Source organism: Kitasatospora sp. NPDC056446 (assembly GCF_042796115.1).
In the GTDB taxonomy this organism is placed as follows: domain Bacteria; phylum Actinomycetota; class Actinomycetes; order Streptomycetales; family Streptomycetaceae; genus Kitasatospora.
This window is the reverse complement of record NZ_JBHTRF010000054.1, coordinates 1-55963: the sequence shown is the minus strand read 5'-3', so window position 1 is coordinate 55963 and position 55963 is coordinate 1. Positions and strand designations below refer to the sequence as shown.

Here is a 55963-nt window from a genome sequence, read left to right as displayed (position 1 = left end):
GGCTCGGAGGCGTAGCTCACGTCGGTGCGCGAGGGGTAGGCCTCGGTGGCGGTGTGCGAGTGGTAGACGATCACCGGCTCCTCGTCGCGGTCGTCCATCTCGCGGTAGAGCTTGAGCAGGTCGCCCGAGTCGAACTCGTAGAAGGTGGGCGAGCGGGCGGCGTTGAGCATCGGGATGAACCGCTCGGGCCGTCCGCTGCCGGCCGGCCCGGCGACCACGCCGCAGGCCTCGTCCGGGTGGTCGGCGCGGGCGTGGGCCACGATCCGGTCGCGGATTTCTCGGGTGATGGTCAGCATGCCGGTCAGGATAGCCACGCCCCGGCAGGTCTCCGCCGGGGCGTCCGAGGCGCGGTCGGCGCGCGTCCGAGGCGCGGTCGAGCGGCGCCCCCGGGGGGGCTGGGGGCCGGGGTCAGCGGTCCCCGCCCGCGTGCAGGTGGTCGTGGGCGGTGCCGTGGACGGCCTGCGGGTTGCGTCGTTCGAGGAACCGGTAGCCGACGACCAGCAGCAGGGCCCAGGCGGGGAAGACGTACAGCGAGATCCGGTTGTCCGCGTCCAGGGCGATCAGCACCACGACGAGGCCGAGGAAGGCGAGCGCGGCCCAGCTGGTCCAGGCGCCGCCGGGCGCCTTGAAGGTGGGCGCGGGCAGGTGGCCGCCCTTCCAGGCCCGGCGGTAGCGGATCTGGGAGATCAGGATCATCGCCCAGGTCCACAGGCCGCAGACCGTGGCGACCGAGGTGATGTACTCGAACGCCCGTGCCGGGACGAGGTAGTTGAGCACCACGCCGACGCCCATCAGCAGACAGGAGACGGTGATCGCGAAGGCCGGGCTGCGGCGCGCGTTGAGCTTGGTGAGCTGCCCGGGGGCCTGGCCGCGCAGCGCGAGGTCGCGCAGCATGCGACCGGTGGAGTACATCCCGGAGTTGCAGGAGGAGAGCGCGGCGGTGAGCACCACGAAGTTGATGATGCCGGCCGCCGCCGGGATGCCGATCTTGCCGAAGGCGGCGACGAACGGGCTGACGCCGGGCTGGAACTCGGTCCACGGCACCAGGGAGAGGATGACGACCAGGGCGCCGATGTAGAACAGCGCGATGCGCCAGGGCAGGGTGTTGATGGCGCGCGGCAGGGTCTTCTCGGGGTTCTCGCTCTCGCCCGCGGTGACGCCGACGAGTTCGACGCCGAGGTAGGCGAACATGACGATCTGCAGGGTCATCACGGTGGCGCCGATGCCCTTGGGGAAGAAGCCGCCGTTCTGCCACAGGTGGGTGATCGACGCGGTGTCACCGGCCTTGCTGAAGCCGAGGGTGAGCACCCCGATGCCGATCAGGATCATGCCGATGATGGCGGTGACCTTGACCATGGAGAACCAGAACTCGATCTCGCCGAACACCTTCACCGAGATCAGGTTGGCCGCATAGAGGATGACCAGGAAGGTCAGCGCGCTGAGCCACTGCGGGAACCCGGGCGCCCAGAACTTCACGTAGACGGCGGCGGCGGTGGTCTCGGCCATGCCGGTGACGACCCAGAACAGCCAGTACGTCCACCCGGTCACGTAGCCGGCGAACGGGCCGAGGAACTCCCGCGCGTACTCGGCGAAGCTGCCGGAGACCGGGCGGTAGGTGAGCAGTTCGCCGAGCGCGCGCATGATCACGAAGATCACCAGGCCGGCGACGGCGTAGGAGAGGATCAGGCTCGGGCCGGACTTGGAGATCGCGGTGCCGGCGCCGAGGAACAGGCCGGTGCCGATCGCTCCGCCGATCGCGATCATCTGGATCTGGCGGCTGCCGAGTCCCCGCTCGTAGCCCTCCTCGTCCGGCTTGGTGTCGACCACTTGGTCGTACGACTTCTCGGCCATGGTGCACCGTCCTGGTCGGTCTCGGGGGTGGAGAAGTCGTACCACGCGGCATCCGGATAGCGGTGTGCATCTGAGCGATATTTGAGCATGACCTGGTAGGGTTTGCCCCTTTTGCACAGAAAAGCCCCGGCGGATCGTCCATATTCTGGACAAAACCACCGGGGCTTGCCCGGAACCGGGCAGGATCGGCCCGAAAGCGCGGACGGGCGCGGAGGAAGGCGCTCCGCATTCACCCGCAGAACCGCTCGGGTTCAGGCCGCGTCCACCGGGCCCCCGCCGCCGGCCCGGCCGCCGCGACTCAGTCGGCCATCGCCTCCAGCAGCGACTCCTGGAGCGCCCCCAGCCACAGGTAGGCCATCACCAGCGGCTTGCGGTCGTCGCCGTCGGGCAGCGCGTAGAGGCCCTCCTCGTCCTCCTCGGTGACCTCCAGCCGGACCCCGAGGGCCAGTCGCAGATCGTTCAGCGCGCCGACCCAGCGCAGGCAGTCGGGCGCGCCCAGCTTGAGCACCCCGGCACCGCCGAGGCCGTCCAGCGCCCGGACGACGAACAGCGCGTCATCCCGCTTGCGGGCCCGCAGGTCCAGCTCGGTGAACCGGCGGAACTCCCCGGACGCGGCCCTGGCCTCGTCGTCCTCGGGCTTCTCCGGATCCCGGTAGGCATCCGGGAAGAACCGGGCCAGCACCGGGTCGGCGGGCGCCTCGGTCGGCCCCTCGGCGAACAGCGCGGCCAGCGGGTCGCCGCCCTCCCCGCCCGGACCGGGGCCGATCAGCTCCAGCAACTGCACCTCCAGCGAGCGGAGGATGGAGGCCTCCCACTCGTCCAGCGCGATCGCCGCGCCGCCACCGCCGGTGCTCTCGAACAACCCAGCCATCTGTATCGGTCAGCCCGTCTCGTCGTCTTCGGTCCTGCGGCCGGCGGTCCGGCGTCAGTCGTGCTGGAGCGTCGCCCAGAGGCCGTAGCCGTGCATCGCCTGGACGTCACGCTCCATCTCCTCGCGGGAACCGCCGGAGACCACCGCCCGCCCCTTGGTGTGGACGTCCATCATCAGCTTCCGGGCCTTGTCCTTCGGATAGCCGAAGTAGGCCTGGAAGACGTACTGGACGTAGCTCATCAGGTTGACCGGGTCGTTGTGCACGATGGTCACCCAGGGCGTGTCCGGCTCTGTCACCGGCAGCCCCTCGACCTCGGGGCGCTCGATCTCCGCGGGCGCGACACTCACCCTGGTCCTCCTCGCTGCACGCTCGTCCGTAATCCCTCACGCCCCATGCTGCCATCCGGGGGACGGCCGGGCGATTCCGCCCCGGCCCGCCCGACGAGAAATCGTCACTCTGACGCTAAGTGGTAGTAGCATCATCCGCATGGACGCCACATCAGTGCGCGCGGCCGGCTCGACCGCGCTGCTCACCGACCGCTACGAGCTCACCATGCTGCAGGCCGCCCTGCGCAGCGGGGCCGCGCACCGCAGCTCCGTCTTCGAGGTGTTCACCCGCCGCCTGCCCGGCGGGCGCCGCTACGGCGTCATGGCCGGCACCGGGCGGGTCCTCGACGCCATCGAGAACTTCCGCTTCTCCACCGCCCAGCTGGACTGGCTGGCCGGCCAGGGTGTCGTCGACGACGACACCCTGCGCTTCCTCGCCGACTACCGCTTCAGCGGCGACGTCCACGGCTACCCCGAGGGCGAGATCTACTTCCCCGGCTCCCCGGTGCTCACCGTCGAGGGCAGCTTCGCCGAGGCGGTGATCCTGGAGACGGTGATCCTCTCGATCCTCAACCACGACTCGGCGATCGCGGCCGCCGCCTCCCGGATGACCGCCGCCGCCGGCGGCCGCCCGGTGATCGAGATGGGCGCCCGCCGGGCCCACGAGCAGGCCGCCGTGGCCGCCGCCCGGGCCGCGTACGTCGCCGGGTTCGCCGCCACCTCCGACCTGGAGGCCGGATTCACCTACGGCATCCCGACCACCGGCACCGCCGCGCACGCCTTCACCCTGGTGCACGACAGCGAACGGGACGCCTTCCGCGCCCAGATCGCCTCCATGGGCAAGGGCACCACCCTGCTGGTCGACACCTTCGACCTGCGCGAGGCCGTGCGCACCGCCGTCGAGGTGGCCGGGCCCGAACTCGGCGCGGTCCGGATCGACTCCGGCGACCTCACCCTGCTGGCCCACCGGGTCCGCCGCCAACTGGACGAACTGGGCGCCGGGAAGACCCGGATCATCGTCACCTCGGACCTGGACGAGTACGCGATCGCCGCCCTGGCCGCCGCCCCCGTGGACGGCTACGGCGTCGGCACCAGCCTGGTCACCGGCAGCGGGCACCCGACCTGCGCGATGGTCTACAAGCTGGTCGCCCGGGCCGGGGCCGAGGGCGGCCCGCTGGTCCCGGTCGCCAAGCGCGCGGCCGGCGGCAAGACCAGCGTCGGCGGCCGCAAGTGGGCGGCGCGCCGGCCCGACGCCGACGGCGTGGCCGAGGCCGAGGTGATCGGCACCGGGCCCGTCCCGGACGAACTGCGGCCCCACCTGGTCCAGGTGCCGCTGGTCCTGGCCGGCGAGACGGTCGGCCGGGAGCCGCTGAGCGACGCCCGCGAACGGCACGTCCGCGCCCGGGCCGCGCTGCCGCTGTCCGCCACCCAGCTCTCCAAGGGCGACCCGGTGCTGCCGACCGAGCTGGTCCTGTCGGCCGACGCGGTCCGCTGACCGCTCCCCCGCCGGAGGGCGGAGGCCCCGGTCCCGCCACCGGACCGGCCCCGGGGCTTCCGCCCCCGCGCGGCACTCCCTAGAGTCAGCCGTAGAGTTCCCCGGAGCTCCCCGAGGACCCCCGAGTCCCGCACAGCCGGACCGAGTACCCCCGAGGGCTCCACCACCGGGGCGCCGCCGTCGGCGGGCCCCCGACATCCGAGGATGCGAGCCATGCACCGGGCACTGATCGTCGTCGACGTGCAGAACGACTTCTGCGAGGGCGGCAGCCTGGCCGTCCCCGGCGGCGCCGAGGTGGCCGCCGCCATCACCGACCTGATCGCCGAGTCCTCCCCCGGCTACCGGCACATCCTCGCCACCCGCGACCACCACATCGACCCGGGCGCGCACTTCTCCGACGCGCCGGACTACGTCGACAGCTGGCCGCCGCACTGCGTGGCCGGCACCGAGGGCGTGGGCTTCCACCCCAACTTCGCACCCGCCGTGATCTCCGGCGCGGTCGAGGCGGTCTTCGACAAGGGCGCCCGCTCGGCGGCGTACAGCGGCTTCGAAGGACTGGACGAGAACGGCCGCGGCCCGGTGGAGTGGCTGCGCGAGCGGCAGGTCGACGAGGTCGACGTGGTGGGCATCGCCACCGACCACTGCGTCCGGGCGACCGCGATCGACGCCGCCCGGGCCGGCTTCGCGACCCGCGTCCTGCTGGACCTCACCGCCGGAGTGGCCGCGGAGACCACCGCCGCCGCGCTGGAGGAGCTGCGGGCGGCCGGGATCGAACTGGTCGGCACGCCGGTGGTCCGCTCCTAGCGCGCTCCGGCCCCTGCCCCCTGCCCCCTGCCCCCTTCTTCCCCCTCCCCCTGTTCGCCCCCTCCCCCACCCCCTTCCGGTCCGCCTCGCGTGCGGCCGGACGCCGCCGCTCAGACCACCAGCAGCTCCACCACGTCGGTGCCGCCCGCCCGGTGGGCCTCGCGCAGCTCGCCGCCGACCGCGTCCGGCTCGGCGGCCAGCCGGTCGCCGGAGACGTACACCACGCGGATGCCCAGGTACTCCATCCGGTGCTGGCCGCCGCGCACCCAGGCGGCCTCGCCCTCGCTGACGCAGCGCAGGTCCGGGTCCACCTCCACGGCGACGCCGCGCTCCGGCCAGTAGAGGTCCGGGACGGCGATGTACGTGCCACCGCGCATCCGCAGCTCGGGGGCGTTCAGCGGGACCGGCAGCAGCCACTCGTCCACCAGGTGGCCGAGCCGCTCCAGCACCGAGTCCCGCTCGGCGGCGAGGAGTTCGTCCAGCGCGGCGCGCACCCGGGGCTCCACGGTCAGCCCCGACTCGATCAGCTCGGCGGCCAACTCCCGCACCGTGCAGCGGTTCTCCGGGCGCGAGACGGCCTCCCGCAACACCTCGCGCACCGGCGCCGGCAGGTCCGGGTCCGCCGTCCACTCGTCCAGCGCGTCCGCGACCGCCCGGGCCACCGGCGCGCAGGCCAGGCCGTGCACCGAATGGGCCTCCAACTCCCGTTCGGTGCGCCGGATCCGGACCTCCCCGACGTCCTTCAGCCGCCGCTGCCGGGGCACCAGGACGTCCACCCCGGTCACCGCGGGCAGCCGAGGCACGGCGGTGAAGCCGTACAGCGCGAGCGCGGCCGTGCCGGTGATCACCGCGCCCTCGCCGCGCCCCTCCTCGCGGCCGTTCTGCGCGGCGTACAGCAGCGCGGCCCACATCCGCTGCTCCGGGGTGGGCTCGGCGGGCTGCAGCAGGTAGACCCTGGGCAGCAGCCGCTGCCAGGGGCCGCCCCGGCGGCAGTGCTCGGTGATGATGCGGGCCGGCACGCCCCGGGCGCGCAGCTGGCTCGCGGTGACGACGTTCTGCTGACGCTTCGCCAGCTCCTCCAGCGACGGTGGAGGCGAGGGAATCCGGTAGCTCATGCCGACACCATCCCCAACGGCCCGGACCCGCGACCCGGAGCCTGACGCACTGTTACTCAACCGTCGCGAAACCGGGATCAGCCCGCACTAAAGTCCTCATACCCTCACTCATTTGGAGTAATTGACGCTCATACGGTTGTCATACCTGATCGAAAACGATCGCCGACCTGGCCGCCTGACCCAGAGTGATCAAGGGCATACGGCGAGGGACCCTCCGGGCGTCAATCGCACCTCTGGGATTGCCTAGGCTTACGTCATGTCACGTGACGAGACCGCCGGCCTCCGCGCGGCCCAGCTCCGCCTCGGCCGTCTGCCCGGATACGTCCGCCGCCCGGACCCGGCGCGCCGCAGCGGCGAGAAGGGCCATACGTACAAGAAGGGCTGGGAGGTCCGCTTCACCGCCCGCAGTGAAGCCGAGATAGCAGAGATCCGCGACCTCGTGGTCGCCGCCGGGTTCGCCCCGGCCAGACCCTTCTTCAAGGGCCACCAGCTCATCCAGCCCGTCTACGGCATGGCGGCCGTGCAGGCCTACCTGGCCGCTAGACAGGCGGCCGAGGAACACGCCGCCCGGACCGCGCTCGGCCGACGACGACGGACCACCGGCGGGCACCCCGCCGCCCATACCCCGGGCGGGCACGTGGCGGGCGGGCACGCAGCGGGCGGGCACGTCGCCGCCGGGCACCCGGCCGGGACGCACCCGGCCGTCACGGCCCACCGCCGCGAACGCGAGGAGGCCGCCCCCGGAGCAGCCGCGGCGGCTGCGGCCGCGGCTGCCGCAGCCGCCCAAGCGGCCCGGCGACGAGCCGTCGAGGCCTTCCCCACCCAGGTCGAGCGGGACACCGCCGCCGACCGGATCTCCCCGTCGGAGGCCCGGACGACCTCCTGACGCCCCCCGACGGCACCTCCTGACGGGCGACCACCCCGGCCCGTCCACCCCGCCCCGGCCGCCGAGGCCACGTCCAGGCCGCCGGGGCACGCTCGACGTACGCGACCGGTCCGGCGCACACGATGCGCCCGCCCCAAGCCCGCGGTCGATCCGCACGGTCGATCCGCACGGTCGACGGCACGCCAGATCCGCGCGGTCGACGGCCCACGGTCGAAGCGCATGCCGACGGCCGTCCGGCATGGCCGCCCCGGCGCGCCGCCACCGCGGCGAGCGCGCCACCCGCCCCCACGTCCGCCCCGGCGCGCAGCGTCTGCCCGACCCACCGCATCCGCCGCGCGCCCCACCCCACACACCCTTCGCGTACGCCGCAGCCCCGCCACGCGCCCCCGGGCCCGTCAGCTCCGCGCCCGCCGATACGGCCATGCGTGTGGTCGTGGTGGCATCCGCGCCCGTGTCCACATCCCTCGCCGTGGTGATCGTCACCACGATCATGCGTGCGGTTGCGCGGGTGGTTGTGCGGGCGCCGGTTCGCGCCGTGGGCGTGGACGTCAGCCTCCCCAGGCCCTACGGTGACACATCAACTGCCTTGCAGTCACTGCCGTCCCACACCCTCTGACCAGCTGCGACGCGCTCTCACCTACGTCCCCCCACGCCACTGCGCAGCACCACCCCGCCGGCCCCGCGCCGGCCCCCGTCGACTCCCCGCCCGGCCGTTCCACCGCCTCGCCGCACCCGGCCTCCACCGGAACCGGCCGGGCGGCGGCGGGTTCCGGGCATTCCATCGGATTGGTCACCCAGCGCACCGAGGGCCTACCGTAGAGTGAGCACAGATGATCGACCGTCAGAAACCCATCTCCCTTTCCGAGAAGACGAGATGACCAACCGTCACACGAGTTCCGCCGAGCCACCCCCGGGGTTCGGCGAGCCGGAGGACGTACCACTGGAGTTCACCGCCTTCTGCGAACTCCACCGCCCCCGGTACCTCAGCTATGCCCGGGTGTGGCTGACCGAGCACAGCGCCGCGGCCGCCGCCGTCCAACAGGCGTTCGCCGAAATCGCGCTGTGCTGGCGCGAGTTGATGGGAAGCTCCAACCCGACCGCACACGCCTGGGAAATCCTCCGCGGCACCGTCGCCGAGCACACCCGCCAGGACTCGCCGGCCCCGGAGCACCACCCCGCCGAGGACGACCTCGCGATCCTGCACTACGTCGTCGGCCTCGCCGCCCCCGAGATCGCCGACGTCATCGGCACCGACGCCGCCAGCGTCGCCGGGCGGCTGCGCCGCACCATGCTGCGCGAGGCCTCCGGCTGGTGACCCCGCGCCCCTCCCGCCACCGCACCGCCCCGGCACCCCGGGGCGACCTCAGACGCGCTCGCCCGTCACGTCGAACAGATGGTGCACCGGGTCGTGGATCAGGTACCGGGAGAACGACTCGACCGTGAAGCGCGCCCCGTCGCTGCGGTTCCCCGTCCGCTGCCACCGCTCACCGGACACCCCCTCGAAGGCCGCGGCCAGCGCCTCCGCGGCCTCCGCCAGCTCCCCGGCGACCACCTGCGGCCGCTGCTCCCGGTAGCGCCCGGAGACCGCCGTCTCGTCCTGGTCCCAGTTCGGGAACAGCGGGTCGTCCCGGTCCAGCATCAGGTTCAGCCGGACGTGGAACAGCCGGAACACGTCCCGCACATGGCACGCGTACTCCAGATCCGACCAGACACCCGGGCCCGGCCGGCCGCGCAGCGCCTCCTCGTCCCCTGCCAGCACCGCCAGCCAACCGTCCGCGTTGGCCCGGATCATCCCGGCGACGTCCCCCCGCCCCACCCCCGGCGTGTCCAACCCGCAGTCCGGGCAGGGGCGTTCCAGCACCCAGGTCCAGTCCTTGGTGTCAGGGACGATCCCCCCGGCGACGGCATCCGTGGCGGCGGTGGCGGCGGTGGCGTTCTCAGAAGTGCTCATGGCCCCAGCATCGCCGCCACCACAGCCCCCCACCAGCGGCAATGACGCCAGCGACCGCCGAAATACTGCCAGCCCCGCCGGCACCGGCCGCTCTACGCCTCCCCCGCCACCCGCCTCCGCCGCCGGGCCTGGAACACGGCGACCACCGACAGCCCCAGGACCAGCGCGCCGACCGCCACCGCTCCGATCACCAGCCCGGTGTTGTCACCGCCCCCGCCCGCCTCGGGAACCACGGGCGCCACGGACGACGGATCCGCCTCGTCAGTCGGATCATCGGACGGCGGCGTACCCCGCGACTCGGGCCGCTTCACCAACGGGTTCTCCCGAGGCCCGTTGTCCACGGCCGGATCGGCTTCCAGAGCCTTCGCGGGCGCAACGAGCCCGTACCCGTAGTGATTGTTGGGTACCACCGTCCCGTTGGCCGGAGGGGTGGCCGACTTGATCATCCGATTGATGACCTGCCCGGCGGACAGGTCGGGGTACTTGGAGCGAATGAGCGCGGCAGTGGCGGAGACATAGGCGGTGGAGTCGGAGGTCCCGTTCGCCGCCACATAGCCCGTCGGCGACTTCGCCGAGGCATGGTAGACCCCCACACCGGGCGCGATCAGCGTGGTCTCGGAACCCGAGGTGGATTCCTCCCACACGACACCCTTGGAGTCCGCCGCCCCCACGGCCACCACTCCTGGGAACGCGGCCGGATACCCGACACCGTCGTTCGAACCGTCGTTGCCCGTGCCCGCGACCAGCACGACGTCCTTCGACACCGCGTACGCGATGGCCTTGCGCGTCTGCGAGTCGAATCGAGAAACCCCTGAGAGGGAGATGTTGACGACCTTCGCGCTGTTGTCCGCCGCGAATCGGATCGCCGCCGCCAGGTCGTTCTGCTCCGGAATGGGGCCGCCCTCGCTCGTCCGCACCTTTACCGGAAGGATCTTCGCCTTCGGGGCCAGACCCATCACCCCGGCCTGCGAACCGTGCCCGTGTCCCGCGATCAGGCTCGCCATGCCGGTGCCGTGGCCGTCAGTATCGATACGACCATCGGACTGAGTACCGGAGAAATCAGCCCCCGGAAGAACCTGCCCGGTCAGATCCTGATGCTCCGAGTTCACCCCGGTGTCGACCACCGCGACGACGACGCCTTCGCCCTGGCTGACCGGCCAGACCTTGGTCTCGGCGTCGAAGGTCTTCAACGCCCATTGCTGGTCCCTGATCTGATCGGCCGACGCCGCCGGTGCGGCGACGCTCCAGACCAGTGCCCCGACGGCCAGCGCCGCCGTACCACGCGCCAAGCGACGGCTCGCCAAACCCGGTCACCCCATTCAATGAGGCATCCCGCAGATCACCGACCTGCGGGATGCGATCAGATCACCCGTCCGTCCACGGACCGGCTTCATTCCACCACGTTGGGATTGGCCGGCTTGTCCGACGCCCAGGTCTCCTCGTCCTCGACGAGGTAGTCCGGCCTCTTGCCCTGCTTCTCCCGGTCCTTCCTACGCCCTTGCGCCCCGCTCAAGGGGACTCCCGGCGCCATGCCGTTCGCGCCCGCCGCACCCGGCTCGCCCCTGAGCCGGTTCCGCCCTCCCAGGCCGGACCCGCCTTCGGTGAACGCCTGCTTGCCCCTCGATCCGGCTTCGGGCGACGGCGCCGGCCGGACGGAGCCACCGGGCCGTGCCGAGGACCCGCCCGCTTCCCTGCCGCCGGACACGCCACGACCCCCGGCTCCGATGCCGGGACCGGCCTCACCGCCACCACCGGTGCTGCCCGCCCGACCCCCTCGTGGGCCCGCACCTTCCACCGGCGCCTCACCACTGCCTCCGACCCCGGCCCTGCCCTGGCCGAGTCCCGGCAGGCCCGACGGATTCTGCGCGGTCGGCCCCGACGGGCCGGCGGCGCTCTGCCCGCCCCCACCCGCGATCGGCCCGTTCGCGGGGCCTGTGGCCGGTACGCCGCCCACTCCGGAGGTCTGCGTCCCGGAGGTAGGCGGGCTCGGCACGCTGCCGCTCGGACGGGACACCGGAGTACCGGAGATGCCCGCATCGGAACCGGACCCCGTCGTGTTCGACGGCCTCGGCGGAGCCTGCGCCACTCCGCCCTGGATACCGGATTCGGTAGGAGCAGCCGGCCTCTTCGGCAGGGATCCGACCACCGTAGAAGGCTGGGAGGACCTGGACCGCGGCTGTGTGGCGCCAGTTGTCGGCCCAGCCGACCTTCCCCCTGCGCCGAGCGAGGTTCCCGACATCACCGCCGCTGCCATCGCCGCCGCACTGCCCGGGTCGTCCTGCGATCCCGAGTCAACGGGCTTGTCGACCTTCCCCTTCTCGGACAGAGACGGAGCCTTCAGTGTCGGGGTGGCGATGCGGTAGTGCATGGCGAGGGTCTGCATGATGGCGGCGGCTTCGGCCTTCTTGCGGTCGGCGATGGGGATGTGGTCGTCGTCGCCGTCGCCGAAGACGGCGGAGACGCCGTCGCCGACGGTGTCCTTGACCTTGTCCCAGTTGCCGGGTTCCTCGGGCATCTCGCGCTTGGCCTTGGCCATGGCTTCGGAGACGTTGTGGAGGGTGTTGGCCGCGTCGTTGGCGTAGGCGGCGGCGTTGTTGATGCTTGCGGCGAGGGTGAGCATGCGGGTGTGGAAGGCGTCGCTGGTGGTGCCTTCCCAGCTGGTGGCGGCTTCGGTGCTGGCTTTGGTGAGGGTGAGGCGGATCTGTTTGAGGGTGTCGGCGGCGTTGCGCCAGGGGTCGCCGGCGGCCATCACCGCGCCGGGGTCGAGGGCTTGCGCCATCGTGCGGAGCTGGGCGTGGCTGTATTTGGTGAAGTCGGTGTAGACCACGGGCGGTTCGCCTCCGTTCGGTGCGGGCGGGCGGCGGTCAGAGGGTGGCGTTGCCGCGCTTGGAGGGGGTGAGGTTCTGTGCGGCCGCGGTCCTGCTGGTCTCGGAGGGGCGTTCGACGGACCAGCCGTCGTCGCCGAGTTTGAGTTTGCGGGCGGTGCGCTGGTCCTGCTCCTCGTAGTTGGTGGCGGTGAGGTCGGCCTTCTGCTGGGCGTCGTTCACGGCTTCCTGGAGCTGGTTGAGGACGTCGCGCAGCGCGTCCCGCATGGTGCTGTAGCGGCCGTGGATCTCGGTGGCCTCGGCGAAGGTGCCGAAGGCGTTCTTGCCGACGCCGCTGCGTCCGTGGGCGGCGTTTCCGTCGGCGTGTTTCTGGAAATCGGCGAGCAGGAGCCTGACTTGGCCGGCGAAGCTGCGGAGTTGTTCGACTTCGACGCGGTAGCCCTGTCCGGTTCCGCCGGTGGAGCCGGTGCCCGCGCCGGTGCCGGTACTGGTGCCGGACGTGGTGTTGCCGCCTTTGCCCGTGCCGGATCCCATGTCGGCGCCTCCCCCGTGCGTCCGTTCCTGGCGGTCGGGGCCGGACCCCGGTGTGTCATGTCTAACACACCGGGTCCGAATCCCGCCCGGGGCTTGGTCAGTTCGCGGGCGTCCGGCTGTTGAGGGCTTCGGCGAGGGCGCGTCGGCAGAGGGAGTCGGCGTGCCGGGTGGTCTCGGGGAGGCGGTAGCGGGGGGCGAGGTCGAGGGTGGTGCGGACGGCGGTGTCGAGGGTGGTGCGGTGGCCGATGGAGACGAAGACGGGTTTGACGCCGGGCCGGGTGCGGACGGCGCGGCCGACTTCTTCGCCGGTGGCGGGGTCGGTGAGCGGGGTCCAGGAGCCTCGGGGCGCGTCGGGTTGGTGGTGGTCGAAGGTGAAGGGGGTCTTGGCGACGCCGATGGTGCGCAGTCCGGTGAGGACGCCGAGGTGGCTGGCGAGGCCGAGGCGGCGGGGGTGGGCGAGGCCGTAGCCGTCGCAGACGACGGTGTCGGGGGTGCGGGTGAGGGCGGCCAAGGCGTCGAGGACGGCCGGGAGTTCGCGGAAGGCGAGGAGTCCGGGGACGTAGGGGAAGGCGATCCGGCCGACGGCGGTGGCTTGTTCGACGGTCTCCAGGGTGTCGCGGTCGAGGAGGACGGCCGCGGCGGCGACGAGGTCGTGGTCGTCGTCGTAGGCGACGTCCACGCCGGCGATGAGGCGTACGGGGGTCTCGGTGTCGTCGTCGGTCCGGACGAGCGGGCGCAGCCGCTGCTGTTCGGCGAGTGCCTGGGCCTCGGTGGTGGGCCAGTCGGCGGGAATGGGCACGGTCGGTTCCCCCGGTGTGCGTGACGGTGTGTGGGACGGCAGGTGGATCGGCGTTTGGGACAGCGGGTGGTGCCAGGTTCCGGTTCACCGTACAGACCGGGGCGGACGACCCCGTGGTGAGCCTGTGCGCCCCCTGTGCCCCCGGGGCGGAGGACTAGCCTGGAGGTATCGAACTCCCGTGCCGGGTAGGACTCCTGGTATCGGCTCCACCCCCGCCCGTTTCCCCCCGACGTGCGAAGGACCCCCGTCATGCCGCGTCCGTCCGCTGCCCAGGCCTGCCTCGGCTCGTTCACCGTCGTCGCCACCACGGTGGCACTGCTGGCCGTCTCGGGCGCTTCGGGCGTCCTGGCGATCGCGGTGCTGGTGGTGTTCGCGCTGGCGCTCGGCACCGTGGTGACGGTGCTCTCGCTGTCCGTCTCGACCGCGGCGAAGGCCGCCGCGACGACGGCCACAGCCACGGCGACGGCCACGACCACCACGGCCACGGCCACCACGGCGGGCGAGGACCTCCCGGCCCCCGGACGCGCGTACGCCCGGCAGCGCTGATCGGCTGCCGGGCGCGGACCGGACAGGCCCGGGCGGGGGCGCGTTCCGCGCCGTCGACCGGGCCTCCGTTCACACCTCCGTGGTGACCACCACGGTCTTCGCGGCCTTGTCGTGGACGCACTGCCGGTACGGCTTGTCGAAGACGCCGAAGAGCCCGTCGATGAGCCACCAGAGCACCGCGCAGCAGAGCACCGCGGGGAGGACGAAGACCGCGGCGCGGGTCCAGGCGGCGGACTGGGTGGGCGTGTTCCCGTCGCTGAGCATGGCGACGCGGATCTTCATCGCCTTCTTGCCGAGGGTCTGGCCGTCCCGGCTGAGCATCAGGGCCTCGTAGATGAGGTAGATGGCGCAGCCGAGCCAGAACGCTTCTGCGGAGCCGTTGCGTTCGCTGAGGTCGACGAAGGGCGCGACCACGATCACGCCGACGGCCTGCACCAGGAGGTAGTCGATCAGTCGGGCGAGGATCCGCTTGGGCCAGGTGCCGATCGGCGGCATGCCGGGGACGGGTCCGGCGCCGGGGGCCCCGTACGCGCCGGGGCCGTAGCCGGCGCCCTGGCCGGGCGGGGGCTGGTCGTACGGGTTCCGGCCGTACGGGTCCTGACTGTACGGGTCCTGGCCGTAGGTGCCCTGGTACGCGCCGGGGCCGCCGGTCTCACCGCCGGACGGGCCGTTGGACGGGGTCGGGCCCGACGGCTCGCCTTCCGGCGTGCTGCCGCCCGGCTGCGGGGACTGCTTGTCGAAGGAGGGCTTGCCGCCCCCCTCCGGCTGGGGGCCTGAGGGGTCGTGGGTGCTCATGCCCCGAGTAGAACATCACACATTCTCAAGCTTTGGGATATTTTGCCCGTTTTGCTGGCGCGGCCATGGAAAGCGGCGGGCCCGGGGACGGCCGGATCAGCCGCGCACCACCCGGGTGCGGGCCGCGCGGTCCTGCCAGCCGCGCCTGGCCGGGCGGTCGAGCACCGGCCAGATCAGACCGAGCAGCAGCACCGCGCCCAGTTGCCGGACGGCCCACCGGAGCAGCGAGCGGCCGAGGCTCAGCCTGGTCCGGGCCGCGGCGGGTGCGGCGTCCGGTGCGGCGGCGTCCACGACCCGGATCCGGGCCAGCCGCTTGCCGAAGGTCTGCCCGGTACGGGCGATCGGCAGCACCTCGTAGAGCAGGCTGACGAACAGCAGGATGCCGATCAGTACGGCGAGCTTGCCCAGGACCACGTCGTCCACCAGCCAGACCTGGACCTGGCGGCGGGTGAGGGCGCTGGTCATCCGGGCCTGGGCGAGTTTCTGCTGGAGGTGGTCGGACACCGAGCGGCCGAGCGGGATCCCGGCGGCGACGGCGACCACCAGCAGGACGGCGGTGTCCACCGCCCGGGCCGCCAGTCGGCGCCCCAGCCCGGCGGGCACGGCGGCGGGCGCGGCGGAGGGGCGGCGACGGACGGCGGTGTGCCGGGCCGACCGCACGGCGGGCAGCGGCGTGGCGGGTACGGCCGCCACGGCTACGGGCGCGGCCGGCCCCGCCGAGGCCCCCGACACGACCGGGCCCACCTCGCCGGGGGCCGACTCCACCTCCGCCTCCACCGGCTCCGCCGCCTCCGCGTCGGCCTTCCCGACCGCCGCCGGCAGCGCGATCACGGGCACGGCGCCCGAGGCCTCGACCGACGGCGCCGGAGCCTCCCGGGCGACCGCCTCCCGGACGACTACAGCCCTGGCGGGCGCGGCGGCGGCCGGTTCCACGGCAACCGGAGCGCACTCCGGCTCCGCACGCCCCTCCTCCGCTTCGGACGCCTCCGGAAGCACCCCCCAGGAGACCCAACGCGGTGCGTCACCGGTGTCCATCAGGCCCCGCTGCGCCCGCGGATCGACCTGCCACCCGGACTCCCCGGGTGCTTCGTCGGACAGCCCTCCGAGTCCTGCTCCCCCGAGCACCGACCCTCCGATCACCGCTCCCCCGACGGCCGGCTCGTCGACGACGGCCGCCGGAGCCGCGACCCCCACCGCCGGCCCGACCGTCCGGAACACCGGACCGCCGATCACCTCCGCCACCCGCGGCCCGAGCACGAAGGACGCCCCGCCCGAGGTCTGGTCGAAGTACACCGGGCCGGTGTCACCCCCGCCCGCAGGCCCCGCAGGCCGCTCGACCTCCGGCACCGACGCCTGCACCTGAACCGGCGCCGACGCCTGAGCCGATGCCTGGCCCCGAACCGGCACCGCCCCTGCGGCCGACGGCACCCCGGTCGACGGCACCCCGGCGGCCGGAACCACCGGCGGCCGCACCGCCCGGGCCGATGGCCTGCCCGCCCCACCCGCCCCACCCGGCCCGCCCGAACCACCCGCCCCGCCGGGCGCGGCCCGCCGCGTCGCGTACCGGGGCGGCACCAGTACCTCGCCCTCGGCGGGTGCCGGTCGGCTGGTGCCCGGCACCCAGGCCGCGCCGCCCCAGTACCGGACGAAGCCGGGGATGGAGGGGTCGGGGTAGTAGCCCGGTTCGGGTGCGACGGCCGGGTCGTCGCCGTCGGCGAAGGGGCGGTCCGTCATGGGGGTCTTCTTTCCTGGCAGGTCCTACGGGGGCGGGGAAGGACGAGGAAGCGCGGTGGGAGGGGCAGCGGGGGACCGTGCGGGCCGCCGGCGGGGCCGTGACAGCCGCTGTGACGCTTCCGCCCGCGCGCACGACCCGGCGCGTATCCGGCGCTCGGCGCATGTGGGGGCACCACCGGTGGGCGGACAGTCGCCGGACAGTCACAAAGGGTAGTGCCTCACCGGGGTCGCGACGGAAATCTCGTCAATCCCCGGACAGCGGAGGGCTGCGCGCGATAAGGAGCCAGGCGCGCGATAAGGGAGCCAGGCGCGCGCCAAGCATTCGCACGCCGCGCAACCGCCCGTTCACCACCCCTCACCGAACTTCCCGAAGAAATCCCGGAAACGTGTGTAAGAGCCGGTGCGGACCGCCCTCTCAAAGGTCACAGGGCCCGGAACCGGGCCCGACCCGAAGGCAGAGAGGAAGACGATCATGGAGCGCCCCGTCAGCGTCGTCGAGCACGAACTGGAGCTCAACCTGGTGCTCTCGCCGGAGCACAGCGTCCCCGTCCCGGCGCGGCTGTCGTACGGCAGCCACGACCCGTACGCGGTCTACATCACCTTCCACCTGGACACCGGCTCCCCGGTGACCTGGGTATTCGCCCGCGAGCTGCTGGTCGAGGGCACCTTCCGCCCGTGCGGCCAGGGCGACGTGCGGATCTGGCCGACCCGTTCGGGCCGGCGCAGCGTGCTCTGCCTGGCGCTGAGCTCGCCCGCCGGGGACGCGCTGCTGGAGGCGCCGCTGCCCGTCGTCGCGGCGTGGCTGGAGCGGGCGCACCGGCTGGTCCCGCCGGGCAGCGAGCTCGCCGCGCTGGACATGGACGGCTCGCTCGCCGAGCTGCTCGCCTAGGCGTGCGCCGCAGCGTGCACCGGCACGGCCCCGGGCCGGAACACCGGCAGGAGCACCGACCGGCACACCGGCAGACACCCCGGCAGACACCCGGACAGGCACGGACGCAGGGAAGCGAACAGGAAAGCGGACACGAAAGCGACCAGGACCGGGAAGCGCGAGGAAGCGCGAGCGGCGCCCCCGCCGGCTCAGCGGGCCGCGGGGGCCTGCTGACGACCGCGGGCGGCGTCCGGGCCGCCGTCGCCGTCCCGCTGTCCGGGGAGCCGGACCAGCGGTGCCCCGGCGGAACGGCGCCGCGCCCTTATCCGGATCGCGGCGGCGAGCAGGAAGCACAGCCCGACCCACGGGTAGACCGAGGTCGGCAGCTGGCGCCACGGTGACATGTGGAGGACGGCCGGGCCGAGCGGCTTCGCCGCCCACATCGCGAAGGAGAGGAAGGCCACCAGGGTGGCCCAGAAGACGGCCCGCCAGCGCAGTCGGCGGACACCGGCCGGGCGGGCGTGCTCGACGGAGGCCTCGGCGGCGAGCAGGACGAGCATCGGCACGCACCAGACCCAGTGGTGGGTCCAGCTGATCGGCGAGATCAGCACGGCGGTGACGGCCGCGCAGCAGACTCCCCAGGCCTCGGCCCGGGGCAGCCAGCGGCCGCTGCGGGCGGCCCAGGCGGCGACGGCGAGGCCGGCCAGCGCGACCAGGCCGGCCGCGAGGGTGGCGACGGTGCCGGGGTCGGCGGCGTGCACCAGGCGGGCGACGGCGCCGCGCAGCGACTGGTTGTCGACGATCTCGGTCTTGCCGACCCGGGAGGAGTCGTAGAGGTACTTGGTCCAGAAGCCCCAGGTGGCGTCGGGCAGGACGAGGGCGCCGAGCAGGAAGGTGCCGAGGAAGGTGAAGCCGGCCACGAAGGCGGCCCGGATCCGGCCGGTGACCAGCAGGTAGACGGCGAACAGGCCGGGGGTGAGCTTGATGCCGGCGGCGATGCCGATGGCGATGCCCTTGCTGCGGCGTTCATCCGGACGGGTGAGGTCCCAGAGGATCAGGCAGGCGAGCGCGAGGTTGATCTGGCCGTAGCGGAGCGTGGTGAAGACGGGCTCCAGCCAGACCCCGAGGCCGGTCACCAGGATCACGCCGATCGGCCGCAGCTCGCGGCGCGGCCAGCCGGCCAGCTTGAAGGACAGGTGGGTCAGCAGGGCGAGCAGCCCGAGGTTGCCGAGAGTGATCGCCACCCGGAGGAAGGGGACCGGGAACCAGGTGGTCGGGACGAACAGCATCGCCGCGAACGGGGGGTAGGTCGCGGGCAGGTTCCACTCGGTGACGCGCAGCCCGTACAGGTCGGTGCCGTTGGCGACGGCGGCGCCCTCGGCCCGGTAGACGATCATGTCGACCATCGAGGTGTTCACGAAGTGGCGCACCACCGCGTACACGACCAGGGAGAACAGCGCCAGCGCCGAGGCGGCCAGCAGCGGGCGGCGGGGAGCCTCCCGCAGGGCCCGGACGGGAGCGCCGAGTGCCCGGCGGAGCCGGTCCGACAGGGGGGCGGGCGCGGGGTCGGGTGCGGTCCGCACCGGGCTGCGCTCGTCTTGCACCGCTGTCACTGTCCACTCCGTCCACCGCTCGGCCAACCAGCGACGATACCGGATGCCACCCGAACGGGCCCGGACACGATCGACTACACAGCGTCACAAACGTGCTCTGACCGGCCACGCGGTGCCCGCCCATCCGAAGTGGACGGGACGGACAGCGCGCGGCCGGCCGGAGCGGGACGGGGGGAGCATCAAGGGCCCGGCTCCCGGGCAGCCGGCCTCAGCCGGTGTACGCCCCCAGCGCCCGGGTGAAGTCCAGCGGCTGCTGGACGATGCTGCTGCAGGTCGCGTCGGCACTGCCCTTGGCCCCGCCGTCGCAGGCCTTGTCCCGGGTGCCGGACCACATGGCGAGCCAGGCGAGGTGCTTGGCGGTCGCGAAGTCGGCGAGCTGCTTGGCGTCGGCCACCGTGAAGACCTCGCTGGCCACGTCGTTGACGCCGATCATCGGGGTGACCGCGACCCTGCGCCAGGCGGCCGCGTCGTCGAGCCCCAGCACGCTCTTGACCTGGGCCTGGGTGGCGGTGGCCGCGGCGATCGCGTACTTGCCCATCTGGCCCTGCGGGTTGGGGGCGACGCCGTCGCCGAAGTCCATCGCCATGATGTTGACGGCGCCGATCGCGACGCCTTCGGCCTTGGCGCCGGAGACCAGGTTGACGCCCTCCTGGGTCAGGCCGGAGGGCAGCGCGGGCAGGGTGAAGGAGATGTCGAGGGCCTTGCCCTTGGCCGCCGCGTTCTTCTGCAGCTGGGCGACGGCCTGGGCGCGCCGGGTGTTGGCGGCGGCGTCGGCGATCGCGCCGCCCTCGACGTCGAAGTCCAGCTTGGTCGCGCCGTACGTGTCCACGACCTTCTGGTACGCGGCGGTGAGGTCGGCGGTGGATCCGCAGACGAGCGCGAGCTCGCTGCCGTTGGCGCCGCCGAAGGAGATCCGGACGTCGCCGCCGGCCGCCCGCAGCGCGCCGATCTGAGCGGCCACCGCGTCGGCGGACAGGTCGCTGACGCCGCCCCACTTGGGCACGCAGCCGCCGCCGGACACCACGAAGGCGAGGGTGAAGTTCTTCACTCCGCTCGCCTTGGCGGTGGCGACCAGGTCGTACGGCGGGTAGAGCGAGGTGTCCACGTAGGGGGCGAAACCGCCCCCGGCGCCGGCCGGTGGAACGGGCACACCGGTCGCCGTGGGGGTGGCGGTCGGGGTGCCGGTCGGCGCCGGGGTGGTCGGCTTCGCCGTGGGGGTGGCGGTGGGGGTGGGGCTGGGCCGGTCGGTGGCGGTCGCACTGGCGGTCGGTACGGGGGTGGCGCTCGCCGTCGGGGAGGCGGTGCCGGTCGGACGCCCCGAGGGGGTGGGCGCGGTCCCGTCACCGGCCTTGCAGGAGGCGTTGTTGATCAGGCAGTTGGCGGGCTCGGCCTGGGCCCCGCCCGCGCCCTGGGCGACGAAGCCGACCACCACGCTCCTGCCGGGCTCCAGCCGCTTGCTCCAGGCCTCCGGCTTGACCGTGATGTGCTGCCCCGCCGCGGTGAAGGTGGCGTTCCAGAGCGAGTCGATCTTCGCCCCGGCCGGGAGGTCGAAGCTGAGCGTCCAGTCCTCGATCGGGCTGCTGTCCGGGTTGGTGACCAGGTACTGGCCGGTGTAGCCGGCGTCCCAGCTGCTGGTCCGGCTGTAGACGGCCCCGAGCGAGGCGGCGCTGGCGGAGGAGGCGAGGACGACCGTCCCGCCCGCGACCAGGACGGCGGCGACCGCGGCGGCGGCGGTGATCGCGCCCTTGCGGCTGCGCCTGCGGTGGCCGGAGCGGCGGGTGGGCTGGGTGGTCATGGCGCGTTACCTCCGCGGGTGCCTTCGGTCGGCCGCCGTCCGGGCACGGGGTGCCTGCGGACCTCCGGGCGGCCGGCCCGGCTCGGTCGGATGACCGGCGCGACCGACGCTAGCGGCGTCCGGGGCCCGAACCGGCGGGCTGAGAGAGGGGTAGAACTCCCTTAGGCCGCAGTTAAGGAAGACCCCGGCGAACGCCCCCTGCGACACCCCCGCCGGCCCCCGTCACCGCTGGAAGAGCGCTCCCCGGCTCCGCCGCCGGCCGGCCCGCGCGGGCGCCGCCTGCTCCGGGCGGGTGTACATCCTCAGCCGGGTCTCGGCGCCGCCGAGCACGGCGGAGCGGCCGAGGGCGAGGTCGCCGCCGGTGGACTCGGCGAGCTTGCGGACGATGTCCAGGCCCAGGCCGGTCGAGCCTTCGCCGCCGTGCCCCTCGCCGCGCTTGAGGGCGGCCTCCGGGTCGCTGTACCCGGGTCCGCCGTCGCCGACCAGCACGATGACCGAGGAGTCGGTGGCCAGGACGTCCACCGAGAAGGCGGTGCCGACGGCGGTGTGCCGGAAGACGTTGCCGAGCAGCGCGTCGACGGCGGCCGCCAGGTCTCCGCGCTGGACGGGGACCGGTGCCGCCCGTTCGGCGCCGGCCAGTTGCCAGCGGCGTCCTTCGTCCTCGGCCAGGGCGGACCAGAACGCGACCCGCTCGCGGATCACCTCGGCGGCGTCGCAGCCGACCGTGACGGCGGGCGCGTCCTCGGGGGCGCGGCGGGCCGAGCGGATGATCTGGTCGACCTCGCGTTCGAGTTGGGCGACGGCGTGCCGGGTGGCGTCGGCCGCGTCGCCGTCGCCGAGGGAGGCGGCGTTGAGCCGCAGCACGGTCAGCGGGGTGCGCAGCCGGTGGGACAGGTCGGCGGCCAGTTCCCTTTCGGCGGCGAGGAGTTGGACCACCCGGTCGGCCATGGTGTTGAACGCGTGGCCGGCCTCGCGGAGTTCTTCGGGGCTGCCGTCGACCTGCTTCCCCTCGACCGGGACGCGGACGGCGAGGTTGCCGGCGCCGAGCGAGCGGGCGGCGCCGGCGAGCCGGCGGGCGGAGGCGACGATCCGGTTCCCCATCCGGTCGGCGACCAGCACGGAGATGGCGACCAGCCCGAGGGCGACGGCGGAGAGCACCTGCCAGGCGGTGAGGACGCCCCGGGTGAGGTCGCTCTCGGCCACGAACACCTCGACCACGGCGGTCCGCCCGGTGTCGACGGCGACCGGCTGGAGCAGCGCGTAGCCGCCGGGCACCTGCACGGTGAAGGAGCGGCCCTGCTCGCCGGCCGTGGCGACGTCGGCGGCGTCGGCCCGTCCGTCGCCGAGGGTCGGCCCGCCGGGGCCGCCCCTTCCGGGGGTGTCGGACTGCGCGGCGGCGGGCAGGTGGACCGCCATCCGTCCCTGGCCGCCCGCGTCGGTGCTGGCCAGGGCGCGGTCGACGGCGTCCTTGTCGGTGGTGATCGCGAGGGCCGGCCCGAGCGCCGCGGCCTGTCGTTCGGCGGCGGTGAACGCCCGGTCCCGCGCGGTCTGCTGGACCATCAGGCCGAGCGGGATGAGGAAGGCCAGCGCGACCATGGTGGTCCCGGCCACGGCCGCCTTGATCAGGGCCCAGCGCAGCGAGCGCCCGAACCTCCTCATGTCCGGTGCCCCGCCAGGCCCCCGGCGGCTTCCAGGCGGACCCCGACGCCCCGGACGGTGTGCAGGTAGTGGGGGTTGGAGGCGGTCTCGCCGAGCTTGCGGCGCAGCCAGGAGAGGTGGACGTCGATGGTCTGGTCGCCGCCGTAGGTCTGCTGCCAGACCTCGGCGAGGATCTCCTTGCGCGGCACCACCACGCCGGGCCGGGCGGCCAGGAAGGCCAGCAGGTCGAACTCACGGCGGGTCAGGTCGAGCGGCCTGCCGTCGAGGGAGGCCTCGCGCCGCTGGAGGTCGATGGCCAGTCCGCCGACCCGCAGCACCTGGGCGACGGGGGCGGCGCCGCTGCCGAGCCGGCGCAGGACGGCGGCCATCCGGGCACTGAGGTGCTCCCCGGAGAAAGGTTTCACCAGGTAGTCGTCGGCACCGTCGTTGAGCAGCCGGACGATCTCGGCCTCGTCGTCCCGGGCGGTGGAGATGATCACCGGCACATCGGTCAGGCCCCGGATCATCTTGAGCGCCTCGCTGCCGTCCAGATCGGGCAGGCCGAGGTCGAGGATCACCAGGTCGCAGCCGACCTGGGCGACCTCCCGAAGCGCCTCCAGCGCGGTGCCCACGCTGCGGACCGCGTGACCGGTATCGGTCAGGTGGCGGATGAGGGCGGAACGTACGAAGGGGTCGTCCTCGACCACGAGCACTGTTGCCATGGGCCTGCACGGTACGCCATCGGTGGGCAGTGGTCTGTACCTCGGGGGCCGGTCCGGACATTGTGCAACTGCCCTGAGGAATACCGGGGGTGCCGGTCTCGGGCAGGACGGAAATACGGCAGGATGTGCGAACGATGCGGAACGGACTGGTACAGCTCGGTGCCTGGGCGGCGGCCACCGGGGCGGCGGTGGCGCTGTCCTGGCTCGGCGTGCACGCCGTGCTGACCGGCGCCGCGTTCGAGCGCCCCACGGCGCTGCCGCTGCCCTCCCCGAAGGCCGACGGCACGCCGACCTCCCCGGCCGCCGTCACCGAGCAGCCGCGCACAGCCGCGCAGTCCGCCTCGCCGACCCAGCCGACCTCCCCGGCCGCCACCACGGCGCACGGCCCGGCGGCCGCCGCGACCGTCCCGCCGCCCACCCGGCGGCCGGTGCCCTCGGCCACCCAGACAGCCACGTCCACGGTGAAGAGCTACCCGATCCCGGGCGGCCGGGTCGCGCTGGACCTGAAGCCCGACCACGCCTCGCTGGTCTCCGCCACCCCGGACCCGGGCTGGCAGATGCAGGTGTGGAACGGCGTCCAGTGGATGCGGATCGACTTCACCAAGGACGACCAGGCCAACTCGGTCTTCGTCTACTGGAACGGGCACCCCCCGATCGTCGAGACAGCCGTCCGCTAGCCGCTCCGACAAGGCCGGCCGGCCCTCCGTCAGAACCCGGGGTGCGGGGCGTACCCCGGCAGGTACGGCCCCGCGTAGCCGGCCCGGTCGACCAGCGTGTGCCTGCTGCCGCCGGGCACCACGATGGTGGCCAGCACCGCCGAGCCGTACGCGTCCCGGGTCTCGTGCGGCTCGACCAGGGACAGCGCGCCCCGGTCGACGGCGTAGTCGTAGGCGTAGTAGACGTCCGGCACGCTGACCGCGACGTCCAGCACCCCGTCCCCGGACCGGTCCCGGCGGTCGGCCGGCCCCCGGCCACCCCAGCCGCCCCGACCGCCCGGGCCGGTCGGCCGCACCGGCGAGGTGAGCACGATCCGCGTCCCCGGCGCGGCGAGCACGTAGGAGACGGTCTCCGGCACACCGGTCTCCGGCCCCGCGTAGGCGGTACAGCGCAGCCCGAGCGCGGCACAGTAGCGGCGGGCCGCCCGCTCGGCGTCGGCGACCGCGAAGACCACCGCGTCGGCGCGGCCCACCGGCAGCGGACCGGGGTCACCCGGGTCCGGGGCGGGTCCTGCCCCGAGCAGGACGGCTTCGGCGGCGGTGTCGGTCATGACGGCCCTCCCGGTAGGCGTACGGACCAATGCTGGCTGCCCCGGCGCCGGGGTGGGGGACCCTGAGCACGGGGGTGTGGCTGGAGGGTGGCGCCGAGCCGACCCGCGCGCAACTGTTCCGTTTCCTCCTGGTCAAGCTGTGCCTCGGGGCGGAAGAATCGGCCGCACCGCTGTACAGAATGCCCACCGGAGGACGGTGCCGTGATGCCCCCCGCCCACTCCCCGAGCTCCCCCGGCTCACCCGACCCCGCCTCACCCGGCACCGCCCTGCCCGGCCACACCGCACCCGGCCACGCCGCCTCGCCCGGCCACACCGCCGCGCAGGGCGCGTCCGCCACCCCGGCGGGCAGCACCAACGACACCATCGACACCCTGGACGGCCGGCTGATCCGGCTGCTCGCCGAGGAGCCCCGGATCGGGGTGCTGGAGTGCTCGCGCAGGCTCCAGGTCGCCCGGGGCACCGTCCAGGCCCGGCTGGACCGGCTCCAGGCCAAGGGGGTGATCGGCGGCTTCGGCCCGGAGGTGGACCCGGCGGCGATCGGCTACCCGGTGACGGCCTTCGCGACCCTGGAGATCTCCCAGGGCCAGGGCGCCGACGTGCGGGCGCACGTGGCGGGCGTGCCGGAGGTGCTGGAGTTGCACACCATCACCGGGATCGGGGACATGATGGTGCGGATCGTGGCGCGCTCCAACGCCGACCTGCAACGGGTGATCGACCGGGTGGTGGGCTTCGACGGCATCGTCCGCTCGTCCACCGCGATCGTGCTGGAGAACCCGGTCCCGTACCGGATCCTGCCGCTGGTGGACCAGGCCGCCGCCGAGTAGGACGGTCCGCCCGGCAGGACGCGCCGATTCGGCATAGGCATGAGGCCCCGTCAGCCCCAAGATTTATGCATGGACGTTTTGGAATTCCTCGTACCGCCCTCCGGCCCCCTGATACCCGTGCCGTCGGCGCCCTCCCCCGGGGTGACCCCCGCATGACCACCGCCGCGGCCGACGGCACCGCCCCCACCCTCATCACCTCCGCCCAGCGCGCCCTGCGCCTGCTGGAGGCGGTCGCCCGCTACCCCCAGGGCGCCACCGCCAAGCAGCTCGCCCGGGACACCGGCCTCGCCCTGGGCACCGCCTACCACCTGCTGCGCACCCTGGTGCACGACCGCTACCTGGAGCGCCGCAGCGGCCACTACCTGACCGGCCCCGCGGTCGCCGCGCTGGCCCGGGAGGACGGCCCGAGCGCGGGCCGGGCCCGGCTGGAGTCCCTGCTGGGCACGCTCGCCGAGGAGCTCTCCGCCGCCGTCTACTTCACCTGGTACCGGGACGGCGAGGTCGAACTGGTCGGCGCCGCCGAGGCTCCCGGGGCACCACTGGTCGACCGGCACCTGTTCCGGGCCGGCGCGCACGCCCACGCGGCCGGGAAGACGCTGCTGGCCCTGATGACCGCCGAGGAGCGCCGGTCCCACCTGGCCCGCTACCCGATGGTGCCGTTCACCCCGTACACCCTGCGGGACCCCGCCCACCTGCCGCTGCTGCCGCGCCAGGGCCCCCGGCTCGCGACCCCGATCAGCCAGTTCCAGGAGTACGCGGTCGGTACGGCGGGCGCGGCGGTGCCGATCGTCGCGGGCACCGGATTCGGCGCGGTCTCGGTCTCCCTGCCGATGGCCCAGGCCCACCGCCTGGCCGGGATCGCCGCCCGGCTGCGGACCCGGCTGGGGGACGACTTCGCCGCGGTGGCCTTCGGGATCTGACCGGGTCCGCCGGCCCGCACGGCCCGGCACGGCACGGGCCCGGCGCGCACGGCACGGCCAAGGCCCGGCCCGCACGGCCCGTACGGCACGGCCGGACCGGCCCCACCCGGTCAGCAGGAGGGAACGCTGCCGCCGCTCTTGATCGCTTGGAGCGCCGAGACCGCCTCGCCGAGCGTGCCGACCGGCACCAGCCGCAGCGTCCGGGGCGTGTTCACCTTGGCGTCCGTGCACTCGTCCCTGGGCAGCAGGAACACCGTCGCGCCGTCCCGGGCGGCCGCCTGCGTCTTCAGCGGGACGCCGCCCACCGGGCCGACGGTGCCGTCCTTCTCGATGGTGCCGGTGCCCGCGATGACGAGCCCGCCGGTGAGGTCGCCGCCCTTGCCGTCGCCGGCCAGCTTGTCGACGATGCCCAGTGCCAGCATCTGGCCGGCGCTCGGGCCGCCGACGTCGCCCAGGTCGACCTTGACCTTCACCTGGTCCGGCGACAGGTGGAGGTAGCCCAGCGCGGCCGCGGTGGCGCTGTCCTGCGACTCGGCCATCTGCTGGGCGGTGACCTCCTCGGCCTTGGCCGGGTTGCCCTGCGGGTAGACGGTGTCGGTCGGGCGCACCGCCTCCTTGGGGTCGAACCAGGCCTGCATCGACCGCAGGAAGGTGTTGCGCTGGTCCGGGTTGGTCGCCGTGATGGTGACCATCCGCAGCTGGCCCTCGGTGGTGCGCAGCGGTGCCCCGGTGATGGTGAGCACCGGCTTGTCCTGGTACGTCCCCAGGGTGTCCGCGGTCAGGCCCGGCCAGGTGATGGTGTACGGCAGCGGGACGAAGGCGGCCACTCCGAACAGCGCGGTGACCAGCACCCCGCACAGCGCGAGCGCGCGGGTCCGCGGGGAGGTGAGGGCCTTGGGGAGCTTGGTGTCGGACACAAGGGGAATCCAAACACACCCGGCACCCCCGTGTGCCGCGCCCGCCCGCCCGCCGGGCGCTACCTCAGCGCGTCGGCCACCTCGGTCGCCGCCTCCATCACCCGGGGGCCGACCCGCTCGGGCACCATGCCGTTCAGCATCACCACGCCGACGCTGCCCTCGATACCGCTCAGACCGAGCAGCGCGGCGGCCGCGCCGCACGCCCCGGACTGCTCCTCCGCGCGGGTGATGACGAAGCCCTGCTCGGGCCGGCGCTGGCTGGGGAAGGCGCGCGCCTCCAGGATCGCCCGGCCGGCCGCGCTCTCGCCGAGCGGGTGGCGCAGGCCGGTCCGGTAGGCGACGTGGAAGTCGGTCCAGCTGGGCTCGACCACGGCGACGGCCAGCGCCTCGTTGCCGTCCACCAGGGTCAGGTGGGCGGTGGCGCCGAGGTCCTCGGCGAGGCTGCGCAGGGCGGGCAGCGCGGCCTCGCGCAGCAGCGGGTGCACCCGGTGGGCGAGCCGCAGCACGCCGAGGCCGACCCGGGCGCGGCCGCCGATGTCCCGGCGGACCAGGCCGTGCTGCTCCAGGGTGGCCAGCAGCCGGTAGACGACGGTGCGGTTGACGGCCAGCCGGGCGGCCAGCTCGGTGACGGTGAGCCCCCGTTCCGAGTCGGCGAGCAGCTTGAGGACCCGGACTCCGCGGTCCAGGGTCTGGGAGGTCTCGGCAGTCACGACGGGCAATCCTTTCCGCGGCGCGCGCGGGGCGGGCGGCGCCGGACCAAGGTCGGTGTCGCGCGCAGGTGGGGGTGGCCGCGCTGGGGCCGCGCGCGGCGTCCTCCTTGACGCCGGTACGGTCCTGCGGCGCCGTCCCGCGGGGGTTGCCCGGCGGTAGAGCGTGGGGGAAAGGTAGTGAAGGAAATGTCGCGGCGGAAGTGGTTGTCCAAAATTCGGGCGTGATCGACTTCAACAGCGCCGCGAATTCCGGACAAACCCCCCTGTTTCCCCGGGCCCGCCGGGACACGGGTTCGACTCCGGTCCGAAGTCCGGACACACCGGGGCCCGGACCCCTCCGGGCCGTCAGGCGGCCGGCGGTCCGCCGGCCGGCCGCCGGACCGTTACTTCGCCCACTCCCGGATCCGCGCGATCCGCGCGTGCAGCTGGTTGGCGGTGGCCTGCGCGGTGAGCGGCCCGCCGCACTGGCGGCGCAGCTCGTTGTGGATGGTGCCGTGCGGCTGGCTGGTGCGGTGGTGCCAGGCGGCCACCAGCGCGTTCAGCTCCTTGCGCAGTTCGCGGAGCTCCTGGTGGGTGACGACCGGCCGCTGCTCGGCCGGCAGCTCCAGCAGGTCGGCCTCCTCGGCGGGCTTGGTCTTGCTGCGCTGGATCTGCCGGTGCTGGCGCTTCTGCAGCAGCATCTGCACCTGGTCCGGCTCCAGCAGGCCCGGGATGCCGAGGTAGTCCTCCTCCTCCTCGCTCCCCGGGTGGGCCTGCATGCCGAACTCCATGGCGTTGTACAGCACCCGGTCGAAGACCGCGTCGGAGCCGATCGCCTCGTAGGAGAACTCGTCGCCGCCGGCGCCGTCCGGCCCGTCGTTGGCCCGCTCGGCCTCGGCGAGCAGCCGGTCCTCCTCGTCGAAGAGGCCCTCGCCCTCCTTCTTCGGCCGGTCGAGGACGTGGTCGCGCTGGAGTTCCATCTCGTTGGCGAAGCCCAGCAGCATCGGGATGGTCGGCAGGAAGACGGAGGCCGTCTCGCCGCGCTTGCGGGCGCGCACGAAGCGGCCGACGGCCTGGGCGAAGAACAGCGGGGTGGAGATCGAGGTCGCGTACACCCCGACGGACAGCCGGGGCACGTCGACGCCTTCGGACACCATGCGGACGGCGACCATCCAGCGGGAGGTCCCGGCGGAGAAGTCGGAGATCCGCTGGGACGCCTCGGTCTCGTCGGAAAGGACCAGGGTGACCTTCTCGCCGCTGATCTCGCGGAGGATCTTGGCGTACGCGCGGGCCACGGTCTGGTCGGTGGCGATCACCAGGCCGCCGGCGTCCGGGATGGCCTTGCGGACCTCGGTGAGGCGGCGGTCGGCGGCCTGCAGCACGCTCGGGATCCACTCGCCCTGCGGGGCCAGCGCGGTGCGCCAGGCCTGGGCGATCAGGTCCTTGGTCATCGGCTCGCCGAGCCGGGCCTCCAGCTCGTCGCCGGACTTGGTGCGCCAGCGCATGTTGCCGCTGTAGCTGAGGAAGATCACCGGGCGGACGACGTGGTCGGCGAGCGCGTGCCCGTAGCCGTAGGTGTAGTCGGCGACGGACTTGCGGATGCCGTCGCTGCCCGCGTCGTACGCCACGAACGGGATCGGGTTGGTGTCCGAACGGAACGGCGTCCCGGTCAGCGCCAGTCGGCGGGTGGCGGGCTCGAAGGCCTCGAAGCAGGCCTCGCCCCAGGACTTGGAGTCACCGGCGTGGTGGATCTCGTCCATGATCACGAGGGTCTTGCGGGCCTCGGTCCGGTTGCGGTGCAGCATCGGGTTGACCCCGACGCCCGCGTAGGTGACCACGATGCCGTGGTAGTCCCGGGAGAGCGGCCCGGACGAGTAGGCCGGGTCCAGCCGGATGCCTATCCGGGCGGCGGCCTCGGCCCACTGCTTCTTCAGGTGCTCGGTCGGCGCGACCACGGTCACCTGCTGCACCAGGTGGTTGTGCAGCAGGTACGAGGCCAGGGTGAGCGCGAAGGTGGTCTTCCCCGCGCCCGGGGTGGCGACCGCGAGGAAGTCGCGCGGCTGCGTCTCGATGTACTTGTCCAGCGCGCCCTGCTGCCAGGCCCGCAGCTTGCCCGCGGTGCCCCAGGGGGCGCGGCCGGGGAAGGCCGGGGACAGGTGGTGCGAACCGGCGGACGCGGCATGGCCGACGGTTCGGCCGGGGGGCTGGCTCTCCGGTGCGTCGGAGAACAGCGGCATCGAGGAGGCGGCGGCAGTACTCACGGTCTCCGAGGGGGGATCATCGCAGGTCAGAGGCGGTTTTGCGGCCTCGCCCCGCGGTCGGGCGGCGATCGGACAACCCGCCCAGCCTACCGGTTGGGCGCCGATCGGGCCTCCAGGCGAGGCTCCGCGCCCGGCCCGCACGGCCGGAAACCGATGTGATCCGGATCACATTCGATCGCGGTCGAAACCCGGTAATCACCGGGGCCGCCCGGACTCTCACCAGGGTGAGTCCGCACCGACCCTCCTGCCCCACGCGGCCTCGCACCGAACCGAAGGGACCCCCCGTGCGCACCGTCGAAGAAGCCGTCCAGGCCCGCCTGATCCTCTCCCCCCAGCGCTCCGTGCGGCTCCGGGCCACCCTGTCCTACCTGGCGGAGGACCCGCTGGCCGTCCGGATGGCCTTCCCCGCCGAGTTCTCGCTGGACGAGGCCGAGCCGGGCCAGGGCGCCGAGGACATCGTCTGGGTCTTCGCCCGCCGGCTGCTCTCGGCCGGCATCGAGCTGCCGGCCGGCGTCGGCGACGTCCACGTCCGGCCCGCGCTCGGCCGGCGCACCATGGTCGAGCTGCGGGCCCCGGAGGGCACCGCGCTGCTCCAGTTCGACACCGCCGACCTGCGCCGCTTCCTGTGGCGCAGCCGGCTGCTCGTCCCCGAGGGCGAGGAGCACCTGCACCTGGACGCCGACCGCGCGCTCGCCCAGCTGCTCGGGTGACGGGCGGGGAGGGGGCTCGCCCTGTGACTCGCGCCGCTCGCCTCCGGGGCGCTCGGACCCGGTGCCGACAGTCGGCGCTCCCTCGCTCTCCCCCAGCCTCCGGCCGGGGGGACCCCCACCTCGCTCCCTCGCGCTCTCCCTTTCCGCACCGGCGCGCCCCTTCGGCCCGGGGCGCTCCTCAGCCCGACAGCTTGCGCATCAGCCGGACGCCTTGCGCCGCCGTGAGGTGCGGCAGGTAGGCCTTGCCGATCGCCCTGGTGATGCCGGGCAGCGCGGCCGGGTCGGGGTAGGCCATGTACATCGGCCGGTACTCCGGCTGGAACTTCGCCTTGAAGGCGAGCAGCGAGCGGAAGCCGTACACCGGCTCCAGCACCTTGCCCATCCAGTCCAGCATCCGCTGCAGCCCGGTGGGCTCCTCGTCCTGCCCGGTGCGGGCCAGCGGCGCGCCCGACAGCGACAGGAAGCGTGCGCCCTCCTCCTTGAAGCCGAGCGCGGCCGAGGCGATCAGGAACTCGTTGACGCCGCGGAAGCCGTCCGAACGGCGGCGCATGAAGTCCAGCGTCCAGCCGACCGGCACGCCGTTCTCGTACACCGGCATCCAGCTGGTCAGCCCGTGCACCACCCGCTGGTCGTCCACCGCGACCAGCACCCGGACGTCCGGGTCGTCCAGCTCCTCCAGCCCGCCGAGCGTGAAGCCCATCTCCGGCAGGCCCTTCTCCGAGACCCACTCCTCGGAGATCGCCCGGATCTGGTCCCGCAGCGCGAGCGGCGCCTCGTGGTACGACCACCACTCGGCGGTGATGCCCTGCTTGCCGGCCTTGTTGAGCGCGGTACGGATGTCCTGCCACTTGCGGCCGGTGAAGGCCAGCTCGGGCAGCGCGACCACGGTGTCCTCGGCGACCTGCACCGAGCGCCAGCCGAGCTGCGTCGCGGCGGCCCTGGTCTGCGCGCAGACGCTGTAGAAGCACGGCGTCCAGCCCCGCGCGTCGCAGAACCGGGCGAACCCGGCCACCGCCCGCTCGCGGTCCTCCGGCGCGCCGAACGGGTCGCCGGTGGTCAGCGCGATGGTGCCCACCACCCGGTAGGCGACGCCGGCCCGGCCCTGCTCGTCGAACCAGTAGTGGTTGCCGTCCCAGGTGGTGATGAACGACAGGGTCCCGCCGCCGTGCTCGGTCAGCAGCGCCCTGGCCCGGGCGGCCGCCTCCGCGTCGGTGTGCAGCACCGGCCGGCGGAAGGCCGACAGCAGCACGGCCAGTGCCACCACCCAGAACGCCAGCCCGCAGTACGTCTCCAGGAAGCGCGCCACCGGCCCGACCGCGATCGGGTAGTCCGGCGTCAGGTCGTTGTACGCGGGCGGCAGGAACTGCGCCGGCAGCCCGTGCAGCAGCCGGCGGACGCTCGCCCCCGGCTCGAACTGGCCGGCCACCAGCCGGCCGATCCCCACGTACGCGGCCGAGGAGACCAGCGCGGCCCCGCCGAGCACCAGGACCAGCCGGCGCACCGACCGGCCGGACAGCCGCAGCCGGAACCGCTTGCGGGTGGCCAGCAGCAGGCCGGTGGTCAGCAGCGGCAGCAGCATCGCCTCGACGAAGTACTGGACCACGTCCCGGCTGACCGGCCCGGCGTCCAGGTAGAGCCAGCCCAGCAGGGCCGCCCAGAGCACCTCGGTGGCGACGGTCACCAGCCAGGCGAACCGCAGCCCCCGGCGCAGCCCCTCGGCGAGCACCAGCAGCAGCGCCGGGAAGAGCGCGGCCATCAGCCGGCCCGGGGTGTCGAAGATCCGGACGACGGCGTGCGCGCGGGCGCAGTCGTGGGCCGAGATCGCGCAGAAGTCGGCCACCTCGTCCGGGCTGAGCCGGTGCGAGAAGTACAGCTCGGAGAACGTGTTGAACGGCCCGGTGGCGTTGTCGTACAGCGAGGCGAGCAGCGGCCCGAAGGCGGCGGCGACCAGGCAGAGCGCGACCAGCACCCGGGTCTCGGAGTGCGAGGAGCGGTGCGAGCGCAGGTACGGGCGGCCGTGGCTGAGCAGCGCGCCCACGCCGAGCCCGGCCAGCGCGGCGGCGCACCGCTGGACGCTCTGCAGGTGGCCGACGTACAGCGTCATGACCAGCGGCAGGAGCAGCACCAGCAGGTGCAGCCGGCGGCGCCAGAGCACGGTGAGCCGGTAGCCGAGCACGCCGGCCAGCGCGAACAGGCCGACACCGGGGCCGACCGAGATCTGGTCGGCCACCGAGGCGGTCCACTGCTCGCCGGCCGAGGAGCCGAACGCGACCAGCCCGCTGCCCAGCAGGGTGCCGACGACCTGGCCGCCGACCAGCACCGCGAGGGTGCGCAGCCGGCCGAGCCGGTGCTCGGCGGCCGGGCCGACGAGGAGCAGCAGCACGCTGGTGAACACGTACGAGCCGCGGCCCGAGCACCAGAACATCGAGGTGACCGGCGCCCACCAGTGGCCCTCGGCGAGCGTGGACAGGCCGACCCCGGCCCGTTCCAGCAGCCGGTCGGACGGCCCCCGGCCGAGGCTGTGGGTGGCCGCGCCGAGCAACCAGAGCCCGGCCAGCAGCGCCAGGGTCAGCGGCGCCGCGCGCAGCCGGGTGCCGAGCGCCCGGGCCGCCCGCCGGACCCGCTGCGGGCGCGGCTCCGGCGTCCGGGTGACGGGCGCGCGGTCGGCGCCCCCCTCGGAGCCGCGCTGCGCGACGACCTGGGCCTGCTTCTGCTCGCGCTCTCCGGCGGCGAGCGCGGTTCCCGCCCCGGTCACCGGGTCAACCCGGTCTGCTGGGCGAGCCACGGGATCTGCTGGGCGATGCCGGGGCGGAAGACGACCCATCCGTGGCCTCCCGGCATCAGTTCGAACTTGGCCTTCATCCCGGCCCCCTGAACAGCCTGGTAGACCTTCTCCATCTGCGGCCTGAACTCGTCGTCGGTCTCGCCGACGACCATGGCGACGTTGGTGTCCGGGAACTTCTTGCGGGCCATCACCTGCACCGGGTCCACCGCGTCGAACTTGGCCTCGTCACCGCCGAACGCGGCCTTGACGGTCTCCTCCCGGGTGCCCAGGGTCGGCTCCTCCTGCCCGGACATGTCCAGGACGGTGCCGTACACGTCGGGCGCGTTGACGCCGAGCTGGAGCGCGCAGGTGCCGCCCATCGAGGCTCCGCCGATCGCCCAGGACTTCCGGCCGACGGCGGTCTGCAGGTTCTGGTGGATCCAGTCGGGGACGTCCGCCGCCAGGTAGGTCTGGGTCTTGGCGATCTTGGAGTCCAGGCAGAGCGTGTTGGCCCAGGTCGAGCCGAGCTGGTCGGGCATCACCACGATCGGCGCGAGGCCGCCGTGGTCGGCGGCGAACGCGTCCAGGGCCTCGTTCATCTGTGCCGAGAGCACCCAGTCCCCCGGTACCCCGGGCTGGCCGGTGATCATGACGATCACCGGCAGCAGCGGCCGCGGGTTGGCGTAGTAGGCGGGCGGGAGGTAGACGTACGCGTCGCGGGCCTTGAAGCCGGACTTGGTGCCGGGGATCGGCCGCACCGCGACGGTGCCCTTGTCGGGCAGGTTCGCCGGGGCCTTCCAGACCTCGTCGAGCACCTTGTCCGCGGGTGCGGCCATGGTCTGCCCGGCCTTGGGGGGGAGCATCGCGTCGGTCTTGGTCAGCCACGGCGCCAGCATCACGCGCCCGCTGGGGAACTGTCCGAAGCCGACGTTGACCTGGGAGGCGGCCATCAGGAGCACCAGCCCGCCCAGGCCGAACACGAGCCCCCGGCGCCGCCAGGTGAGGCGGCTGACCCGGTAGCCGGCCAGGCAGAGCCCGAGCAGGGCGGTGGCTATCCACCAGGTGACGTACTGCGGCGTGCCCTCCGGGAAGGGGTGCCACCAGCCGTCGACGACGACGTCGAGCAGCAGGCTGAGCGCGGCCGCGGTGAACAGCGCGGCGGGCAGCCGGAACCGCCACCAGCGGCGGTCGCGGCCGACGGCGAGCGCGAGCAGCGCCGCCCATCCGGCCACGAGCACGGCGTGCGGGATCAGGCCCTGGGTGAGCGGCCAGTCGATCGGGTTCCAGCGGGAGGCGAGAGTGAGCGTGGTCATGCTGCTTTGCCCGGCTGGGTGGTGTCCGCCAGGAACCCGTAGGCGACGACGTTCCCGTCGTAGCCGTGTTCCGCGCTGTAGGCGCCGCCGCAGGTGATCACCCGCAGTTGCGCGTCAGCGGCCTGACGGTAGACCCGATCGTCCGGGAAGTCCTTTCGGTCGTGCACTTCGATGGCGTACAGCTGGTAGACGGCGGTGGCGCCGTCCGCGCGGGCGATCTCGATCCGATCTCCCCTACGGAGCGCTCCCAGATGGTAGAAGACGGCCGGACCGGCCTTGTTGTCGACGTGCCCCGCAAGGATCGCGGTGCCCCGTTGGCCGGGGCTCGCGCCGCCCCGGAACCAGCCGGCCAGGTTGCGGTCGGCCTCGGGCGGCGTCTGGAGCCGGCCGTCGGCGTCCAGCCCGAGCGCGGTGACCGGGGCGTCCAGCCGGACGGCCGGGATGCGGATCCGGGTCGGCGCGGACGGCCCCAGCGGGGGGACGATCGAGACCGGCGCGATGCCGGCCTGGAGCTGGCCGTCGCCGGGGGCGGGCGGCAGTACCGGCGCGCCGCCGTCGTGCAGCAGCCAGGCTCCGAGCACCAGCGCGGCTCCCGCCGCCAGGGTGCCCGGCCAGGGGCTCCTGCTCTGCTGGACGCCCACGGGCGCTCCCCTCTGCCGACGGAATCCCGCATCCTGGGAGGTTCCTGGGAACAATTGAACCGGATCGGACTGTAAGGCACGTCCATACGATGGTCGTACTGGCACCCGCCGATTGGCAGGGTCACCGACCTTTTCCCTGCGCCGAGTGGGCGTCCGGTCGCGGAGCGCGACGACCGCGCCCCGCGGGCGGACATCGCGGGACCACGCCCGACACGACCTACCGACGGTTCCACGCACGGGTTCGGTTGCGTCGTTCGGGCGATCACTTCCGACCGTCCGCTGTGCCTCTCCGACCGTCTGCGCGCTCGTGCCATGCTGTCGCGGTCACGGGTTCGATCCGCCGCGTGTCCGACCGGACCCCACACTCCCGCACGCAGCCGAACGCCACATGAACGGAGTGATCATGGACGCTCTCTCCCGCCGCACCCTGCTGGCGGCCGGTGCCGCCGCCACCCTGGCGGCCGGCTGCGGCAGCAACCACGCCACCGGCGGGGAGCGGGCCACCGGCTCCGCCCCCGCCACCGGCGCGGCCGACGAGCAGAGCGCCACCCCCACCCCGGCCCCGGCCCCCAAGCCGCAGACCGTCCTGATCGGCGACGGCTCCACCTCCGACACCGGCCCCCAGCCCCACCAGCCCACCCCCGACCGGCTGCAGCCCGGACAGCGCCCGCCGCAGTTCGTGGTCTTCTCCTGGGACGGCGCCGGCGAGCTCGACAACGGCCTGTTCGCCCGGTTCCGCCGGCTGGCCCAGGAGCACGACGCGAAGATGACCTTCTTCCTCAGCGGCCTCTACCTGCTGCCCGAGTCCAAGAAGGACCTCTACCGCCCGCCGGGGCACAAGGTCGGCGCCTCCGACATCGGCTACCTGAGCGACCCGCACATCCGCGTCACCCTGGAGAACGTGCACGCGGCCTGGCTGGAGGGCCACGAGATCGGCACCCACTTCAACGGCCACTTCTGCGGCGCCACCGGCGTCGGCAAGTGGTCCCCCGAGGAGTGGGACAGCGAGATCCAGCAGGCGATGGACTTCGTGACGAACTGGCGCACCAACACCGGCTTCACCGACCTGCCCGCGCTGCCCTTCGACTACCGCAAGGAACTGATCGGCAGCCGCACCCCGTGCCTGGAGGGCCAGCGCAACCTGCTGCCCACCGCCGTCAAGCGCGGCTGGCGCTACGACAGCAGCGGCAACGGCACCCAGATCTGGCCGCAGAAGATCCAGGGCGGCGCCCTCTGGGACCTCCCGCTGCAGTCCATCCCCTTCCCCGGGCACACCTTCCAGGTGCTCTCGATGGACTACAACATCATGTACAACCAGTGCGGCCCCAACACCAAGGCCGACCCGGCGCTCCACCCCGGCTTCCAGGCCCAGGCCCGGGACGCCTACCTGATGGGCTTCGACCGCACCTACAACGGCAACCGGGCGCCGTACATCATCGGCAACCACTTCGAGGAGTGGAACGGCGGCATCTACATGAACGCCGTCGAGGACGTCCTCAAGGCCGTCGCGGACAAGCCGGAGGTCCGGCTGGTCTCCTTCCGCCAACTGGTCGACTGGCTGGACGCCCAGGACCCGGCGGTGCTGCGCAAGCTCCAGACCCTCGCCCCCGGGCAGGCCCCGGCGGGCGGCTGGGGCGCCTTCCTCGGCACCCCGGCGGCGCCGCCGGCCGGCACCGCCGCCCCGGCCGCCGTCGGCTGACCGTCAGGCCCTGCCGCGGACCCGGCCGGCGAGCAGCGCCCCCAGCAGGGCCACCCCGGTACTGACCAGGAAGACCACCGCGAAGGCGCCGGGCGAACCGGCGCCTTCGCCCGTGTGGGCGGCGGCCACCGCGCCGCCGCCGAGCGCCGCGAACAGCACCCCGGCCAGGCCGGTGAGCAGCACGTTGCCCAGCGCGTCGCTCACCTGGAGCGCGGCCGAGTTGGCGCCGGCGTCCTGCGGCCCGGAGAGGTTCATCATCAGCACGCTGACGCTGGCGATCGCCAGGCCCATCCCGATGCCGCCGACGCCCCAGGCCGCCGCGGCCACCCAGACCGGCACCGCCGGGACCAGCACGAGCGCGGCGCCCGCGATCGCCACCGCGGTCAGCACGAAGCCGCCCCGGATCATCGCCCCCCGGTAGCGCTCGGCCCCCGGCCGCCCCTGCAGCCACGAGCCCAGCGCCCAGGTGAGCCCGCCGCTGGTCAGGGTGAGCCCCGCCAGCGTCGGCGAGAGGCCCCGCTGGCTGGTCATCATCAGCGGGATGAACACCTCGGCGGAGAAGAACGCCCCCGCCGCCACCCCGCGCAGCAGGATCACCGTCGGCAGCCCGCGCCCCGCCCGCAGCGTCCCCTTCGGCAGCAGCCCCAGGACGGCCGGCAGCAGCAGCGCCGCCCCGGCCGCGCCGGGGAGCAGGCCGATCAGGTCCAGGCGCTGACCGGCGTACTGGAGCAGGCCGGCGCCGAGGGCCGCCATCGCGGCCAGCAGGGTGCGCCGGCGGTCGAAGTCCGCACTCCTGGGCGCCGGGTGCTCACGCTCGGATCGGGCCAGTGCCGGGCCCATCACGGCCAGCGGCAGCAGGATCAGCACCGGCACGGCCAGGAACACCCAGCGCCAGCCGAGGTGCTGGGTGACCGCCCCGGCGACCAGCGGGCCGACGATCGAGGGCAGCACCCAGGCCGAGGAGAACGCCGCGAACACCGCCGGCCGCAACCGCTCCGGATACGCCCGGCCGACCACCACGTACAGCGCGACGATCACCAGTCCGCCGCCGAGGCCCTGGATCGCCCGGCCGGCCACGAACACCCACATCCCGGGCGCCGTCCCGGCCACCAGCAGGCCGACGCCGAACACCGCGATGCCGGTGAACAGCGGTCGCAGCGGGCCGCGCCGGTCGCACCACTGGCCGGAGACGACCAGGGCGAACAGCGTGGTGGTGAAGTAGCCGGAGAAGGCGAAGGCGTACAGGCCCAGGCCGTCCAGCTGGCGGGCCGCCGTCGGCATCGCGGTGTTGACGGCCGTCGCCTCGAAGGCGATCACCAGGACCACCGAGACGATGCCGAGCGTCAACGCGCGGTAGCGGCCGCTGAGCACCCCGCCGCCGGGGTCGTCGTCGAGGGGTATCGGAACCGGGTCGACCGAGGTGGGGGAGGCAGTGGTCATACGTAACATCGTAAGAGCCGTCCGCCCCGATGACCCCTGACCGGGGTCGGTGATCGACTGGGTCTCCGGACCTGGGACGCGGCCGGCGACGAGGCCGGTGGCGGGGCCTGCGACGGGGTCGGACCCGGCGGCGGGGACGGGGTCAGTGCAGCACCTTGAGGCCCACCACGCCGGAGACGATCAGCAGCAGGCAGCCGATCCGGGCCATCGTCACCGCGTCCCCCAGTACGGCCATGCCGTAGACCGCGGTGCCGACCGCGCCGATGCCGACCCAGACCGCGTAGCCGGTGCCGATCGGGATGGTGCGCATCGCGTACGCCAGACCGCCCATGCTGAACAGCAGGGCGACGCCGAAGACGACGCTGGGAACGAGGCGGGAGAAGCCCTTGGACGATTCCAGGGCGACCGCCCAGACGGTCTCCAGGAGACCCGAGACGATCAGAACGAGCCAGGCCATGACGGTGGTACCTCCGCAGTCCACAGCGGCCGGATTGCCGCTGAACTGCGCCGTCTTGTCGTCACCGGGTACGACGCGCTCGTCCGGGGTGGCGGAAATGCCGTCACCGTTCTTCGACGGTAGCACACATTGCCATACAGAATTTACAAAACGTCATTGACCCGGCTCCCCCGGATCCGCCACCATGAATTCACTGGCCGTGTGCCCGAGTGGCCCAGGGAACCGTCTGCAAAGCGGTGCACGCGGGTTCAATTCCCGCCACGGCCTCGGAGAAATGGAATTGCCGGTCGACTCGCGAAGTCGACCGGCAATTCCTTTCCGTCGTTTTCCGGAGGCCCTCCGGAAGCCTTCCGAGGGCCTTCCGGGCGCCCTCCGGGGGCTTTCCCGGGCCCTCCACGGATTTCCGCGGCGGGCCCGGTCAGGCCCGGTCAGGCCGTGATGGCGTCCTCCGGCCGGATCGGCAGCCGGCCCACCGGCAGCCCGGTGGCGGCGCGGACGGCCGCCGCGACGGCCGCCGGGGCGACCACCGCGGGGACGGCGCCGACCGCCTTGGCGCCGAACGGGGCGACCACGTCGCGCTCCTCCAGCAGCGCGGCGATCCGCACCTCGGGGGTGTCCAGCGCGGTGGGCAGCCGGTAGCCGGTGAGCGAGGGGTTCTGCAGCACACCGCCTTCGGTGCGCAGGTCCTCCAGCAGGGCCAGCCCGACGCCCTGGGCCACCCCGGCCTCGATCCGGTCCTCGATCTGCCGCGGGTTCAGCGCCCGGCCGACGTCCTGCGCCACCGTCATCTCGACCACCCGCACGGCGCCCAGCTCGATGTCCACGTCCACCACCGCGCGCATCGCGCAGAACGAGATGGAGACGAAGGCGTCCCCGTGCCCGGACTCGTCCAGCGGCTCGGTGGGGTGCGGGCGGCACTGCGCGGTGGCCCACAGCTCCTTGCCCTCCAGCGCCTCGGCGACCGGCATCCCGAGCACCCCGTCGTACGAGGTGATCTTGCCGTCGGCGATCTGCAGCAGCTCCGCCGACATCCCGAAGTTCGCCGCGATCGGCTGCAGCAGCTGGTGGCGGACCATCAGCGCGGCCCGCTCGACGGCGCCGCCGGAGACCCAGGTGTGCCGGCCCCGGGCGGACGGCCCGGCGATCGACTGGTCGCTGTCGGCCGGCGCGATGTAGACCTCGCTGACGCCCAGCACGGTCTGCACGATCTGCCGGGCCAGCGTGGCGAAGCCCTGCCCGGCGTCGACGGCCGCGCAGATCACCGTGGCGTGGTCGCCGCTGACCCGCACCGTCGCGGTGGACACCTCGTCCTCGCCCTCGGCGCCCAGCATGTGCACCATGCCGACGGCGTAGCCGATGCCGCGCCGCACCGCCGCCGGGTCGCCCGCTCCGCCGGGCCCGCCGGGCAGCAGCCACTCGGCGTCCGGGTCGTCCACCGGCAGGGCCGGCAGCGGCTCGTCCGCGACGGCGTCCAGCAGCGCGCGCACCGGCGCCGGGCAGGTCACGGCCTGTCCGGTGGGCAGCGGGTCACCGGTGGACATCGCGTTGCGGCGGCGGATCTCCACCGGGTCCACGCCCACCCGGGCGGCCAGCTGGTCGAGCTGCGACTCGTACGCGAAGCAGGCCTGGAGCGCGCCCTCGCCGCGCATCCGCCCGGCCGGCGGGTTGTTGGTGCGCACCGCCCAGGCGTCCACGAAGACGTTGGGGCAGACGTACGGGCCGGCCGAGAACGCCGTCGCGGCGGCCAGCGCCTCGGCGGAGACGTCCGCGTAGGCGCCGCCGTCCAGCAGGATCTGCGCCTCGACCTTCACCAGCGTGCCCTCGGCGTCGGCGTGGTGGCGGTAGCGCAGGAGCGCGGGGTGGCGCGAGGTGTGGGTGTGGAAGGACTCCTCGCGGGTGAGGGTCATCTTCACCGGGCGGCCGGTGCGCAGCGCCAGCAGCGCCAGCGTGACCTGGAAGGCGAGGTCCTCCCGGTCGGTGGTGGCGCCGGGCACGCCGGTGGCCACCAGCCGGACCCGGTCGGGCTCCAGGCCGAGGCACCCGGCGGTGCGGTCGCGGTCGCCGTGCGGGTCGGTGGAGGACAGGTGCAGCTCGACGCCGCCGTCCGGGCGCGGCACGGCCAGCCCGGCCTCGGCGCCGAGCGGGGCCGGGTCCTGCCGGCCGACCTGGTAGAGGCCCTCGACGACGATCTCGCCGACCGCGTCCGGGTCCCCCGTGCGCAGCGGCAGGTGGCGGAACAGGTTGCCGTCCGGGTGCAGCGCCGGCGCGGTGAAGGCCTGCTCGGGGTCGGTCACGGCCTCCAACGGCTCGTAGTCGACCGTGATCAGACCGACCGCCAGCCGGGCGGTGTCCGGGTGGTCGGCGGCCACCGCCGCGATCGGCTCGCCGTGGTGGCGCACCACGTCCGCGGCCAGTACCGGCCGGTCGGCGACGACCGGGCCGGCCGGGGCGCCGTCGGGGGTGCCGTCCGGGCCGGGCGGCAGGTCGGCGGCCGTCACCACGGCGTGCACGCCGGGCAGCGCGAGCGCGGCCGAGGTGTCGATGCCGCGGATCCGGGCGTGCGGGTGCGGCGAGCGCAGCAGCGCGCCCCACAGCAGCCCCTCGGCCCACAGGTCGGCCGCGTAGGGGTAGATGCCGAGCGCCTTGGGCAGCGCGTCGCTGCGCAGCGGGGAGCTGCCCAGGCCGAACGGCTCCGGTGCGCCGCCCTCGCCGCCGTCCTGCTGGAGTGCTGCGCCGATGTCGGTAGGCGACGTCATGATGCGTGGTCGTCCTCGGGGAGCCGGATGCCGTGGGCGGGGGTGGCACCGTACGGGACACCGGCCTGGGCGCCGCCCTCGGCCGGGGCCGCGTACGGGGTGCCGTGCGGCGGCGTGCCGTCGAAGGCGGCGCCGGGCACCGGGGTGCCGTGCGCGGGGGTGGGCTCGTAGACCGGGGCGTCGTACCCGGTGTCGTAGCCGGTCTGCTGCTGGTGGCCGTCCTGGTAGGGCGGGTACGTGCCGTGGGCGGGGGTGCCCTGGTACGGCTGCTCGGGGTAGCCCTGCGGCGGGTAGTACACCTGGTCGTCGGCGGCCTGGGCGGGGATGCCTGCCTGGACCGGGGCGAGCACGGTGGTGTCGTACACGCCGCTGTCGTAGCCGCCCGCGGGGTCACCGTAGGGCGTCCCGGCCGGGGCGTGCTGCCCGACGGGGTGCTGCTGCGCCGGCTGCGGCACCCCCTGGTGCGCCGCGTGCTGCGGAACGGGCTGCTGGGGAACGGACTGCTGCGGGACGTGCTCGATCCAGGCGTCGGCGTCGGTGTAGACCGGCGGCTCGACGGCGGACCCGGCGTCGGCGGCCGGGCCGGGCTGCCCGGCGGCGACCGGTTCGGCCGCGGCCCCGCCCGCCGGCTCGGCGGCCGGTGCGGTGGCGGCCTGCGCGGCGGCGGCCTCCTCCGCCTCCTCGGCCTCCAGCGCGCGGGCGTCCGCGACGGTCTGGACGGCGGCCAGGACGCCCCGGTAGCCGGTGCAGCGGCAGAGGTTGCCGCAGAGCGCCTGCCGGGCCTCGACCTCGGTGGGCCGGTGGTTGCGCTGGAGCAGGTCGTGCACGGCCATCGCCATGCCGGGGGTGCAGTAGCCGCACTGCACGGCGCCGGAGGAGGCCAGTGCCTGCTGGACGTCGCTCGCGCCGCCGGCGGCCGACAGGCCCTCGACGGTGTTGATCTCGCTGTCGGCGGCCAGTGCGGCGGGCACCAGGCAGCCGGCCACCAGTTGGCCGTCCACCTGCACCGAGCAGGCCCCGCACTCGCCCTGCTCGCAGCCGTCCTTGGCACCGGCCAGGCCGAGCCGCTCGCGCAGCACGTAGAGCAGGCTCTCGCCGATCCAGGCGTCGGTGACGGGCCGTTCGAAACCGTTGACCCGCAGCGTGTAGGAGGCGCACGGGCGAAGCTCGCGGCTGACCTGCGGGGAGAGGCCGAGCGGGTCGGCGTCGAGGGTCTCGATGGGGTCTGTGGTCACTTCAGCGCCCTTCCCAGTGCCCGTCGGGCCAGCACCGCTACGGTACGCCGCAACCGGACGGCGGCCGCGGTCGGCCCCTCGGTCGCGGCCTCCCAGGCGCCCTCGGCGCCGTAGTTGTCGGGGACGCAGGCGGTGGCCACGTACTCGCCGAAGGCGGCGGTCGCGGCCGGGTCGATCTCCCGGCTGCCGTCCCAGTCGATGCAGCCGGCCACCCAGGCCTCGGCCTCCAGCGGTCGCAGCGGCACGGGGGCGACGGCCCCGACGGCGCAGCGCACCGAGCGCCGGGCGGGGTCGAGGACGAGGGCGACGGAGGCGGTGGCGCGGGCCGGGCCGCTGCGGCCGGTGGCCTTGAGGAAGACCTGGGGGGCGTGCAGCAGCGGCACGCGCACCCAGGTGAGCAGTTCGCCGGGGCGCACCGGGTCGAGGCCGGTGAGCAGGTGACTGACCGGCACCTCGCGGGTGGCGCCGGCCCGGGCGAGGGTGACGCTGGCCTCCAGGGCGGCGAGCACCGGGAGGGTGTCGCCGGCGGGGGCGGCCGTGACGATGTTGCCGCCGAGGGTGCCGACGTTGCGGACCTGCGGCGGGCCTGCGGTGCGGGCGGCGTCGGCGAGTGCGGGGATGAGCGCGGCGAAGTCGGGGCGGTCCATCCGGGCGTGGGTGAGTCCGGCGCCGAGCACGGCGGTGCCGCCGTCCTCGTAGCGCCAGCCGCGCAGTTCGGTGATCCGGCCGAGTCCGACCAGGGCGGCGGGCCGCAGCCGTCCGGCGTTGACGGCTTCCATGAGGTCGGTGGCCCCGGCCACCGGTACCGCGGCCGGGGCGGCGGCCAGCGCGTCGACGGCCTCGTCGAGCGAGGCCGGCAGCATGATCGTCCGGTTCACCTGGGTCCCACCGTGCTCCACTTGCTCATCGATCGCCTGCCGCCCGCGGCCCACGGCCGAGGTGTCCGCGTCAGCAGCCCGGCCTGGCCCGTAGGGTACGGGCGATCGGGCCGGGTTGGGCAACTCTGGCACACAATGCTCGATGATCATTTCGGGACCGGCGAACGGGACTGCCCGATTGGGACGGATACCGGGCGGTATCTGCCCGGACCCGGTCCGGGCCAGGGCAGATGTTCATTTGTTCTTGACGTCGGATGACCACTCAGAAGTTCCCGACCGGCCGGACCGGAGCCCGCCCGGGCCCACCCGAGGGCAGGCCGGGGGCGGACCCGGGGCAGGCCGGGGCGGGCCTAGCGGACCGGCGGCGGGCCCTCGATCGGCCGGCCGGCCACACCGGGCCGCCGCTGCCAGGGGTGCGGCCCGTCGGCCGGGCGGTACTCGACGCCCAGCGCGTCCAGCACCTTCAGATGGGCCGCCAGCCGCTGCTCGAAGCCCGCGAAGTCGCGGTCGGCCGGGGCGGCGGGCAGCGCGGACCAGGCGACCTCGGCGAAGGCGACCAGCCGGGGGAAGGCCCGGTAGTCGATGTCCCGGGCGCTGTCCATGAACTCGCTCCACAGGTTGGCCTGGGTGCCGATCACCCGCCGCGCGGCGGCCTCGTCCAGCTGCGCCGGCACCGGCTCGAAGCGGTAGACGTCCTCCAGCGTGCGCACGAAGCCGACCGGGATCGGCTCGTCCGGCCCGTCCGCCTGCCGGTGGTCGAAGTAGACGTGCTGCTCGGGGCACATCACCACGTCGTGCCCGGCCTTCGCGGCGGCGATCCCGCCGCCGAAGCCGCGCCACGACGAAACGGCGGCGCCGGGGGCCAGGCCCCCCTCCAGGATCTCGTCCCAGCCGATCAGCCGACGGCCGCGCCGGGCCAGCCAGCGGTCGAAGTGCCGGATGAGGTGGCTCTGCAGCTCGTCCTCGTTGGCCAGGCCCAGCTCGCGTATCCGGGCCTGGGCGGCGGCGCTGTCCTTCCACTGCTCCTTGGGGCACTCGTCGCCGCCGAGGTGGATGAACTCGGACGGGAAGAGCTCCAGGACCTCCTCCAGGACCCCCTCGAAGAAGCGCAGGGTCTCCTCGGAGGCGTTGAGCACGTGGTGGCTCACCCCCCAGTCCGTCCAGACGCCGAGCGCGGCGGTGTCCACCACGTCGGTGTTGCCCAGCTCGGGGTAGGCGGCGAGGGCGGCCTGGGTGTGGCCGGGCAGGTCGACCTCGGGGACGACGGTCACCCCGCGCGCGGCCGCGTAGGCGACGATCTCGCGCAGGTCGTCCTGGGTGTAGTAGCCGCCGTGCGGGCGGTCGTCGCGGCGCTGCCCGGACCGGTAGCCGACCATCGAGCGGTCCCGCCAGGAGCCCTGCTCGGTCAGCTTCGGGTAGCGCTTGATCTCCACCCGCCAGCCCTGGTCGTCGGTCAGGTGCAGGTGCAGCACGTTGAGCTTGTGCGCGGCCAGCAGGTCGACGAAGCGCAGCACGTCCGACTTCGGCAGGAAGTGCCGGGCGACGTCGAGCAGCACGCCGCGCCAGCCGAACCGGGGGGCGTCCTCGATGTCGGCGCCGGGCAGCACCCAGCCCTCGTGGCGCAGCGGCGAGCGCCGGTAGGCGTCCGGGCCGAGCAGCTGCCGCAGGGTCTGGGCGCCCCACAGCGCGCCGGCCGGGCCGCCCGCGGCGAGCAGGGCGTGGCCGGGGCGCACCGTGATCCGGTACGCCTCGGCGGCGAGCGCCTCGTCCTGGACCAGTTCGATGCCCGCGCCCGGACCGCCCGGACCGCCCGGACCGAACGGCAGCCCGGTGGCGGCGGACAGCGTGGCGCGCAGCCAGCGCTCGGCATCGGCCAGCGCGGGCGGTGCGGTCAGCGTGGTGGCGGCGTCGAGCGGGAAGTCCCCGTCCGGGTGGCGGACGGCACTCGAAGGTGCGGGAATGAGGTCCATTCCGACATCCTGCCCACGCCCGGAACGATTGGCATAGACCACCCCGGGAACGCGGTGCTATGCAAAACGGCGCCGTGCACCCGGCGGACCTCCCGCCGGCGGACTACTTCTTGTCGCCGTCGCCGTCCTGCGGCTTGCCGATGCCGTCGTAGATCTCCTTGCACATCGGGCAGACCGGGTACTTCTTCGGGTCGCGGCCCGGGACCCACACCTTGCCGCAGAGCGCCACCACGGGGGACCCGGAGAGCGCGCTCTCCATGATCTTGTCCTTCTGGACGTAGTGCGCGAAGCGCTCGTGGTCGCCGTCCCCGTGGGACACCTGCGGGACGGGCTCGACCAGGGTGCCGGTGCCGAGGCCGCGCTCGGGCTCAAGAGTGCTCATGGGTGCCAAGTCTATGGGCGCCCCGGGAAACCGGGCCAGTGTCGCGCTGCGGGACCGCCGCTCAGTTCATCGTCGGGTCGTCCGGGTAGGTCGCCAGCAGGGCGAGCGGACCGCGCTGGCGGCGCAGCACCGAGCGCCACAGCCGCTCCGGCTCGGGGCTGGAGACGTCCCCGGGCTCGCAGTCCACGAGGTACCAGGCGCCGCTCTCCAGCTCCGCCTCCAGCTGCCCGGGCGCCCAGCCGGCGTACCCGGCGAAGATCCGCAGGCTGCCCAGCTCGCCGGCCAGCACCTCGGGCGGCGCCTCCAGGTCCACCAGGCCGATCGCGCCGTGCACCCGCCGCCAGCCCAGCGGCTCGCCGGTGCCGGGCTCCCCCGGCGCCACCGCGAGGCCGAGCGCCGAGTCCAGCGCGACCGGCCCGCCCTGGAACACCACGGCCGGGCGGCCGACGAGTCTGCCCCAGCCGTCCAGTACGCTGCCCACCTCGACCGGCGTCGGCCGGTTGAGGACCACACCGAGCGCCCCCTCGGCGTCGTGGTCGAGGAGCAGCACCACCGCCCGCGCGAAGTTCGGGTCGGTGAGCAGGGGCGTCGCGACGAGCAGACGGCCGGTCTGGGACCGGCCTCCGTGCGAATGGGCCGCCGTCATGCCTCACATGATCCCGCAGAACGGCACCGCTCGGACACCGCAACGCCCGAAACCCCGCCACGCCGGACGAACACCCGTACGGCCCCACCGGCGGGCGCCGGCACCCCCCGAGAGAGCACCATCACGGGAGAGGCTCACGGGAACCGACGGCACGCCTACTACCATCTACGTCTGGTGGACGCCTTATGCGGTGCCGACTCGGTTTCGCCGGGGGCCCGAACGCGCCCGTACGACCGGTCCACCACCGGCTCTCTCCCGGAGCCCACCTCCCCCCGACTCCTCTGGCACCCCGGATTGCGAGAACGATGACCGACGACGTACTGCTGGTCCACGGCGGAAACCCCCTCGAAGGCGAGATCCGCGTCCGCGGAGCGAAGAACCTGGTCCCCAAGGCCATGGTCGCCGCCCTCCTCGGCCAGGGCCCCAGCAGACTGCGCAACGTCCCGGACATCCGCGACGTCAAGGTCGTTCGCGGCCTGCTGCAGCTGCACGGCGTGACCGTGCGCACCGGCGACGAGGACGGCGAGCTGATCCTCGACCCCTCGCACGTCGAGAGCGCCAACGTCGCCGACATCGACGCGCACGCGGGCTCGTCGCGGATCCCGATCCTGTTCTGCGGCCCGCTGCTGCACCGCCTCGGCCACGCCTTCATTCCGGGCCTGGGCGGCTGCGACATCGGCGGCCGGCCGGTCGACTTCCACTTCGAGGTGCTGCGCCAGTTCGGCGCCACCATCGAGAAGCACCCGCAGGGCACCTACCTGGTCGCCGCGCAGCGCCTGCGCGGCACCAAGATCGAGCTGCCCTACCCCTCGGTCGGCGCGACCGAGCAGGTGCTGCTCACGGCGGTGCTCGCCGAGGGCGTCACCGAGCTGCGCAACGCGGCCATCGAGCCGGAGATCGTGGACCTGATCTGCGTCCTCCAGAAGATGGGCGCGATCATCACGCTGGGCACCGACCGGACCATCCTGATCACCGGTGTGGACGAGCTCGGCGGCTACACCCACCGCGCGCTGCCGGACCGGCTGGAGGCCGCGTCCTGGGCCTGCGCGGCGCTCGCCACCAAGGGCGACATCTACGTCCGCGGCGCCCGCCAGCTGGAGATGATGACCTTCCTCAACACCTTCCGCAAGGTCGGTGGCGCCTTCGAGGTGGAGGACGAGGGCATCCGCTTCTGGCACCCGGGCGGCGAGCTCAAGGCGATCGCCCTGGAGACCGACGTGCACCCGGGCTTCCAGACCGACTGGCAGCAGCCGCTGGTGGTCGCGCTGACCCAGGCCACCGGCCTGTCCATCGTCCACGAGACGGTGTACGAGTCGCGGCTCGGCTTCACCGGCGCGCTCAACCAGATGGGCGCGCACATCCAGCTCTACCGCGAGTGCCTGGGCGGCACCCCGTGCCGCTTCGGGGCCCGCAACTTCCTGCACTCCGCGGTCGTCTCCGGCCCGTCCAAGCTGATGGGCGCCGAGCTGGTCATCCCGGACCTGCGCGGCGGCTTCTCGTACCTGATCGCGGCGCTGGCGGCCGAGGGCACCTCGACCGTGCACGGCATCGACCTGATCAACCGCGGCTACGAGAACTTCATGGAGAAGCTGCGCGACCTGGGCGCCCACGTCGAGCTGCCCAGCGAGCAGCTGGTCGACGCGTAGGACCCCGCGGAACGGCGAGAGGCCGGGCCCCCCTCACGGGGAGCCCGGCCTCTCGGGCGTTCAAGGGGTGGCTCAGGCAGCGCCCTTGGCGGCTTCCTTCAGCTTCGAGCCGGCGCTCACCTTGGCGCTGTAGCCCGCGGCGATCTGGATCGGCTCGCCGGTCTGCGGGTTGCGGGCGGTGCGGGCGGCACGGTGGGTGCGCTCGAAGGTCAGGAAACCGGGGATGGTGACCTTCTCGTCGCCCTTGGCGACGACCTCGCCGACGATCTCGGCGAAGGCGGCCAGAACGGCGTCGGCGTCCTTGCGGGTCACCTCGGCGCGCTCGGACAGCGCGGCCACCAGCTCACTGCGGTTCATGTGTACTCCTGTGGTCTGTTCGCTTGCGGTGTACGGGGGCCCATCGGTACTCCCACCGGGGGGCACCCGGATGGGCCGCAGGTCCGCACACTGTGCTCGTGCAGGCATTGCGTGGTCGCAGGCCGGGTCCGCACCCGATGCCGCGCGCCGGAGCCTACGAAAGGCCCGCCCGCCTGCCTGGATACGAATCCTGCCCCGACCGGCCCCGAGAAAGCCAATCGGGCTCCGGCCGGGCCACCCGAACATCGCCCGCCCGTTGGAGGTGTGACGCTCCGTCGGCTCCGGCGGACCGGGCGCGGGCGGCGGTCGGGACGACTCGCCGGAGAACCAGGGGGACGTTCCGTACTTGTCGGACACGCCTGCCCCGTGCAGGGCTACCGTACGCCCTAGGACTGACAAGCCCAAACACGCCCCTCGCCCTTGTGTCGCAAGGGTTCGGGGCGGGCCCGGCGGGTATGACCACTATTCGCACATTTGAGCGATCGGCGAGCTGCCCGCCGGGCGGTCCGTCAGAGCTTGACGGTGGGGAAGGCGGAGGTGTCGAGGGTGCCGACGATGCCCGGGGTCGGACGGGACGGCACGGGGTCCCCCTGGGCGCCCGCCAGGGCCGCGTCGCGCACGGCGGCGGCGACGGTCTTGGCGACGTCCTTGTGGAAGACGCTCGGGATGATGTAGTTCGCGTTCAGCTCGTCGTCCGCGACGGTGGTGGCCAGCGCCCGGGCGGCGGCGATCATCATCTCGGTGTTGACCGTGCGGCTCTGGGCGTCCAGCAGGCCGCGGAAGACACCCGGGAAGACCAGCACGTTGTTGATCTGGTTCGGGAAGTCGCTGCGGCCGGTGGCGACCACGGCGGCGGTCTGCCGGGCGATCGCCGGGTCGACCTCCGGGTCCGGGTTGGCCAGCGCGAAGACGATCGCGTCGTCGGCCATGGTGGCCAGGTCGTCGCCGTCCAGGACGTTCGGGGCCGACACGCCGATGAAGACGTCGGCGCCCGCCACGGCCTCCTTGAGGGTGCCGGTACGGGCCGAGCGGTTGGTGTGCTCGGCGATCCAGCGCAGGCTGTCGTTGAGGTCCCCACGGCCCTCGTGGACCACACCGTGCACGTCCGCCACGGTGGCGTGCGAGACGCCGGCCGCCATCAGCAGCTTGAGGATCGCGGTGCCGGCGGCGCCGGCGCCCGACATCACCACCCGGATGTCGCCGATCTCCTTGCCGACCACCTTCAGCGCGTTGGTGAGGGCGGCCAGCACCACGATCGCGGTGCCGTGCTGGTCGTCGTGGAAGACCGGGATGTCCAGGGCCTCGCGCAGCCGGGCCTCGATCTCGAAGCAGCGCGGCGCGGAGATGTCCTCCAGGTTGATCCCCGCGAAGCCCGGGGCGATCGCCTTGACGATGGCGACGATCTCGTCGGTGTCCTGGGTGTCCAGGCAGAGCGGCCAGGCGTCGATCCCGGCGAAGCGCTTGAAGAGGGCCGCCTTGCCCTCCATGACGGGCAGCGCGGCCGCCGGGCCGATGTTGCCCAGGCCGAGCACCGCCGAGCCGTCGGTGACCACGGCGACGCTGTTGCGCTTGATGGTGAGGCGACGGGCGTCCTCGGGGTTCTCCGCGATCGCCATGCAGACCCGGGCGACGCCCGGGGTGTAGATCATGCTGAGGTCGTCACGGTTGCGGATCGGCAGCTTGGAGGACATCTCGATCTTGCCGCCGAGGTGCATCAGGAAGGTGCGGTCCGAGACCTTGCCGATCGCCACGCCGTCGATCGCGCGCAGCTTCTCGACGATCTCCTCGCCGTGCGCGACCGAGGAGGCCGCCACCGTGACGTCGATCCGCAGCGCCTCCAGGCCGGAGGCGGTGACGTCGAGACCGGTCACCGATCCGCCGGAGGACTCCACGGCCGTGGTGATCGCACTGACGGCGTTGCCCCGGGCCGGGACCTCCAGCCGTACCGTGATCGAGTTGGAGACACTGGGCACCGTCGCCATCGACGCTTCCTTCTTCCGTCTGTCCCGCAGGCTCAACATTTTGTTGAAGGCATCGCCTGCGCATGCTAGACCTCGATCGTCGCACCTTCCAAGGGGTAGCCAGAAATAACGTTCATTGAGTGTGCGGATCCGACAATCCCGGCTTCCTCCGCCGACCTCCCCCCGTCCACTCCTTGCCTCTCCGGGCCGATGCGTTACATTGGACGGGACACCGGCTCGATCCAAGCCCCCGGGCCCAACCTTCGTCCCTTCGAGGGACCACTTGCCGCGAGGCGAGCATGGCGGGTCGGTGTCGTCAACGTCTGAAGGCCCCTCACCAAGCGGTGGGGGGCCTTCTTCCGTGGGTCCCGCGGGTTCCCCCGCGGGACCGTCAGCCGTGCAGCAGCGCGGGCACGCCGGCCGCGTCCGGCAGGTCGTCCGGACCGGACAGCACCGTCAGCCGCTGGGTCGCGCGGGTCAGCGCGACGTACAGCACCCGCAGGCCGGCCTCCGACTCGCCGGCGATGCCGGTCGGGTCGGCCACCACCGTCGCGTCGTACTCCAGGCCCTTGGCCTCCAGGCTGCCCAGCGCCACGACGCGCCCGCCCAGGCCCTCGGCCCACCCGGCCGCCTCGGCCCGGCGGTCCATCGGCACCACGATCGCCACGGTGCCGTCCACCTCGGCCAGCAGCCGCTCCAGCTCGGCCTTGGCGGCCGCGCCGAAGGCCTCCGGCGACGGGTCGGTGACGGCCGCGAAGCGCGGCTCCACACCGACGTGGCGCACCGCGGTCGGCGAGGGCGTGCCCGGGGCGGCCAGCGCCAGCACCCTGGCCGCGACCTCGGCGATCTCGGCCGGGTTGCGGTAGTTGACGGTCAGCGTGAAGCGCCGCCGCGGCTTTCCGGCCAGCACCTCGTCCAGCGCGGCCTGGGCCTCCTGCGGGAACGGCCAGGAGGACTGCGCCGGGTCGCCGACGATGGTCCAGGTCGCCATCCGGGAGCGGCGGCCGATCATCCGCCACTGCATCGGGGTGAGGTCCTGCGCCTCGTCCACGATCACGTGGGCGTACTCCTTGCGCTCCACCGGCTCGCGGTCGCGCCGGCGGGTACTGCGGTCGGCGAAGGTGGTGACCTCCTCCAGGCCGGTCAGCAGGTCCATCGCGTCCACCTCGCGGACCTTCGGACGGGCCGCCTCGCCGAGCAGCACCTGGAGCTCGTCCACCAGGGCGACGTCGTGCGCGGACAGCGCGCCCTCGCCCGTCGGGGACAGGTGGCGCCAGGAGGCGGCCAGCCGCCTCGCCTCCTCCGGGGTGACGGCCCGGCGGGCGATCCGGTTGATGTGGCGGTGCTGCTTGAGCGTGCCGAGCACCCGGCGCGGGGTCACGGCCGGCCACCAGGCGTCCAGGAAGTCCAGGAACGGCGCCTCGTCCGAGACGTACTCGTCGAAGCTCTCCTTCTCCTCCTGGCGCTGCTCCCGGGCGTAGTGGTCGGTCGGCCTCGGCAGGGTCCTGACGATCTCCTGCCACAGCGCGTCCAGCAGCAGCCGGCGGGCGCGCGGGCGCAGCAGGTTCAACGGGGTGCCGCCGGAGCCCACCACGTTGCCGCGGACCGCCTTCAGCCGGGACGCGTCCAGCTTCAGCACCTCGCCGCGGGCGACCACCTTCAGCTCCTGCGGCGCGTTCAGCTCCAGCGCCACGCGGGCGGCCCGGCGCAGCAGCTGCACCATCCGGTCCGAGCCCTTGATCCGGGCCGTCTCGGGGGCGTCGTAGGTGTCCGCCTCGACGCCGTCCACCAGCGAGCCGATCGCCCGGATGGCGACCTGGCCCTCCTCACCGAGCGAGGGCAGCACGCCCTCGGTGTAGGAGACCAGCAGCGGGGTCGGCGAGACCACCAGGATGCCCCCGGCGTAGCGGCGGCGGTCCTGGTAGAGCAGGTACGCGGCGCGGTGCAGGGCGACGGCGGTCTTGCCGGTGCCGGGGCCGCCGGTGACCAGGGTGGCGCCCGCGGCGGCCGCCCGGATCACCTCGTCCTGCTCCTTCTGGATCGAGGAGACGATGTCGCGCATCGAGTGGCTGCGGGCGCGGCCCAGCGACGCCATCAGCGCGCCGTCGCCGACCACGGCCAGTTCCTCGCCGCCCAGGGTCGGGGTGAGGTCGGGACGCAGCAGGTCGTCCTCGACGCCGATCACCCGGCGGCCCTTGGAGCGGATCACCCGGCGGCGGATCACCCGGCCGGGCTCGACCGGGGTGGCCCGGTAGAACGGGGCGGCGGCGGGCGCGCGCCAGTCGATCACCAGGGGGCCGTACTCGGCGTCCAGGACACCGAGGCGGCCGATGTGGAGGGTCTCGGCGACGGCCGGGTCGGCCGGGTCGAGCGGGGTGTTCGAGGGGATGCCGTGCTCCTCCGGGGCGTCCGCCCGCTGGAGGTCGATCCGGCCGAAGAGGAAGTCCTCGAACTCGTTGTTGAGACGCTGGAGGTGGGCCCCGGCCCGGTAGACCTGGGCGTCGCGCTCGGCGAGTGCGCCGGGGGTTCCCACATGGACCCGCTTGGCGGCGTCCTCCAGGATGTACTCGGCCTCGGCGAGCTTCTCCTCCAACCGGTGGTAGACGGTGTCGAGGTGTTGCTGCTCACCGGCGATCTCTCGCGCGCGGACGGTCTCGTGGTCGGCGGTGGGGCTGGTGTCCGTGTTGCTCTGCATGGCCTCGGTGGTTGCGGCGGAATCCCGCTCCGGAAAACGAGCGGACGGATGATCCTACGCCGCGACCCCCCGACCGCGCTGCTCCGGAACGTACAAAAATCGAAGGCCGCCCTCCGCGGAGCGGTGGGCGGCCTTCGATGCAACATGGGGTGGTGGAGATGCCGGGAATCGAACCCGGGTCCAGTGGAGTTAATTCAGGGCTTCTCCGAGCGCAGTCCGCTGTGATTTTCTCGGCCCTGGCAGTCACACGGACAAGCCGCCAACAGGCCCAGCTGCTGTTTGATTTCCCATCCGCCCTCGCAGCCCGGGCGGACGGTTGAGTTCCCTAGATTATGCCAGGGTCCGGGTCGGGAACTCCCCGGTCTGACACCCAAGCGCTATCGGTGCTTATTAGGCAGCGAGAGCGAACTGCTGGGAATCGCGCTTAGAGTTGGCGATTATTTTTTTGCGACACGTGGTTAACGAGATCATTGCCGCGTTCCTCGGCTCGCTTCCCCTGTTTCAACATCCCCTGTCGAAACCGATCATCCCCATGTTTTTTTGAGAAACAGCTCGGACGGTGACCGTCCGTGTTGCTGACGCCATACTACGGCAGGCGACGGGCGAGGGTCCAGCGGATTAACCCTGGCGCCGTCGGGCGGCCGCCACCGCGCGGGCGGTCTCGCGGGTGTCCTGCTTCTCGCGCAGCGTCTGGCGCTTGTCGTACAGCTTCTTGCCGACGGCGAGCGCGAGTTCGAGCTTGACCCGGCCGTCCTTGAAGTACAGCGAGAGCGGGACCAGGGTGTGGCCCGCGTCGCGGACCTTGGTCTCGATCTTCTGGATCTCCATCCGGTGCAGCAGCAGCTTGCGCTTGCGCCGGGCCGAGTGGTTGGTCCACGTCCCCTGGGTGTACTCGGGGATGAAGACGTTGTCGATCCACGCCTCGCGGTTCTGGATGTACGCGTAGCCGTCGACCAGGTTGGCCCTCCCTTCACGGAGCGACTTGACCTCGGTGCCGGTGAGTACGAGGCCGCACTCGTAGGTGTCGAGGATCGTGTACTCGTGCCGCGCCTTCTTGTTCTGCGCGATCAGCTTGTGTCCGGTTTCCTTTGCCATAGCGCGGTCATTCTCGCACTTCCGGGCCCGGTCGGGCAGCTGCTTTAGGCGCGGGTGCCGATCCCGTCGAGGACGCGCAGGGCGAGCGCGTCGGCGTCCTCGCCGGTGGCCGCCGGGACGTCGGGGGCGAGGCCGGTGCCGTCCGGGGAGCGGCCGGCCGGGGTGTAGTAGCGGCCGACGGTCATCTCCAGCACCGCGCCGTCGGCGAGCCGGCTGGGCTGCTGGACGGTGCCCTTGCCGAAGGTCCGGCTGCCCACCAGGACGGCGCGGCTGCGGTCCTGCATGGCGCCGGCCAGCAGTTCGGCCGCGCTCATCGTGCCGCCGTCCACCAGCACCACCAGCGGGGTGCGCTGGTCGCCGCCGGGCGGGGCGGTCAACTCCCTGGTCCCGCCGCGGTCCTGGTACGAGCCGACCGGACCGCCGTCCAGGAAGATCCCGGCGGTGCCGGCCGCCTCGTCGACCAACCCGCCGGAGTTGCCGCGCAGATCGAGCAGCACACCGGTGTGCGGGGCGCGCAGCGCGGCGCGCACCTGGTCGGCGACGCCGCTGGTGAAGGCCCGTACGGTGATCCGCAGCACGCCCTTGTCCAGGTGCTCCGCGGTGACCTGCTGACTGTCCAGCAGCGCGCGCCGCAGCCGTAGTTCGCGCACCTCGCCCGCGCCGCGCCGGACCTCCACGGTGACCTCGGAGCCGGCTCTGCGCTCGTCCCCCCGGCCGCGCAGCCGGGCGACCACCTCGGTGACCGGCAGGTGGTCGGCCTGGTCCGCGCCGATCCGCAGCAGCCGGTCGCCGGCGGCGATCCCGGCCGCGGCGGCCGGACCGGCGGGCGCGACCCGGGAGACCTCGGTGGCGCCGTCCTCGCCGCGGCCGACCGAGAGGCCGACGCCCAGGTACCGGCCGCCCAGGCCCTGGCTGAACTCGGCGTACTCCTGCGCGCTGTAGTACGCGCCCCAGCGGTCGCCGCCGGCCACCAGCAGGTGCTCGGCCTGCTGCTCGGACAGCGCGCTGCCGGCCGGGTCCGCCGGGAGCCCGTCGACGGCGGCGGGCCGGGCGGGGTCGGCGGAGGGGCCGGGCGGCGGGCCGCCCGGTTCGCCCCAGGCGCCGGTGGCCGCGCCCGCCAGCAGGACGGCGCCGAACACCAGGCCGAGGGCGGCCACCTGACGTGCCCCGCGCGGAGTTTGCAGCATGGCACCGGAGTGTAGACACCGCGTCGCGCGCGACGGGCCGGAACGGGACCCGGAAACGGCGGCGGCCCCGGACGGCGCAGTGC

At 73.6% G+C, this 55963-nt stretch carries 48 protein-coding genes, 1 tRNA gene, 1 other RNA gene and 1 riboswitch (1 of these 51 cut by a window edge); of the genes, 13 read left to right on the top strand and 37 right to left on the bottom strand.

Annotated elements, in window-relative coordinates; translation table 11 throughout:
* From ACFQ6N_RS28180 to clpS, 4 genes are all read right to left on the bottom strand, one after another.
* Positions 1-296 carry the 5' portion of a Mov34/MPN/PAD-1 family protein gene (locus ACFQ6N_RS28180; protein ID WP_380654725.1) on the bottom strand. It extends 136 nt beyond the left edge of the window, so 296 of the gene's 432 nt are visible here — the first part of the coding sequence; it begins with the start codon at positions 294-296; its stop codon lies off the left edge, out of view.
* 112 nt (positions 297-408) lie between these two features.
* Positions 409-1851 (bottom strand): amino acid permease, encoded by a 1443-nt coding sequence (locus tag ACFQ6N_RS28175; protein WP_380654722.1) that lies wholly within the window; start codon positions 1849-1851, stop codon positions 409-411.
* A 298-nt stretch (positions 1852-2149) separates the two neighbouring features.
* On the bottom strand, positions 2150-2722 hold the full coding sequence (locus ACFQ6N_RS28170; RefSeq protein WP_380654719.1) for a DUF2017 domain-containing protein: 573 nt from the start codon (positions 2720-2722) through the stop codon (positions 2150-2152).
* Positions 2723-2776: 54 nt separating this feature from the next.
* Entirely contained in the window at positions 2777-3070 is a 294-nt protein-coding gene (gene clpS, locus ACFQ6N_RS28165; protein ID WP_380654716.1) for an ATP-dependent Clp protease adapter ClpS, read from the bottom strand.
* 139 nt (positions 3071-3209) lie between these two features.
* Here clpS and ACFQ6N_RS28160 point away from each other — a divergent pair, with 139 nt between their 5' ends.
* On the top strand, positions 3210-4544 hold the full coding sequence (locus ACFQ6N_RS28160; protein WP_380654713.1) for a nicotinate phosphoribosyltransferase: 1335 nt from the start codon (positions 3210-3212) through the stop codon (positions 4542-4544).
* Between the two features lie 213 nt (positions 4545-4757).
* Entirely contained in the window at positions 4758-5348 is a 591-nt protein-coding gene (locus tag ACFQ6N_RS28155) for an isochorismatase family protein (protein WP_380654710.1), read from the top strand.
* A gap of 110 nt (positions 5349-5458) precedes the next feature.
* Here ACFQ6N_RS28155 and ACFQ6N_RS28150 read toward each other — a convergent pair whose 3' ends face one another.
* Positions 5459-6463, bottom strand: a complete 1005-nt coding sequence (locus ACFQ6N_RS28150; RefSeq protein ID WP_380654707.1) for a hypothetical protein — start codon at positions 6461-6463, stop codon at positions 5459-5461.
* Positions 6464-6719: 256 nt separating this feature from the next.
* On the opposite strand from ACFQ6N_RS28150, the gene ACFQ6N_RS28145 reads away from it, so the two are divergent.
* Both ACFQ6N_RS28145 and ACFQ6N_RS28140 read left to right on the top strand, forming a co-directional pair.
* Positions 6720-7349: a hypothetical protein gene (locus tag ACFQ6N_RS28145; RefSeq protein ID WP_380654704.1), complete on the top strand. Its 630-nt coding sequence runs from the start codon at positions 6720-6722 to the stop codon at positions 7347-7349.
* 874 nt (positions 7350-8223) lie between these two features.
* The gene (locus tag ACFQ6N_RS28140) at positions 8224-8664 is read left to right on the top strand and encodes a hypothetical protein (protein ID WP_380654701.1); all 441 of its coding nucleotides are present in this window, start codon (positions 8224-8226) and stop codon (positions 8662-8664) included.
* A gap of 48 nt (positions 8665-8712) precedes the next feature.
* Here ACFQ6N_RS28140 and ACFQ6N_RS28135 read toward each other — a convergent pair whose 3' ends face one another.
* The 5 genes from ACFQ6N_RS28135 to ACFQ6N_RS28115 form a co-directional block, all read right to left on the bottom strand.
* Complete coding sequence (locus ACFQ6N_RS28135; protein ID WP_380654698.1) at positions 8713-9300, bottom strand: DinB family protein; 588 nt, start codon at positions 9298-9300, stop codon at positions 8713-8715.
* 92 nt (positions 9301-9392) lie between these two features.
* Complete coding sequence (gene mycP / locus ACFQ6N_RS28130; RefSeq protein ID WP_380654696.1) at positions 9393-10604, bottom strand: type VII secretion-associated serine protease mycosin; 1212 nt, start codon at positions 10602-10604, stop codon at positions 9393-9395.
* Between the two features lie 86 nt (positions 10605-10690).
* Positions 10691-12127, bottom strand: coding sequence for a hypothetical protein (locus ACFQ6N_RS28125; RefSeq protein WP_380654693.1), 1437 nt, complete (start codon positions 12125-12127; stop codon positions 10691-10693).
* A 37-nt stretch (positions 12128-12164) separates the two neighbouring features.
* Positions 12165-12659, bottom strand: coding sequence for a hypothetical protein (locus ACFQ6N_RS28120; protein ID WP_380654690.1), 495 nt, complete (start codon positions 12657-12659; stop codon positions 12165-12167).
* A 97-nt stretch (positions 12660-12756) separates the two neighbouring features.
* Positions 12757-13458 carry an endonuclease V gene (locus ACFQ6N_RS28115; protein ID WP_380654687.1) on the bottom strand — a complete coding sequence of 234 codons (702 nt, stop codon included), beginning with the start codon at positions 13456-13458 and terminating at the stop codon, positions 12757-12759.
* Between the two features lie 249 nt (positions 13459-13707).
* Here ACFQ6N_RS28115 and ACFQ6N_RS28110 point away from each other — a divergent pair, with 249 nt between their 5' ends.
* Entirely contained in the window at positions 13708-14004 is a 297-nt protein-coding gene (locus ACFQ6N_RS28110) for a hypothetical protein (protein ID WP_380654684.1), read from the top strand.
* 69 nt (positions 14005-14073) lie between these two features.
* Here ACFQ6N_RS28110 and ACFQ6N_RS28105 read toward each other — a convergent pair whose 3' ends face one another.
* Positions 14074-14799 carry an RDD family protein gene (locus tag ACFQ6N_RS28105; protein ID WP_380654682.1) on the bottom strand — a complete coding sequence of 242 codons (726 nt, stop codon included), beginning with the start codon at positions 14797-14799 and terminating at the stop codon, positions 14074-14076.
* A 96-nt stretch (positions 14800-14895) separates the two neighbouring features.
* The gene (locus ACFQ6N_RS28100) at positions 14896-16533 is read right to left on the bottom strand and encodes an RDD family protein (protein WP_380654679.1); all 1638 of its coding nucleotides are present in this window, start codon (positions 16531-16533) and stop codon (positions 14896-14898) included.
* A gap of 472 nt (positions 16534-17005) precedes the next feature.
* On the opposite strand from ACFQ6N_RS28100, the gene ACFQ6N_RS28095 reads away from it, so the two are divergent.
* Entirely contained in the window at positions 17006-17422 is a 417-nt protein-coding gene (locus ACFQ6N_RS28095; RefSeq protein WP_380654676.1) for an SsgA family sporulation/cell division regulator, read from the top strand.
* Between the two features lie 188 nt (positions 17423-17610).
* Here ACFQ6N_RS28095 and ACFQ6N_RS28090 read toward each other — a convergent pair whose 3' ends face one another.
* The 4 genes from ACFQ6N_RS28090 to ACFQ6N_RS28075 form a co-directional block, all read right to left on the bottom strand.
* The gene (locus tag ACFQ6N_RS28090) at positions 17611-19014 is read right to left on the bottom strand and encodes a glycosyltransferase 87 family protein (RefSeq protein WP_380654674.1); all 1404 of its coding nucleotides are present in this window, start codon (positions 19012-19014) and stop codon (positions 17611-17613) included.
* Positions 19015-19222: 208 nt separating this feature from the next.
* On the bottom strand, positions 19223-20809 hold the full coding sequence (locus ACFQ6N_RS28085) for a cellulose binding domain-containing protein (RefSeq protein WP_380654670.1): 1587 nt from the start codon (positions 20807-20809) through the stop codon (positions 19223-19225).
* A 222-nt stretch (positions 20810-21031) separates the two neighbouring features.
* Positions 21032-22447, bottom strand: coding sequence for a sensor histidine kinase (locus ACFQ6N_RS28080; protein ID WP_380654742.1), 1416 nt, complete (start codon positions 22445-22447; stop codon positions 21032-21034).
* Positions 22448-22464: 17 nt separating this feature from the next.
* Positions 22465-23169 (bottom strand): response regulator transcription factor, encoded by a 705-nt coding sequence (locus tag ACFQ6N_RS28075; RefSeq protein ID WP_380654667.1) that lies wholly within the window; start codon positions 23167-23169, stop codon positions 22465-22467.
* A gap of 134 nt (positions 23170-23303) precedes the next feature.
* On the opposite strand from ACFQ6N_RS28075, the gene ACFQ6N_RS28070 reads away from it, so the two are divergent.
* Complete coding sequence (locus tag ACFQ6N_RS28070; protein WP_380654664.1) at positions 23304-23846, top strand: hypothetical protein; 543 nt, start codon at positions 23304-23306, stop codon at positions 23844-23846.
* A 29-nt stretch (positions 23847-23875) separates the two neighbouring features.
* Here ACFQ6N_RS28070 and ACFQ6N_RS28065 read toward each other — a convergent pair whose 3' ends face one another.
* Positions 23876-24436 carry a VOC family protein gene (locus ACFQ6N_RS28065; RefSeq protein ID WP_380654662.1) on the bottom strand — a complete coding sequence of 187 codons (561 nt, stop codon included), beginning with the start codon at positions 24434-24436 and terminating at the stop codon, positions 23876-23878.
* A gap of 363 nt (positions 24437-24799) precedes the next feature.
* Between ACFQ6N_RS28065 and ACFQ6N_RS28060 the strand changes: the two genes are divergently transcribed.
* Together ACFQ6N_RS28060 and ACFQ6N_RS28055 are read left to right on the top strand one after the other, a co-directional pair.
* Complete coding sequence (locus tag ACFQ6N_RS28060) at positions 24800-25261, top strand: Lrp/AsnC family transcriptional regulator (RefSeq protein WP_380654739.1); 462 nt, start codon at positions 24800-24802, stop codon at positions 25259-25261.
* A 152-nt stretch (positions 25262-25413) separates the two neighbouring features.
* Complete coding sequence (locus ACFQ6N_RS28055) at positions 25414-26181, top strand: helix-turn-helix domain-containing protein (RefSeq protein ID WP_380654659.1); 768 nt, start codon at positions 25414-25416, stop codon at positions 26179-26181.
* Positions 26182-26291: 110 nt separating this feature from the next.
* On the opposite strand, the gene ACFQ6N_RS28050 is transcribed toward ACFQ6N_RS28055, so the two are convergent.
* The 3 genes from ACFQ6N_RS28050 to ACFQ6N_RS28040 all read right to left on the bottom strand — a co-directional run bounded on the left by ACFQ6N_RS28050 (position 26292) and on the right by ACFQ6N_RS28040 (position 30024).
* A complete protein-coding gene (locus tag ACFQ6N_RS28050; protein ID WP_380654657.1) occupies positions 26292-27098 on the bottom strand; it encodes a S16 family serine protease in 807 nt (268 codons plus the stop codon).
* A 59-nt stretch (positions 27099-27157) separates the two neighbouring features.
* Positions 27158-27808, bottom strand: a complete 651-nt coding sequence (locus ACFQ6N_RS28045) for an IclR family transcriptional regulator (RefSeq protein ID WP_380654655.1) — start codon at positions 27806-27808, stop codon at positions 27158-27160.
* A gap of 383 nt (positions 27809-28191) precedes the next feature.
* A complete protein-coding gene (locus ACFQ6N_RS28040; RefSeq protein WP_380654736.1) occupies positions 28192-30024 on the bottom strand; it encodes a DEAD/DEAH box helicase in 1833 nt (610 codons plus the stop codon).
* Between the two features lie 308 nt (positions 30025-30332).
* On the opposite strand from ACFQ6N_RS28040, the gene ACFQ6N_RS28035 reads away from it, so the two are divergent.
* Positions 30333-30758: an SsgA family sporulation/cell division regulator gene (locus ACFQ6N_RS28035; RefSeq protein WP_380654653.1), complete on the top strand. Its 426-nt coding sequence runs from the start codon at positions 30333-30335 to the stop codon at positions 30756-30758.
* Positions 30759-30936: 178 nt separating this feature from the next.
* Here the strand turns inward: ACFQ6N_RS28035 and ACFQ6N_RS28030 are convergent, their stop codons facing one another.
* Genes ACFQ6N_RS28030 through ACFQ6N_RS28020 form a run of 3 tightly spaced genes read right to left on the bottom strand, consistent with a single transcriptional unit; the run spans position 30937 to position 35476 of the window.
* Positions 30937-33513 carry a rhomboid family intramembrane serine protease gene (locus tag ACFQ6N_RS28030; protein ID WP_380654650.1) on the bottom strand — a complete coding sequence of 859 codons (2577 nt, stop codon included), beginning with the start codon at positions 33511-33513 and terminating at the stop codon, positions 30937-30939.
* The gene (locus tag ACFQ6N_RS28025; protein WP_380654647.1) at positions 33510-34835 is read right to left on the bottom strand and encodes an alpha/beta hydrolase; all 1326 of its coding nucleotides are present in this window, start codon (positions 34833-34835) and stop codon (positions 33510-33512) included. The genes ACFQ6N_RS28030 and ACFQ6N_RS28025 overlap by 4 nt, the downstream gene beginning before the upstream one ends.
* Entirely contained in the window at positions 34832-35476 is a 645-nt protein-coding gene (locus ACFQ6N_RS28020) for a class F sortase (RefSeq protein WP_380654645.1), read from the bottom strand. Before ACFQ6N_RS28020 ends, ACFQ6N_RS28025 begins: the two co-directional genes overlap by 4 nt.
* Positions 35477-35879: 403 nt before the next feature.
* Here ACFQ6N_RS28020 and ACFQ6N_RS28015 point away from each other — a divergent pair, with 403 nt between their 5' ends.
* Positions 35880-37175, top strand: coding sequence for a hypothetical protein (locus tag ACFQ6N_RS28015; protein ID WP_380654643.1), 1296 nt, complete (start codon positions 35880-35882; stop codon positions 37173-37175).
* 3 nt (positions 37176-37178) lie between these two features.
* Here ACFQ6N_RS28015 and ACFQ6N_RS28010 read toward each other — a convergent pair whose 3' ends face one another.
* On the bottom strand, positions 37179-38615 hold the full coding sequence (locus ACFQ6N_RS28010) for an MFS transporter (protein ID WP_380654640.1): 1437 nt from the start codon (positions 38613-38615) through the stop codon (positions 37179-37181).
* Between the two features lie 142 nt (positions 38616-38757).
* The gene (locus ACFQ6N_RS28005) at positions 38758-39072 is read right to left on the bottom strand and encodes a DMT family transporter (protein WP_380654637.1); all 315 of its coding nucleotides are present in this window, start codon (positions 39070-39072) and stop codon (positions 38758-38760) included.
* Positions 39073-39116: 44 nt separating this feature from the next.
* Positions 39117-39182: riboswitch (guanidine-III (ykkC-III) riboswitch) on the bottom strand.
* An 85-nt stretch (positions 39183-39267) separates the two neighbouring features.
* On the opposite strand from ACFQ6N_RS28005, the gene ACFQ6N_RS28000 reads away from it, so the two are divergent.
* Positions 39268-39339 (top strand) — tRNA-Cys (locus ACFQ6N_RS28000).
* Between the two features lie 161 nt (positions 39340-39500).
* On the opposite strand, the gene ACFQ6N_RS27995 is transcribed toward ACFQ6N_RS28000, so the two are convergent.
* The 6 genes from ACFQ6N_RS27995 to ACFQ6N_RS27970 all read right to left on the bottom strand — a co-directional run bounded on the left by ACFQ6N_RS27995 (position 39501) and on the right by ACFQ6N_RS27970 (position 46939).
* Entirely contained in the window at positions 39501-41828 is a 2328-nt protein-coding gene (locus ACFQ6N_RS27995) for a xanthine dehydrogenase family protein molybdopterin-binding subunit (RefSeq protein WP_380654634.1), read from the bottom strand.
* Complete coding sequence (locus tag ACFQ6N_RS27990; RefSeq protein ID WP_380654632.1) at positions 41825-43063, bottom strand: 2Fe-2S iron-sulfur cluster-binding protein; 1239 nt, start codon at positions 43061-43063, stop codon at positions 41825-41827. The genes ACFQ6N_RS27995 and ACFQ6N_RS27990 overlap by 4 nt, the downstream gene beginning before the upstream one ends.
* Positions 43060-43926, bottom strand: coding sequence for an FAD binding domain-containing protein (locus ACFQ6N_RS27985; protein WP_380654733.1), 867 nt, complete (start codon positions 43924-43926; stop codon positions 43060-43062). Before ACFQ6N_RS27985 ends, ACFQ6N_RS27990 begins: the two co-directional genes overlap by 4 nt.
* A 365-nt stretch (positions 43927-44291) precedes the next feature.
* Complete coding sequence (locus ACFQ6N_RS27980; protein ID WP_380654629.1) at positions 44292-45911, bottom strand: beta-N-acetylhexosaminidase; 1620 nt, start codon at positions 45909-45911, stop codon at positions 44292-44294.
* A 103-nt stretch (positions 45912-46014) separates the two neighbouring features.
* Positions 46015-46293 (bottom strand): DUF3039 domain-containing protein, encoded by a 279-nt coding sequence (locus ACFQ6N_RS27975; RefSeq protein WP_360253463.1) that lies wholly within the window; start codon positions 46291-46293, stop codon positions 46015-46017.
* A 61-nt stretch (positions 46294-46354) separates the two neighbouring features.
* On the bottom strand, positions 46355-46939 hold the full coding sequence (locus tag ACFQ6N_RS27970) for a YqgE/AlgH family protein (protein WP_380654627.1): 585 nt from the start codon (positions 46937-46939) through the stop codon (positions 46355-46357).
* Positions 46940-47244: 305 nt separating this feature from the next.
* On the opposite strand from ACFQ6N_RS27970, the gene murA reads away from it, so the two are divergent.
* The gene (gene murA, locus ACFQ6N_RS27965) at positions 47245-48585 is read left to right on the top strand and encodes a UDP-N-acetylglucosamine 1-carboxyvinyltransferase (protein WP_380654625.1); all 1341 of its coding nucleotides are present in this window, start codon (positions 47245-47247) and stop codon (positions 48583-48585) included.
* Between the two features lie 72 nt (positions 48586-48657).
* Here murA and ACFQ6N_RS27960 read toward each other — a convergent pair whose 3' ends face one another.
* From ACFQ6N_RS27960 to ACFQ6N_RS27935, 6 genes are all read right to left on the bottom strand, one after another.
* On the bottom strand, positions 48658-48942 hold the full coding sequence (locus ACFQ6N_RS27960; RefSeq protein ID WP_030242980.1) for an HU family DNA-binding protein: 285 nt from the start codon (positions 48940-48942) through the stop codon (positions 48658-48660).
* A gap of 509 nt (positions 48943-49451) precedes the next feature.
* The gene (locus ACFQ6N_RS27955; protein WP_380654622.1) at positions 49452-50924 is read right to left on the bottom strand and encodes an NAD-dependent malic enzyme; all 1473 of its coding nucleotides are present in this window, start codon (positions 50922-50924) and stop codon (positions 49452-49454) included.
* Positions 50925-51294: 370 nt separating this feature from the next.
* Positions 51295-53598, bottom strand: a complete 2304-nt coding sequence (locus ACFQ6N_RS27950) for a HelD family protein (RefSeq protein WP_380654619.1) — start codon at positions 53596-53598, stop codon at positions 51295-51297.
* 150 nt (positions 53599-53748) lie between these two features.
* Positions 53749-54130, bottom strand: a transfer-messenger RNA (tmRNA) gene (ssrA, locus tag ACFQ6N_RS27945).
* Between the two features lie 86 nt (positions 54131-54216).
* Positions 54217-54693: an SsrA-binding protein SmpB gene (gene smpB / locus ACFQ6N_RS27940; RefSeq protein ID WP_380654617.1), complete on the bottom strand. Its 477-nt coding sequence runs from the start codon at positions 54691-54693 to the stop codon at positions 54217-54219.
* Between the two features lie 44 nt (positions 54694-54737).
* Complete coding sequence (locus tag ACFQ6N_RS27935; RefSeq protein WP_380654614.1) at positions 54738-55880, bottom strand: S41 family peptidase; 1143 nt, start codon at positions 55878-55880, stop codon at positions 54738-54740.
* Positions 55881-55963 lie beyond the last annotated feature (83 nt).

What these genes read in the sequence shown, in the direction of transcription:
- ACFQ6N_RS28175 (WP_380654722.1), bottom strand. Translation starts at nt 1,851, where the DNA reads ATGGCCGAGAAGTCGTACGACCAAGTGGTCGACACCAAGCCGGACGAG.
- ACFQ6N_RS28170 (WP_380654719.1), bottom strand. Translation starts at nt 2,722, where the DNA reads ATGGCTGGGTTGTTCGAGAGCACCGGCGGTGGCGGCGCGGCGATCGCG.
- ACFQ6N_RS28160 (WP_380654713.1), top strand. Translation starts at nt 3,210, where the DNA reads ATGGACGCCACATCAGTGCGCGCGGCCGGCTCGACCGCGCTGCTCACC.
- ACFQ6N_RS28155 (WP_380654710.1), top strand. Translation starts at nt 4,758, where the DNA reads ATGCACCGGGCACTGATCGTCGTCGACGTGCAGAACGACTTCTGCGAG.
- ACFQ6N_RS28150 (WP_380654707.1), bottom strand. Translation starts at nt 6,463, where the DNA reads ATGAGCTACCGGATTCCCTCGCCTCCACCGTCGCTGGAGGAGCTGGCG.
- ACFQ6N_RS28145 (WP_380654704.1), top strand. Translation starts at nt 6,720, where the DNA reads ATGTCACGTGACGAGACCGCCGGCCTCCGCGCGGCCCAGCTCCGCCTC.
- ACFQ6N_RS28140 (WP_380654701.1), top strand. Translation starts at nt 8,224, where the DNA reads ATGACCAACCGTCACACGAGTTCCGCCGAGCCACCCCCGGGGTTCGGC.
- ACFQ6N_RS28135 (WP_380654698.1), bottom strand. Translation starts at nt 9,300, where the DNA reads ATGAGCACTTCTGAGAACGCCACCGCCGCCACCGCCGCCACGGATGCC.
- ACFQ6N_RS28120 (WP_380654690.1), bottom strand. Translation starts at nt 12,659, where the DNA reads ATGGGATCCGGCACGGGCAAAGGCGGCAACACCACGTCCGGCACCAGT.
- ACFQ6N_RS28110 (WP_380654684.1), top strand. Translation starts at nt 13,708, where the DNA reads ATGCCGCGTCCGTCCGCTGCCCAGGCCTGCCTCGGCTCGTTCACCGTC.
- ACFQ6N_RS28105 (WP_380654682.1), bottom strand. Translation starts at nt 14,799, where the DNA reads ATGAGCACCCACGACCCCTCAGGCCCCCAGCCGGAGGGGGGCGGCAAG.
- ACFQ6N_RS28100 (WP_380654679.1), bottom strand. Translation starts at nt 16,533, where the DNA reads ATGACGGACCGCCCCTTCGCCGACGGCGACGACCCGGCCGTCGCACCC.
- ACFQ6N_RS28095 (WP_380654676.1), top strand. Translation starts at nt 17,006, where the DNA reads ATGGAGCGCCCCGTCAGCGTCGTCGAGCACGAACTGGAGCTCAACCTG.
- ACFQ6N_RS28085 (WP_380654670.1), bottom strand. Translation starts at nt 20,809, where the DNA reads ATGACCACCCAGCCCACCCGCCGCTCCGGCCACCGCAGGCGCAGCCGC.
- ACFQ6N_RS28075 (WP_380654667.1), bottom strand. Translation starts at nt 23,169, where the DNA reads ATGGCAACAGTGCTCGTGGTCGAGGACGACCCCTTCGTACGTTCCGCC.
- ACFQ6N_RS28070 (WP_380654664.1), top strand. Translation starts at nt 23,304, where the DNA reads ATGCGGAACGGACTGGTACAGCTCGGTGCCTGGGCGGCGGCCACCGGG.
- ACFQ6N_RS28065 (WP_380654662.1), bottom strand. Translation starts at nt 24,436, where the DNA reads ATGACCGACACCGCCGCCGAAGCCGTCCTGCTCGGGGCAGGACCCGCC.
- ACFQ6N_RS28055 (WP_380654659.1), top strand. Translation starts at nt 25,414, where the DNA reads ATGACCACCGCCGCGGCCGACGGCACCGCCCCCACCCTCATCACCTCC.
- ACFQ6N_RS28040 (WP_380654736.1), bottom strand. Translation starts at nt 30,024, where the DNA reads ATGCCGCTGTTCTCCGACGCACCGGAGAGCCAGCCCCCCGGCCGAACC.
- ACFQ6N_RS28025 (WP_380654647.1), bottom strand. Translation starts at nt 34,835, where the DNA reads ATGACCACGCTCACTCTCGCCTCCCGCTGGAACCCGATCGACTGGCCG.
- ACFQ6N_RS28015 (WP_380654643.1), top strand. Translation starts at nt 35,880, where the DNA reads ATGGACGCTCTCTCCCGCCGCACCCTGCTGGCGGCCGGTGCCGCCGCC.
- ACFQ6N_RS28010 (WP_380654640.1), bottom strand. Translation starts at nt 38,615, where the DNA reads ATGACCACTGCCTCCCCCACCTCGGTCGACCCGGTTCCGATACCCCTC.
- ACFQ6N_RS28005 (WP_380654637.1), bottom strand. Translation starts at nt 39,072, where the DNA reads ATGGCCTGGCTCGTTCTGATCGTCTCGGGTCTCCTGGAGACCGTCTGG.
- ACFQ6N_RS27995 (WP_380654634.1), bottom strand. Translation starts at nt 41,828, where the DNA reads ATGACGTCGCCTACCGACATCGGCGCAGCACTCCAGCAGGACGGCGGC.
- ACFQ6N_RS27985 (WP_380654733.1), bottom strand. Translation starts at nt 43,926, where the DNA reads ATGCTGCCGGCCTCGCTCGACGAGGCCGTCGACGCGCTGGCCGCCGCC.
- ACFQ6N_RS27980 (WP_380654629.1), bottom strand. Translation starts at nt 45,911, where the DNA reads ATGGACCTCATTCCCGCACCTTCGAGTGCCGTCCGCCACCCGGACGGG.
- ACFQ6N_RS27975 (WP_360253463.1), bottom strand. Translation starts at nt 46,293, where the DNA reads ATGAGCACTCTTGAGCCCGAGCGCGGCCTCGGCACCGGCACCCTGGTC.
- ACFQ6N_RS27970 (WP_380654627.1), bottom strand. Translation starts at nt 46,939, where the DNA reads ATGACGGCGGCCCATTCGCACGGAGGCCGGTCCCAGACCGGCCGTCTG.
- murA (WP_380654625.1), top strand. Translation starts at nt 47,245, where the DNA reads ATGACCGACGACGTACTGCTGGTCCACGGCGGAAACCCCCTCGAAGGC.
- ACFQ6N_RS27960 (WP_030242980.1), bottom strand. Translation starts at nt 48,942, where the DNA reads ATGAACCGCAGTGAGCTGGTGGCCGCGCTGTCCGAGCGCGCCGAGGTG.
- ACFQ6N_RS27955 (WP_380654622.1), bottom strand. Translation starts at nt 50,924, where the DNA reads ATGGCGACGGTGCCCAGTGTCTCCAACTCGATCACGGTACGGCTGGAG.
- ACFQ6N_RS27950 (WP_380654619.1), bottom strand. Translation starts at nt 53,598, where the DNA reads ATGCAGAGCAACACGGACACCAGCCCCACCGCCGACCACGAGACCGTC.
- smpB (WP_380654617.1), bottom strand. Translation starts at nt 54,693, where the DNA reads ATGGCAAAGGAAACCGGACACAAGCTGATCGCGCAGAACAAGAAGGCG.
- ACFQ6N_RS27935 (WP_380654614.1), bottom strand. Translation starts at nt 55,880, where the DNA reads ATGCTGCAAACTCCGCGCGGGGCACGTCAGGTGGCCGCCCTCGGCCTG.